Source organism: Tenacibaculum sp. SM2510 (assembly GCF_057002845.1).
Genome location: NZ_CP192703.1, coordinates 461372 through 519042 on the forward strand (window position 1 = coordinate 461372; position 57671 = coordinate 519042).

45 protein-coding genes (2 of these 45 running past the window's edge) are annotated in these 57671 nt (G+C 30.7%); 24 read left to right on the top strand and 21 right to left on the bottom strand.

Annotated elements, in window-relative coordinates:
• Nucleotides 1-1816, bottom strand: the 5' portion of a protein-coding gene (gene lon, locus ACQ629_RS02025) for an endopeptidase La (RefSeq protein WP_483706292.1). 659 nt of this gene lie to the left of the window's left edge; 1816 of the gene's 2475 nt are visible here — the first part of the coding sequence; its start codon is at nt 1814-1816; its stop codon lies beyond the left edge, outside the window.
• 203 nt (nt 1817-2019) lie between these two features.
• Between lon and ACQ629_RS02030 the strand changes: the two genes are divergently transcribed.
• The 3 genes from ACQ629_RS02030 to ACQ629_RS02040 all read left to right on the top strand — a co-directional run bounded on the left by ACQ629_RS02030 (nt 2020) and on the right by ACQ629_RS02040 (nt 3852).
• On the top strand, nt 2020-2697 hold the full coding sequence (locus tag ACQ629_RS02030; protein WP_483706293.1) for a tetratricopeptide repeat protein: 678 nt from the start codon (nt 2020-2022) through the stop codon (nt 2695-2697).
• On the top strand, nt 2697-3227 hold the full coding sequence (locus ACQ629_RS02035) for a YfiT family bacillithiol transferase (RefSeq protein ID WP_483706294.1): 531 nt from the start codon (nt 2697-2699) through the stop codon (nt 3225-3227). Before ACQ629_RS02030 ends, ACQ629_RS02035 begins: the two co-directional genes overlap by 1 nt.
• Nucleotides 3228-3300: 73 nt before the next feature.
• Nucleotides 3301-3852 (top strand): HNH endonuclease, encoded by a 552-nt coding sequence (locus tag ACQ629_RS02040; protein WP_483706295.1) that lies wholly within the window; start codon nt 3301-3303, stop codon nt 3850-3852.
• 270 nt (nt 3853-4122) lie between these two features.
• Here ACQ629_RS02040 and ACQ629_RS02045 read toward each other — a convergent pair whose 3' ends face one another.
• From ACQ629_RS02045 to pheT, 3 genes are all read right to left on the bottom strand, one after another.
• Complete coding sequence (locus ACQ629_RS02045) at nt 4123-4737, bottom strand: LysE family translocator (RefSeq protein ID WP_483706296.1); 615 nt, start codon at nt 4735-4737, stop codon at nt 4123-4125.
• 50 nt (nt 4738-4787) lie between these two features.
• Complete coding sequence (locus tag ACQ629_RS02050; protein ID WP_483706297.1) at nt 4788-5837, bottom strand: quinone-dependent dihydroorotate dehydrogenase; 1050 nt, start codon at nt 5835-5837, stop codon at nt 4788-4790.
• A gap of 120 nt (nt 5838-5957) precedes the next feature.
• Nucleotides 5958-8384, bottom strand: a complete 2427-nt coding sequence (gene pheT, locus ACQ629_RS02055; RefSeq protein ID WP_483706298.1) for a phenylalanine--tRNA ligase subunit beta — start codon at nt 8382-8384, stop codon at nt 5958-5960.
• Nucleotides 8385-8547: 163 nt separating this feature from the next.
• On the opposite strand from pheT, the gene ACQ629_RS02060 reads away from it, so the two are divergent.
• Together ACQ629_RS02060 and ACQ629_RS02065 are read left to right on the top strand one after the other, a co-directional pair.
• Entirely contained in the window at nt 8548-11121 is a 2574-nt protein-coding gene (locus ACQ629_RS02060; RefSeq protein ID WP_483706299.1) for an endonuclease, read from the top strand.
• Between the two features lie 173 nt (nt 11122-11294).
• Nucleotides 11295-14150 (top strand): endonuclease, encoded by a 2856-nt coding sequence (locus ACQ629_RS02065; protein WP_483706300.1) that lies wholly within the window; start codon nt 11295-11297, stop codon nt 14148-14150.
• A gap of 71 nt (nt 14151-14221) precedes the next feature.
• Here the strand turns inward: ACQ629_RS02065 and ACQ629_RS02070 are convergent, their stop codons facing one another.
• The gene (locus tag ACQ629_RS02070) at nt 14222-14515 is read right to left on the bottom strand and encodes a hypothetical protein (protein ID WP_483706301.1); all 294 of its coding nucleotides are present in this window, start codon (nt 14513-14515) and stop codon (nt 14222-14224) included.
• A gap of 103 nt (nt 14516-14618) precedes the next feature.
• On the opposite strand from ACQ629_RS02070, the gene ACQ629_RS02075 reads away from it, so the two are divergent.
• Genes ACQ629_RS02075 through ACQ629_RS02085 form a run of 3 tightly spaced genes read left to right on the top strand, consistent with a single transcriptional unit; the run spans nt 14619 to nt 17241 of the window.
• Entirely contained in the window at nt 14619-15248 is a 630-nt protein-coding gene (locus ACQ629_RS02075; RefSeq protein WP_483706302.1) for an NUDIX hydrolase, read from the top strand.
• Nucleotides 15249-15300: 52 nt separating this feature from the next.
• A complete protein-coding gene (locus ACQ629_RS02080) occupies nt 15301-16131 on the top strand; it encodes a lysophospholipid acyltransferase family protein (protein ID WP_483706303.1) in 831 nt (276 codons plus the stop codon).
• Between the two features lie 18 nt (nt 16132-16149).
• On the top strand, nt 16150-17241 hold the full coding sequence (locus ACQ629_RS02085; RefSeq protein WP_483706304.1) for a M42 family metallopeptidase: 1092 nt from the start codon (nt 16150-16152) through the stop codon (nt 17239-17241).
• A 155-nt stretch (nt 17242-17396) separates the two neighbouring features.
• Here the strand turns inward: ACQ629_RS02085 and ACQ629_RS02090 are convergent, their stop codons facing one another.
• The 3 genes from ACQ629_RS02090 to ACQ629_RS02100 form a co-directional block, all read right to left on the bottom strand.
• A complete protein-coding gene (locus tag ACQ629_RS02090; protein ID WP_483706305.1) occupies nt 17397-19916 on the bottom strand; it encodes a PIG-L family deacetylase in 2520 nt (839 codons plus the stop codon).
• Between the two features lie 85 nt (nt 19917-20001).
• A complete protein-coding gene (locus ACQ629_RS02095) occupies nt 20002-20784 on the bottom strand; it encodes an energy transducer TonB (RefSeq protein WP_483706306.1) in 783 nt (260 codons plus the stop codon).
• A gap of 141 nt (nt 20785-20925) precedes the next feature.
• Nucleotides 20926-22353 (bottom strand): ATP-dependent DNA helicase, encoded by a 1428-nt coding sequence (locus ACQ629_RS02100; RefSeq protein ID WP_483706307.1) that lies wholly within the window; start codon nt 22351-22353, stop codon nt 20926-20928.
• A 101-nt stretch (nt 22354-22454) separates the two neighbouring features.
• Here ACQ629_RS02100 and ACQ629_RS02105 point away from each other — a divergent pair, with 101 nt between their 5' ends.
• The 3 genes from ACQ629_RS02105 to ACQ629_RS02115 are packed head-to-tail and all read left to right on the top strand — an operon-like array spanning nt 22455 to nt 24548.
• Complete coding sequence (locus ACQ629_RS02105) at nt 22455-23189, top strand: hypothetical protein (RefSeq protein WP_483706308.1); 735 nt, start codon at nt 22455-22457, stop codon at nt 23187-23189.
• A complete protein-coding gene (locus ACQ629_RS02110) occupies nt 23164-23994 on the top strand; it encodes a DUF3822 family protein (protein ID WP_483706309.1) in 831 nt (276 codons plus the stop codon). The genes ACQ629_RS02105 and ACQ629_RS02110 overlap by 26 nt, the downstream gene beginning before the upstream one ends.
• Nucleotides 23994-24548 (top strand): RsmD family RNA methyltransferase, encoded by a 555-nt coding sequence (locus ACQ629_RS02115; RefSeq protein WP_483706310.1) that lies wholly within the window; start codon nt 23994-23996, stop codon nt 24546-24548. The genes ACQ629_RS02110 and ACQ629_RS02115 overlap by 1 nt, the downstream gene beginning before the upstream one ends.
• 60 nt (nt 24549-24608) lie before the next feature.
• Here the strand turns inward: ACQ629_RS02115 and ACQ629_RS02120 are convergent, their stop codons facing one another.
• Nucleotides 24609-26228, bottom strand: a complete 1620-nt coding sequence (locus ACQ629_RS02120; protein WP_483706311.1) for an ABC-F family ATP-binding cassette domain-containing protein — start codon at nt 26226-26228, stop codon at nt 24609-24611.
• A 180-nt stretch (nt 26229-26408) separates the two neighbouring features.
• On the opposite strand from ACQ629_RS02120, the gene ACQ629_RS02125 reads away from it, so the two are divergent.
• Nucleotides 26409-27764 (top strand): hypothetical protein, encoded by a 1356-nt coding sequence (locus tag ACQ629_RS02125; RefSeq protein ID WP_483706312.1) that lies wholly within the window; start codon nt 26409-26411, stop codon nt 27762-27764.
• Between the two features lie 172 nt (nt 27765-27936).
• Entirely contained in the window at nt 27937-29790 is a 1854-nt protein-coding gene (locus ACQ629_RS02130) for a DEAD/DEAH box helicase (protein WP_483706313.1), read from the top strand.
• Nucleotides 29791-29863: 73 nt separating this feature from the next.
• Here the strand turns inward: ACQ629_RS02130 and ACQ629_RS02135 are convergent, their stop codons facing one another.
• From ACQ629_RS02135 to ACQ629_RS02165, 7 genes are all read right to left on the bottom strand, one after another.
• Nucleotides 29864-30700 (bottom strand): prohibitin family protein, encoded by an 837-nt coding sequence (locus ACQ629_RS02135; RefSeq protein ID WP_483706314.1) that lies wholly within the window; start codon nt 30698-30700, stop codon nt 29864-29866.
• 111 nt (nt 30701-30811) lie between these two features.
• Complete coding sequence (locus ACQ629_RS02140; protein ID WP_483706315.1) at nt 30812-32008, bottom strand: efflux RND transporter periplasmic adaptor subunit; 1197 nt, start codon at nt 32006-32008, stop codon at nt 30812-30814.
• 37 nt (nt 32009-32045) lie between these two features.
• Nucleotides 32046-36359 carry a CusA/CzcA family heavy metal efflux RND transporter gene (locus ACQ629_RS02145; protein WP_483706316.1) on the bottom strand — a complete coding sequence of 1438 codons (4314 nt, stop codon included), beginning with the start codon at nt 36357-36359 and terminating at the stop codon, nt 32046-32048.
• Nucleotides 36360-36507: 148 nt separating this feature from the next.
• Nucleotides 36508-36852: a hypothetical protein gene (locus tag ACQ629_RS02150; protein ID WP_483706317.1), complete on the bottom strand. Its 345-nt coding sequence runs from the start codon at nt 36850-36852 to the stop codon at nt 36508-36510.
• A gap of 49 nt (nt 36853-36901) precedes the next feature.
• Nucleotides 36902-37288 (bottom strand): acyl-CoA thioesterase, encoded by a 387-nt coding sequence (locus ACQ629_RS02155; RefSeq protein WP_483706318.1) that lies wholly within the window; start codon nt 37286-37288, stop codon nt 36902-36904.
• A 3-nt stretch (nt 37289-37291) separates the two neighbouring features.
• Nucleotides 37292-37474: a CPXCG motif-containing cysteine-rich protein gene (locus ACQ629_RS02160; RefSeq protein ID WP_483706319.1), complete on the bottom strand. Its 183-nt coding sequence runs from the start codon at nt 37472-37474 to the stop codon at nt 37292-37294.
• Nucleotides 37475-37603: 129 nt separating this feature from the next.
• Nucleotides 37604-39622 (bottom strand): VWA domain-containing protein, encoded by a 2019-nt coding sequence (locus tag ACQ629_RS02165; protein WP_483706320.1) that lies wholly within the window; start codon nt 39620-39622, stop codon nt 37604-37606.
• A 132-nt stretch (nt 39623-39754) separates the two neighbouring features.
• Between ACQ629_RS02165 and ACQ629_RS02170 the strand changes: the two genes are divergently transcribed.
• Nucleotides 39755-40093: a hypothetical protein gene (locus tag ACQ629_RS02170; protein WP_483706321.1), complete on the top strand. Its 339-nt coding sequence runs from the start codon at nt 39755-39757 to the stop codon at nt 40091-40093.
• Here ACQ629_RS02170 and ACQ629_RS02175 read toward each other — a convergent pair.
• On the bottom strand, nt 40083-40481 hold the full coding sequence (locus ACQ629_RS02175) for a group III truncated hemoglobin (RefSeq protein WP_483706322.1): 399 nt from the start codon (nt 40479-40481) through the stop codon (nt 40083-40085). The genes ACQ629_RS02170 and ACQ629_RS02175 overlap by 11 nt on opposite strands.
• Before the next feature lie 68 nt (nt 40482-40549).
• Between ACQ629_RS02175 and ACQ629_RS02180 the strand changes: the two genes are divergently transcribed.
• From ACQ629_RS02180 to ACQ629_RS02205, 6 genes are all read left to right on the top strand, one after another.
• Nucleotides 40550-41146 carry a Crp/Fnr family transcriptional regulator gene (locus ACQ629_RS02180; RefSeq protein ID WP_483706323.1) on the top strand — a complete coding sequence of 199 codons (597 nt, stop codon included), beginning with the start codon at nt 40550-40552 and terminating at the stop codon, nt 41144-41146.
• A gap of 72 nt (nt 41147-41218) precedes the next feature.
• On the top strand, nt 41219-42562 hold the full coding sequence (gene purB, locus ACQ629_RS02185) for an adenylosuccinate lyase (protein WP_483706324.1): 1344 nt from the start codon (nt 41219-41221) through the stop codon (nt 42560-42562).
• Nucleotides 42562-42978, top strand: coding sequence for a hypothetical protein (locus tag ACQ629_RS02190; RefSeq protein ID WP_483706325.1), 417 nt, complete (start codon nt 42562-42564; stop codon nt 42976-42978). Before purB ends, ACQ629_RS02190 begins: the two co-directional genes overlap by 1 nt.
• Nucleotides 42979-43761 (top strand): TerC family protein, encoded by a 783-nt coding sequence (locus ACQ629_RS02195; RefSeq protein WP_483706326.1) that lies wholly within the window; start codon nt 42979-42981, stop codon nt 43759-43761.
• Between the two features lie 79 nt (nt 43762-43840).
• The gene (locus tag ACQ629_RS02200; RefSeq protein ID WP_483706327.1) at nt 43841-44161 is read left to right on the top strand and encodes a hypothetical protein; all 321 of its coding nucleotides are present in this window, start codon (nt 43841-43843) and stop codon (nt 44159-44161) included.
• 56 nt (nt 44162-44217) lie between these two features.
• Complete coding sequence (locus ACQ629_RS02205) at nt 44218-46479, top strand: TonB-dependent receptor (RefSeq protein WP_483706328.1); 2262 nt, start codon at nt 44218-44220, stop codon at nt 46477-46479.
• A gap of 82 nt (nt 46480-46561) precedes the next feature.
• Here the strand turns inward: ACQ629_RS02205 and msrA are convergent, their stop codons facing one another.
• Nucleotides 46562-47197, bottom strand: coding sequence for a peptide-methionine (S)-S-oxide reductase MsrA (msrA, locus tag ACQ629_RS02210; protein ID WP_483706329.1), 636 nt, complete (start codon nt 47195-47197; stop codon nt 46562-46564).
• A gap of 141 nt (nt 47198-47338) precedes the next feature.
• Between msrA and dnaX the strand changes: the two genes are divergently transcribed.
• On the top strand, nt 47339-49036 hold the full coding sequence (dnaX, locus tag ACQ629_RS02215; protein ID WP_483706330.1) for a DNA polymerase III subunit gamma/tau: 1698 nt from the start codon (nt 47339-47341) through the stop codon (nt 49034-49036).
• Here dnaX and ACQ629_RS02220 read toward each other — a convergent pair.
• Nucleotides 49025-50848 carry a cation:proton antiporter gene (locus ACQ629_RS02220; RefSeq protein ID WP_483706331.1) on the bottom strand — a complete coding sequence of 608 codons (1824 nt, stop codon included), beginning with the start codon at nt 50846-50848 and terminating at the stop codon, nt 49025-49027. The two genes, dnaX and ACQ629_RS02220, sit on opposite strands and share 12 nt — an antisense overlap.
• A gap of 82 nt (nt 50849-50930) precedes the next feature.
• Between ACQ629_RS02220 and ACQ629_RS02225 the strand changes: the two genes are divergently transcribed.
• On the top strand, nt 50931-51758 hold the full coding sequence (locus ACQ629_RS02225; RefSeq protein ID WP_483706332.1) for a universal stress protein: 828 nt from the start codon (nt 50931-50933) through the stop codon (nt 51756-51758).
• Nucleotides 51759-51766: 8 nt separating this feature from the next.
• The gene (locus ACQ629_RS02230) at nt 51767-53986 is read left to right on the top strand and encodes a SulP family inorganic anion transporter (protein WP_483706333.1); all 2220 of its coding nucleotides are present in this window, start codon (nt 51767-51769) and stop codon (nt 53984-53986) included.
• An 88-nt stretch (nt 53987-54074) separates the two neighbouring features.
• Here ACQ629_RS02230 and pbpC read toward each other — a convergent pair whose 3' ends face one another.
• On the bottom strand, nt 54075-56339 hold the full coding sequence (gene pbpC, locus ACQ629_RS02235) for a penicillin-binding protein 1C (protein ID WP_483706334.1): 2265 nt from the start codon (nt 56337-56339) through the stop codon (nt 54075-54077).
• 169 nt (nt 56340-56508) lie between these two features.
• Here pbpC and ACQ629_RS02240 point away from each other — a divergent pair, with 169 nt between their 5' ends.
• A complete protein-coding gene (locus ACQ629_RS02240; RefSeq protein ID WP_483706335.1) occupies nt 56509-57456 on the top strand; it encodes a tRNA dihydrouridine synthase in 948 nt (315 codons plus the stop codon).
• Nucleotides 57457-57533: 77 nt separating this feature from the next.
• Here the strand turns inward: ACQ629_RS02240 and ACQ629_RS02245 are convergent, their stop codons facing one another.
• On the bottom strand, nt 57534-57671 hold the 3' end of the coding sequence (locus tag ACQ629_RS02245) for a short-chain dehydrogenase (protein ID WP_483706336.1). 1173 nt of this gene lie beyond the right edge of the window; the window shows 138 of its 1311 coding nt (coding positions 1174-1311); its start codon lies beyond the right edge, outside the window — the gene reads right to left on this strand; its stop codon occupies nt 57534-57536.

A 57671-nucleotide genomic window follows, 5' to 3' on the forward strand; every position in this document is an offset into this window, starting at 1 on the left:
CCTCTTCCATCGCTATTGATTTCGCTGCAAAACGAACTATTTTTGCCACTTGCTTTTCTAAACCACGTACGCCTGATTCACGGGTATAACCAGCAACTATTTTTTCTAGTTGTTTTTTACCTACAGTTAAATGCTCTGGTGTTAAACCATGCTCTTTTAACTGTTTTGGAAGTAAATATTTTTTAGCTATTTCAATTTTTTCTTCAATCGTATAACCTGTAACATTAATAATCTCCATACGATCACGTAATGCCCAAGGAATTTGACCTAAGTTATTAGCCGTAGCAATAAATAACACTTTAGAAAGGTCGTATCCAACTTCTAAATAATTATCATAAAACTCAGTATTTTGTTCTGGGTCTAATACTTCTAACATTGCAGAAGAAGGATCTCCTTGATTACTTTGACTTAATTTATCAATTTCATCTAAAACAAATACAGGGTTTGAAGTTCCAGATTTTTTAATATTCTGAATTAAACGTCCTGGCATTGCTCCTATATATGTTTTACGGTGTCCGCGAATTTCAGCTTCATCACGTAAACCACCTAATGACATGCGTACATATTTACGGCCTAATGCTTCCGCAACCGATTTACCTAACGATGTTTTACCAACACCGGGAGGACCGTATAAACAAAGAATTGGAGACTTCATGTCTCCTCGTAATTTTAAAACAGCTAAATGTTCGATAATACGTTCTTTCACTTTTTCTAATCCGAAGTGATCTCTATCTAATATTTTCTGAGCACGTTTTAAGTCAAACTTATCTTTAGAATATTCATTCCAAGGCAATTCTAACATTAATTCTAAATAGTTACGTTGCACACCGTATTCTGCCATTTGAGGGTTCATTCGCTTTAAACGATTCAACTCCTTTTCAAATGTTTCCGCAACCTCTTTGCTCCATTTTTTTGTTTTAGATTTCATTCTCATTTCATCTAATTCTTGATCATGAGAAACACCACCTAATTCATCTTGAATGGTTTTTAATTGCTGATGTAAATAATATTCTCGCTGTTGCTGATCTAAATCTGAACGTGTTTTAGACTGAATATCATTACGTAATTGTAATTTTTGAAGTTCTTTATCTAAGTTTTTCAACGTTAATAAAGCACGCTCTTTTAAGTTATCTTTTTCAAGTAATACTTGTTTCTTAGCAACACTTAAATCCATGTTAGATGAAATAAAATTCACCAAAAACGAGTTTGACTTTATGTTTTTAATCGCAAAAGAAGCTTCAGAAGGTAACATTGGGTTTTCTTTAATAACCTCTAATGCCAATTCTTTTATAGACTCTATAATTGCTTCAAATTCTTTTTCGTCATCAACCTCTTTATCATCTATCGCTTCATGAACCTTTGCTTTTAAGTAAGGTTCTTCTTGCGTAATTTCATCAATTTTAAAACGTTTTTTTCCTTGGATGATAACCGTTGTGTTACCATCAGGCATTTTAAGAACACGTAATATTTGTGCTACAACTCCTGTTTTATGAATATCATTTAACCCCGGATCTTCTACATCTCCATCTTTCTGAGCAACTACTCCAATTACTTTATCACCTTTGTTTGCATCTTTTATTAACTGAATAGATTTATCTCTACCAGCAGTAATAGGAATTACAACTCCAGGAAATAACACTGTGTTTCTTAGCGGTAAAATTGGTAATTCTTCAGGTACTTTTTCTTTATTTATTATTTCTTCGTCTTCAGGAGTTAATAATGGAATCAATTCTGAATCCTCATTAAAGGCATCCTGTAGCGACAAATTGTCTAAATGTATTATTTTTGATTTACTCATGTCTTGTATATATGTCATAGTGACATTTTTATTATTATCAATAACAATAAAAAAACCACCTTTTAGCTTTTAACTATTTAATAAACAGCTATCTATAAATATTTAAGCTCATTTATTTCACTATATAAGTCAATTGTTATGCCAAGTAAAACTTATATTGCTTGTAACTAATTGCAATCTCAGTCGTCCTATTATTATATTTTACAAAAACTACCAAGAAAATGAAAACTAAACTACTATTTATCGCTTTTATTTTACTTATAACAAGCTGTACATCGAATAAAAATTCAACTAATTTTATAAAAAATGCTACAGGGCGTTATTTTTTTAATGCTGATGAAATTATAGAAGTTAATTTTAAGGAAGGAGAATTACTTTTAACGTGGCGTAATCAAAAAATAGTTCCTTTGAAAATTAATGATAGTACTTTTTATGCTAGAGAATTAAATGAAAAATTAATTTTTAATACAACTAAAAACAAAATAGAGTTAGCAAAAAAACGAGAACATAATGATAAGGTATACGTGTTTAATAAGTTAAATGAAGGTGAAAAAACTCCTAAAGAATATTTTGCGGAAGGAAATTTTAAAGCTGCATTAATTGGTTATAAAAAAATTAAAGAAACAGACAGTTTGAATCCGATAATAAGAGAAAATACTTTTAATAATTTAGGATATAGCTATTTAAGAGAAGATAAATACGAGCAAGCAATTGAAATTTTTAAAATCAACATCGCTTTATATCCTAACAGTTCTAATACTTATGATAGTACTGGTGACGGATATTTAAAAAAATCAGATACTATTAAAGCGATTGAATTTTATAAAAAAGCGTTGGATATAAACCCTGAAAATAGCAATGCAAAAAGGGCGTATAAAAAACTTACAAAAAATAAATAATGGAACATTTAAAGTATCCTATCGGAAAACCTGATATTCCTACCGTAATTTCTTCAGAAAAAATTAATGAATGGATTATTGTTTTAGAAGAGTTTCCTGCTAAACTAGAGCTTCTTGTTAAGAATTTATCCGAAGAACAATTAAACACTTTATATAGAGATGGTGGTTGGTCTGTTAGGCAAGTTATTCATCATTGTGCAGACAGTCATCATAATTCATATACACGTTTTAAATGGGCATTAACAGAGGAAGAACCTGTTATTAAAGCGTATTATGAAGCACGTTGGGCTGAATTATTTGATTCTAAAGCTGCACCTATTCAGCTGTCTTTAAATTCATTAAAAGCTTTACATGCTAAATGGGTGTATTTTTTAAAAGATTTAACGAATGATGCTTTAAATAAGTGTTTCATTCATCCTGATGGAAATGAAAAAGTTAGTTTAAAAGAAAATATAGGTATTTATGCCTGGCACTGTAACCATCATTATGAACATATAAATCAGTTATTAATTATAAAAAAGTGGTTGTAAAACAAATTATGTACTTTTACACAAAATAATAAAGTGCTATTTATTATTTAAGTTCAGATAAAATATTGAAAATATGATACGAAGCTACAGAAATGAAAAGTGGAAAGAAATAGTATTTGACAATAAAATCTCTGAAAAAGAAAAATTTAAAATATCTAATTACGGTAGAATTATAAACTGTAAAAAAGAACAAGAGTTCTTAGTAAACGAATATTTTATAAACGGTTACCAAAACTTACCTTTAAAACAACGAGTAAACGGAAAAAATACCAGTAGGTATGTTCATAAACTTGTCGCTGAAAGTTTTTTAGCTCGTAAAGAGGATGAATTGTATGTGATTCATTTAAATTATGATAAAAAAGACAATAGGGTTGAAAACCTTAAATGGGCTACAAAAAGAGAAAAAGAAGTACACCAATATACCAACCCAGAATATGTAAATAAAGTTCATAAACCCAGAACTGCAAAACTTACAGAAACGAAGGTTAAGTTGCTTAAACGTAAATTAAACGACCCAAATAGAAGGACTCGTTTAAAAATGATTGCAAAACAATTTGGTGTTTCTGAAATGCAATTGCATAGAATAAAAACGGGTGAAAACTGGGGATATGTTACTGAAGATTGATTATTATAAGGATATCATTCTGAAATGAATTAAGAATTACATGCTAATATTAAATTAAGACTCAAAACGATCACTCATTATTTATAATTCATGCTGGTTTATGATAAGATTTTGTCAATTCGAGTGAGTTTTACGATTGAAATGAGTAAAATTTGTATCGAGAATTAAAATTTTAGGTTCTAAACTAGTTCTCGATACTATTTTTTATCAAAAACCACTCGAACTGATATTGTAAAAGTATTTTTAAACTCAAAATATACAACAGGTTATCTATACTAAAATTAAGATAGCAATAGCTATAAAAACGACAATTTGCGCCCATTTTAGGAACACTCCTATTTGGGCGTTCTTTTTTATTGAAGCTGATATTGTTCCTGCCAAAATAGCAATTGTAGAAAATATTACAAAAGAAGTAAGTATAAACAATCCGCCTAAAACATAAAACTGAATTACCGTAGAAATTATTTCTGAAAACAAAAATTGAGGGAAAAATGCCAAAAAGAAAATAGTAACTTTCGGATTTAAAACATTCATCCAAAAACCCTTTTTAAACAATTCGAAAGTAGATTTCTTAACTACATTATCTGTTGAAAATGCAATTTTAGCATCACTTTTATAAACTTGATATGCAATATACAGCAAATACAAGGCTCCGAATAATTTGATTATAAAAAATAAATTTGGATTTTGCTTTATAACTTCCGAAACACCAAAAGCAACCAAAGTTGTGTGAATAATACACCCCGTCATTAAACCAATAACCGTTGCTAAACCATATTTTTTGCCGTGCACAATACTTTGTGTTAAGACAAAAATATTATCTGGCCCTGGTGAAAAAGCTAAAGTTGCGGTAGCTAAAACAAACGAAATAAGAGTTTCAATCATTAATTAAATAATTATAAAAACTACTGAAATTAGTTCAGTAAGAAGTTAATTTAAGATTGATCTAAAATAGCTTTATTGATTCGTTTTACCAAACTCGGTCCTTCATAGATAAACCCTGTATAAATTTGTACTAAATCGGCACCAGCATTTATTTTTTCTAAAGCATCTTTTTCTGAATGGATACCTCCTACTCCGATTATAGGAAATGCTTTATTAGATTTATCGGCTAGATATCTAATTACTTTTGTGCTTCTCTCTTTAACCGGTTGTCCGCTAACACCTCCATTCCCAATTTCTGATAATCGTTCTTTAGAAACCTTTAAATTATCTCTATTTACCGATGTGTTTGATGCAATAACTCCATCTATTTTAGTTTTAGCTACCAACTCAATTATTTCATCTAATTGTTGGTTATTTAAATCTGGAGCTATTTTTAAAAGAATAGGTCTCGACTTCGCTCGACCTGAAATTGAAAGTTCTTCATTTAATTTCTGAACCTCTGTAATTAACTCTTTTAAATACCCAACATCATCTAGTTTTGCATGACTACCAACATTAGGACAACTTACATTCAACACAAAATAATCTACATACGGATACAATCCTTTAAAGCACTCTAAGTAATCTGTTGTATAATTTTCTGGAGCAGTATCGGTGTTTTTACCAATATTACCTCCAATGATAATTTTACCTTTATTCTTTTTTAATTGTTCAATCGCAATGGTTAATCCTTCATTATTAAACCCCATTCTGTTAATGATTCCTTGATCATCTTTTAAACGAAATAATCTTTTCTTCGGATTTCCAGCTTGCCCTTTTGGTGTTACGGTTCCTATTTCTACAAAACCAAATCCGAAGTTTGCCAATTCATTATATAAAACTGCATTTTTATCAAATCCGGCAGCCAAACCAACAGGATTCTTAAATGTTAATCCGAATAAATTACGTTCTAATCTTTTATTATTTACCTGATATAAACCTCTGAATATTGAAGCTATAAAAGGAATTTTAGACATAAACTTTACCAATGAAAATGTAAAATAGTGAATCTTTTCTGGATCAAAAAGAAAGAAAATCGGACGGATAATTAATTTGTACATACTTCTTGTCAGGTCGAGCGCAGTCGAGACCTTAATTATAGTTTAAAAAACAACCTCTCGACTGCGCTCGAGGAGACATTAAAATTAAAAAAAGCCCCAATAAAAATTGGAGCTTTTGAATTATCTTAAAACAGCTTCTAAATTCTTTTCGAATGTTAGCTGTAACTTTTGCATTATTTTATCAATCTGTTTATCTGCCAATGTTTTATTTTCATCTTGTAAAACAAAACTAACAGCATATGATTTTTTACCTTCAGGTAATTTATCACCTTCATAAACATCAAATAAATCTACTTCTTTTAATAATTTCTTTTCTGATTGAAAAGCAAGATTGTAAATTTCTTTAAACTCAATTTTATCATCTAATAACAACGCTAAATCACGCTTTACTGATGGAAACTTTGCTAAATCTGATACTTTAATTTTCTTATTACCTGCTAAGCTTAAAATGTTTTCCCAATTAAAATCCGCAAATAAAACTTCTTGTTTAATAGAAAATTCTTTTAAAACAGCTTTTTTTATAACTCCGAATTCAACTAGCTTAGTTTTTCCTAAACTTAATACTAAGCCTTCAGAAAACACATCTGTTTTAATAGGTGATGTTTTTAAATTATCAAGTCCTAATCTACTTAATAAGTTCGTTACAATTCCTTTTAAATAAAAGAAATCAGAAGCTCGAGTAGCCGTTTTCCAGCTATCTTTTGTTCTATTTCCTGTAACAAACAACGTTAAATGCTTGTCTTCTTGATAGCCGCTTTCGTATTTATGATATGTTTTACCAAATTCATAAAACTTTAACGCATTATTTTTTCTGTTGATATTATAAGAAACAGATTCCAAACCACTAAACAATAATGATTGTCGCATTACCTTTAAGTCGTTACTTAACGGGTTTAGCATTTCTACATTATGTTCCTCCTTTAAATTCTCAGACAACGCAATATAATCTGCTTTTGTTAAAGAGTTTGCCATCGTTTCGTTAAATCCTAATGAACTTAACTGATTTGCAACAATGTTTTCTACTTTTACTTCCTTATCATTATCAAATGAAATAGAAGTGTTTAATTTATGAGAAAACTCGATATTATTGTAACCGTAAACTCTTAAAATTTCTTCAATAATATCAGCTTCGCGCTGCACATCTACTCGGTAAGAAGGTATTGTTAACCCTAAACCTCCTTCAGTTACACTGTTTATTTTAATTTCTAAAGAAGCCAAAATATTTTTAATTGTTTCTTTAGGAATTTCTTGTCCTATTAATTTATACGTGTTTTCGAAAGATAAAAACACTTCAAAATCTTCTAATTTCTCTGGATAAAAATCTAAAACATCAGAGGACATTTTTCCACCTGCGTACTCTTCAATTAATAAAGCAGCACGCTTTAAAGCGTATTTTGTTGAATTGATATCAATTCCTCTTTCGAAACGGAAAGAAGCATCGGTATTTAATGCGTGACGTTTTGCTGTTTTACGAACAGAAACCGGATTAAAGTAAGCACTTTCTAAGAAAATTGCTGTAGTATGTTCTGTTACTCCAGATTTTAATCCGCCGAAAACTCCACCTAGGCATAATGGATTATCATCAGCATCACAAATCATAATATCATCAGCATCCAACGTTCTTTCTACTTCATCTAAAGTTTTAAACTTCGTTCCTGCCGCTAAAGTTTTTACAATAACTTTATTTCCTCTAATTTTATTAGCATCAAAAGCATGTAAAGGCTGCCCTAACTCATGTAAAACATAATTTGTAATATCTACAATATTGTTTTTAGGCACAATACCAATAGCTTTTAATCTATTCTGAATCCATTCTGGAGATTCTTTTACCTCAATATCTGTAATTGTAATTCCGCAATAACGAGGTACTAAATTTTTATCTTCAATTTCGATATCAATCTTATGTGTACGTTCATCTACACGAAAATCTGATACAGAAGGAGAAATTAGCTCTAAATTTGTTCCTTGATGCATTAAACCTGCACGTAAATCACGAGCAACACCAAAGTGGCTCATTGCATCTGCACGGTTTGGAGTTAAACCTATTTCAAAAACATAATCTGTTTCTATATTAAAAACTTCTGAACAAGGTGTTCCTGAAACTAAAGCTTCATCTAAAACCATAATACCTTCATGACTTTTACCTAAACCTAACTCATCTTCGGCACAAATCATTCCGTGGCTTTCTTCTCCCCTTATTTTACCTTTTTTAATTTTAAAACCTTCACCTTTTTCATCATACAAGGTTGTTCCTACAGTAGCAACAGGTACTTTTTGGCCTGCAGCTACATTTGGTGCGCCACATACTATTTGAACCGTATTACCATCACCTAAATCTACCGTAGTGATTTTTAGTTTATCAGCATTTGGGTGTTTAATACATGTTTTAACTTCACCAACTACAATACCTTTTAAGCTCCCTTTAATACTCTCTACCTTATCTATTCCTTCTACTTCTAGACCTAAATCTGTTAATAGCTCCCCTGTTTTTTCAGCTTCCCAGTCGGTTTGTAAAAATTGTCGTAACCAATTGTATGATATCTTCATAATCAATCTCTAATTTTAGCCTGCAAATTTACGGAAAATAAAGGAAAAATAACAGTGCTTTCTTACTGTATTTATAACGCTGATTGTTAACTATTTGGTAACATTTATCAATTAAAATAATTGTTTTTTTGCAAACACTTATAACTCAACTCAACTCAATTACATGAAAAATTTATTACCCTTATTATTACTGACGCTATCAATTTCAGCGTTTTCTCAAGTCCCCTCTTATTACAACGACGTTAATTTAAACCAAAGTGGTACTGCTTTAAAAGATGCTTTAGCATCAAAAATCATTAGTACGCATGCTGTTAACTTATCTTATTCACCTGGTGTTTGGGATGCCTTAAAACAATCTGATTTAGACCCTACAAACAACAGTAAAGTTGTGTTAATTTATGGCTATAATGATTCTGATGGAAATTATGTTACTGATAGAACTCGTAGTAAAGATGCTAACGGAGGTTCTGCTGGAACGCAATGGAATAGAGAACATGTATATCCTAAATCATTAGGTAACCCTAATTTAGGTACTTCAGGTCCTGGCGCTGATGTGCATCATTTAAGGCCTGCTGATATTTCTTTTAACTCACAAAGAAGTAGTAAGAAATTTGCAACAGGATCTGGTAATGCAGGTGATTCTGCAGGTGGATGGTATCCTGGTGATGAATGGAAAGGTGATGTTGCTCGTATGATGATGTATATGTACTTACGTTACGGTAACCAATGTTTACCTAGTAATGTTGCAATTGGCTCAGCGAGTGCTTCAGATAATAATATGATTCAGCTATTATTGCAATGGAACGTTGAAGATCCTGTATCTAGTTTTGAAACACAAAGAAATCCTATACTACAAGGAATACAAGGAAATAGAAATCCGTTTATCGATAACCCTGCTTTTGCAACACAAATTTGGGGAGGCCCACAGGCAGAAGATAAATTTGGAAACGGTGGAGGTTCTTCTGATACACAAGCTCCTACAACTCCTACTAACTTAACCGCTTCAAACATTACAGCAACAGCAGCGAACTTATCTTGGTCTGCTTCTTCGGATAATATTGCGGTTACAGGGTATGATATTTATAAAGGCGCTACTAAAATAGCTACAAGTACTACTAACTCATACAATGCAACTGGTTTAAACGCCTCTACAAACTACACTTTCTCTGTAAGAGCTAAAGATGCAGCGAGTAATGTTTCAGCATCAAGTTCTTCTGTAAATATAACAACTAGCGAAGGAAGTACTTCAGGTACCGCTTCTGACTTATTGATTTCAGAATATATTGAAGGTTCATCAAACAACAAAGCTTTAGAAATAGCTAATTTTACGGGTGCTACTATTAATTTATCTGGTTACTCATTAAAAAAAGCCTCTAACGGTGGTGGCTGGACAAATACAGTAAATTTAAGCGGACAATTACAAAACGGAAATGTATATGTAATTGCAAACAGTAGTGCTTCTACAACTATTAAAAACAAAGCACAATTAACTGAAACAAGTGTTAGTTCTTTTAACGGAAACGATGCTATTGGTTTATTTAAAGGGAGTGCTCTTATTGATTTAATAGGAAATCCTAATAGCTCATCTACATTTGCACAAGATAAAACGTTACAACGAAAATCTACAATCTCTTCTCCTAACACAAATTATACAACTTCTGAATGGACTGTTCTTGCGAAAGATACTTTTAATGGTTTAGGAAGTCACTCTATTGATGGAGGAACTACTACTCCACCTGCAGACACAACTGCTCCATCTGTGCCAAGTAACTTAACAGCTAACACAGTAACAGCAACTTCTGTAAACTTAAACTGGAACGCTTCTACAGATAACACTGCAGTAACAGCTTATGATGTTTATAAAGGTGCAACTAAATTAGCTACAGTAACATCAACAAATTATTCTGTTAATGGTTTAACAGCAGCTACAAACTATACTTTTTCTGTAAAAGCTAAAGATGCTGCTGGTAATATTTCAGCAGCAAGTAATACTGTAGGAATTACCACCAAGAGCATAACCGTTACTTATTGTTCTTCTAAAGGTAATAACGCAAGTTATGAATATATTGATAATGTAGCTATTGGAGGAATATCAAACGTTTCTTCTTCTAATAATGGTTATGGTGATTATACATCTTTAACAGGTAATTTATCTTACGGAAACAATACTATAATTTTTAGTGCTGGTTTTTCAGGTTCTTCTTACACTGAATTTTGGAAAGTATGGATTGATTTTAATAAAAACGGAGTATTTGAAACTAATGAAGAAGTGGTTAGTGGATCTTCATCTAGCTCTGCTAACTTATCAGCTAGTTTTACGGTTCCAACTTCTGCTTTAACAGGAAAAACAAGAATGCGTGTTGCCATGAAATGGGACGCTGCTCCTACTGCTTGTGAAACTTTTTCTTATGGTGAAGTTGAAGACTACTCTGTAAATATTGGTACTAGTGCAAAAGGAGTAAACAACAGTAATTCTGTTACTGGAACAAAGTTAGGTAATGAAACTGCAATTTTTAGTGCGACCATTTCTCCAAACCCTACTGCCAATTATATAAAAATTGAAATGGCTGACAATAGAGATGCTAATTTTAAGATTGTTAATATTATTGGTCAGAAAGTTTTAAACGGAAAAATAAATCATTCAACTATTAATGTTTCTAATTTAAAAAACGGAATCTACATTCTTGAAATTAATGACGGACAAAGAGCTTTTACTAAAAAGTTTATAAAAAAATAATTATCTAAAATTATTAAAAAGTAAAAGGGAAGCTAAATGCTTCCCTTTTTTATTGCAAGAATTCTACTGTTAAAAAGCTGTTAACAAATCACAGAGACTTAACAGTTAAGTAACCTAATAAGGTATTAAAACAATTTTATTTGCAGCGAATAAAAAACAATAAAATCGAACAAATGAAAAAACTACTACCTTACTTTTTACTGATACTATCCATATCAGTATTTTCTCAAGTACCATCTTATTATGATGATGTTAACCTTAACCAAACAGGTGCTGCATTAAAAAATGATTTAGCTACAAAAATTATAAGTAGCCATACAACTGTTTTAACATATACCCCTGATGTATGGAATGCTTTAAAACAAACAGACATTGCCCCTACTGATAACACTAAAGTTGTATTAATTTATGGATGGAATGATATAGATACTGATATTACAAACGATTATACTCGTGATAAAGATTTACACGGAAGTGGATCTGGTGTTTGGAATAGAGAACATGTTTATTCTAAGTCATTAGCAAATCCAAATTTAGGTACAACCGGTCCTGGAGCAGATGCTCACAATTTACGTCCTTGTGACGCACAAAGAAATTCATCACGCAGCAATCGAAAATTTGCTGCAGGCTCAGGAAATTCAGGAATAACAGCAGAAGGAAACTGGTACCCTGGAGATGAATGGAAAGGTGATGTTGCTCGTATGATGATGTATATGTATTTACGTTACGGAAACCAAACTTTACCTACTGATGTAGGTGTAGGGAATCCAGTAGCTACCGATCCAAATATGATTTCTTTATTTTTACAATGGAATGCTGAAGATCCAATATCTATTATAGAAAAACAACGCAATCCTGTACTAGAACTAATGCAAGGTAACCGTAATCCTTTTATAGACAACCCTGCTTTCGCTACTCAAATATGGGGTGGACCTCAAGCTGAAAATTTATTTGGTACAGGTGGAGGATATCTAGATACAGAAGCCCCTACAATCCCAACTAATTTAGTTGCTTCTAACATCACTGCTAATACAGTAGATTTAGCTTGGACTGCGGCTACAGATAATATTGCGGTATCCAATTATACTATTTTTAATGGTACTACTCAAGTAGCAAACACAACAGCAACCAACTTCACCTTAACTAACTTAACATCAGAAACATCTTATAACTTTAATGTTAAAGCACAGGATTTAGTTGGTAATATATCTACAAAAAGTAATTCTGTAGCGGTTACAACAGGTGCTAGTCCAATAAGTGGAGGAAACGGAACTATTACTGAGTTACTAATTTCGGAATATGTGGAAGGATCTTCATATAATAAAGCTATTGAGATAGCTAATTTTACAGGAGCCCCTATTGATTTAACAGCATATTCAATAAAAAAAGCTACGAATGGCGGAGGAACATGGACTAGTACTTTACCCTTAACTGGTTCATTAACTAACGGAGGCGTCTATGTAATTGCTCACGGAAGTGCTGCTCAAGAAATTTTAAACATCGCCGATATTACCAATAACGGTGTGATGTCTTTTAATGGAAACGATGCCATAGCATTATTTAAGAATGATGTCTTAATCGATTTAATTGGAGACATGAATAGTAGCGTTACCTTCGCACAGGATAAAACAATACAACGTAAAATATCTATTAATGCGCCTAACATAACTTATAGTACTTCTGAATGGGAAGTATTAGCCAATAATACGTTTACAGGTTTAGGGAATCATATTATCGATAGTGGATCGAATATTGATACCATTGCTCCAACTGCTCCAGCTAACTTATTAATATCTAACTTAACACAAACTAGCGTTAACTTAATATGGACAGCCTCTACTGATAATGTTGGTGTTATTGGGTACGATGTATTTCAAAACGATATAAAAATAGCAACAACCCCAACAACAGATTACCGTGTTTCTAATTTAAGTACAGATACTGCTTTTAACTATTCAATTAAAGCCATAGATCTTGTTGGGAATATTTCTAATTTAAGTAATAAAGTATTTATTACTACTTTACCAGTACCAGACACAACGACCCCTTCTGTGCCAAGTAACTTAACAGCTAACACAGTAACAGAAACTTCTGTAAACTTAAATTGGAATGCTTCTACAGATAATACTGCTGTTACAGGTTATGATGTTTATAAAGGTTCTACTAAAATAGCTACAGTAACAACTACAAATTATACTGTTAATAGCTTAACAGCTGCTACAAACTATACTTTTTTTATAAAAGCTAAAGATGCTGCAAATAATATTTCTGCAGCAAGTAATACTGTTGGAATAACCACTAAGAGCATAACCGTTAATTATTGTTCTTCTAAAGGTAATAACGCAAGTTATGAATATATTGATAATGTTGCTATTGGAGGAATGTCAAACGTTTCTTCTTCTAATAATGGTTATGGTGATTATACATCTTTAACAGGAAATTTACCTTACGGAAGCAATACTATAATTATTAGTGCTGGTTTTTCAGGTTCTTCTTATACTGAATTTTGGAAAGTATGGATTGATTTTAATAAAAACGGCGTATTTGAAACTAATGAAGAAGTGGTTAGTGGATCTTCATCTAGCTCTGCTAACTTATCAGCTAGTTTTACGGTTCCAACTTCTGCTTTAACAGGAAAAACAAGAATGCGTGTTGCCATGAAATGGGACGCTGCTCCTACTGCTTGTGAAACTTTTTCTTATGGTGAAGTTGAAGACTACTCTGTAAATATTGGTACTAGTGCAAAAGGAGTAAACAACAGTAATTCTGTTACTGGAACAAAATTAGGTAATGAAACTGCAATTTTTAGTGCGACCATTTCTCCAAACCCTACTGCTAATTATATAAAAATTGAAATGGCTGACAATAGAGATGCTAATTTTAAGATTGTTAATATTATTGGTCAGAAAGTTTTAAACGGAAAAATAAATCATTCAACTATTAATGTTTCTAATTTAAAAAACGGAATCTACATTCTTGAAATTAATGACGGACAGAGAGCTTTTACTAAAAAGTTTATAAAAAAATAATTATCTAAAATTATTAAAAAGTAAAAGGGAAGCTAAATGCTTCCCTTTTTTATGCTTAAAAAATCCAGATTCTAAATTTCGATTATATTTTTAGATTTATCAGAAGTAAACACGTAAGTATACAACCACATAAGTGTAAAAGTTGGTATCACATCTAAACCAGGCATTGCTTCTTCTACAAGAGTAATACCAGCTGCAATTTTACCTTTACCTCCTTTATACATTTTGGTCATTAAATACGCTGCTACCGGCGCCCATACTATATCTAATAATTCACCCACACCAGGTATAATATACGATACAAGTCCTATTGCATCAAACAATAAGCTAAGTGCTAAGTTTTTATATTTATTTTTTTTATCCATTTATTAAAAATTAATTCTGTTTGTAACAAATCAAAATTCAAGCCAAAATATTTGATTTTTAACTTTGTAAATTAATATGTTTGCTCTAAAATACTAAAAACGAATGATTTTCTCTGATTTTATAAATCAATTAGAAGAATTTAAGAGCAAACCTTTAGGAGGCTTGGCTTCTCAACTTAAACTTGCTCCACAGTTAAGAATACAATTTACTCAAGAATTAATAGATAGTAAAAAGCCAAAAAGAGCTGCTGTTTTGGCATTGTTTTATCCTGATAAAAATGATGAAACTCGGTTTTTATTAACGCAAAGAGCAAATTACAAAGGAAAACATTCAGCTCAAGTAAGTTTTCCTGGCGGTAAAACAAATAAAGAAGATATCAATTTTAAAGAAACTGCTTTAAGAGAAACGTTTGAGGAAGTAGGCGTTATTTCTGAAGATATAAAAATTATAAAGCAACTATCTGATTCTTACATTCCTCCTAGTAATTTTTTAGTTGCTCCGTTTATAGGCATTACTAAAAAACAACCTTTGTTTAAACCTAATTATGAGGTTGCAAGCATTATAGAAGTTTTAATGAGCGACTTATTAGATGAAAATAATTTAAGCGCTATTGAAATGGAAACTTCATATATGAAAAACATAACTGTACCTTGCTTTAAACTAAATGGTTATATCGTTTGGGGAGCTACCGCGATGATGCTTTCAGAAATTAAAGATTTATTTAAGCAGTAATATTTTCTATTTCTTTTGTAATTTAGCCCTTACACTAAAAATATAATTACAAATGCCTTTATTTAAAAGGAATCCATTCGGACATATTTTATTCATTAAACGCTTTCTTATTCAAGTTTTAGGCGTTATATCTCACGGACGCTACCGAAAATTTAATAATTTACAAATTGAGGGTATGGATATTCTTCGGAATCTTCCTGATAAAAATGTATTATTCATTTCTAATCATCAAACTTATTTTGCAGATGTAGCTTCTATGTTTCATGTATTTAATGCAGCCTTAAAAGGCCGTGATGATAATATTAGAAACGTAGGTTATTTATGGAACCCTAAGTTAAACTTATATTATGTTGCTGCAGGTGAAACAATGAGATCTGGTATCCTGCCTAAAATATTTGCATATGTAGGTTCTGTTTCAGTTGAAAGAACCTGGAGAAGCGAAGGAAAAGATGTTAAAAGACAGGTAAAAATGTCTGATATTTCTAACATTCGTAAAGCGTTAGATGATGGTTGGGTTATTACTTTTCCGCAAGGAACTACTACACCGTTTAAACCTATTCGTCGCGGTACAGCTCATATTATAAAAACGTACAATCCTATTGTTGTTCCTATTGTTATTGATGGTTTTAGACGTTCTTTTGATAAAAAAGGATTATTGATAAAAAAACGAAATGTTTTACAATCAATGGTTATTAAAGAACCTTTAGAAATTGATTACAAAAATGAAGATGTAGCTAGTATTGTTGAAAAAATAGAATATGCTATAGAACAGCATCCATCATTTTTAAAAGTGTTAACTCCCGAACAAATTAAACAAGAGCAAGAATACCGTGAAAAACGACGTTTTTGGGGAGCTGATTCTAACAAAGAAGAAGAGGAATAATAATAACATTACAATAATATGGCTAAAAATAAATCAATCTTAAACGAGAAGTCAATCGATTTCTTAGCAAAATATTTAAATAACGCTGCTCCTACCGGATATGAATGGGAAGGACAGAAAATCTGGATGGATTACCTAAAACCTTATGTTGATGAGTTTATTACAGATACTTATGGCTCAGCTGTTGGTGTAATTAATCCAGATGCTAAATATAAAGTAGTTATTGAAGGGCATGCGGATGAAATTTCGTGGTATGTAAACTATATTTCTGATGACGGATTAATTTATGTAATTCGTAACGGAGGTTCAGATCATCAGATTGCACCAAGTAAAATTGTAAATATTCATACTAAAAACGGCATCGTAAAAGGTGTTTTTGGATGGCCAGCAATTCATACCCGTAATAAAGCAAATGAAGAAGCACCAAAACCAGATAATATTTTTATAGATACTGGTTGTGCTACTAAAGAAGAAGTTGAAAAATTAGGAGTGCATGTTGGTTGTGTAATTACGTACCCAGATGAATTTCATATTTTAAACGGAGATAAGTTTGTATGTCGTGCTTTAGATAACAGAATGGGCGGATTTATGATTGCCGAAGTTGCTCGTTTATTAAAGGAAAACAAAAAAGAATTACCTTTCGGATTATACATTACAAACTCTGTACAAGAAGAAATAGGTTTACGTGGTGCTGAAATGATTGCTCAAACAATCAAGCCAAATGTAGCAATCGTTACTGATGTTACACACGACACCACTACTCCAATGATCGAGGAAAAGAAAGCGGGACTTTTAGAGATAGGAAAAGGACCGGTAATTGCTTATGCTCCTGCTGTGCAACAAAAGTTACGTGATTTGATTATTGATGCTGCTGAAGCTAACAATATTCCTTTTCAACGTTCTGCTTTATCAAGAGCTACCGGTACAGATACCGATGCGTTTGCATATAGTAACGGTGGTGTTGCGTCTGCGTTAATTTCTTTACCATTGCGTTATATGCACACAACGGTTGAAATGGTTCACAGAGATGATGTTGAAAATGTAATTAAAATGATTTACGAAAGTTTATTAAAAATTGAAGACGGAGAAGATTTTTCGTATTTTAAATAAACTATAAGTGTCATTGTGAACGTAGTGAAGTAATATTTACTTCAAAAAAGAAATTCCCTCTTCATACTTCATCGGAATGACGTTTTTATTTAAATAAAAAAGCCTCGAAAACATATGTTTTCGAGGCTTTTTTTAATTTTGTGTAATTACAACTGTTAGAGCTTAATTTCTTTTTGTTTTACGTCATTCTCTTTGCCTACAGACAACATATTCGCAAATAATTTATAAGCACCCGAAACACCTACAGGTAATTCTCTAAAGAAACTTAAACCTGTATATATATAATTTCCTTTTCCGTATTTAGCGATTAACAAACTACCTTCTTTAACAGATTCTCCTTTATCATTCATTGATAAGATTGGCGTATACTCTTTACTCCATTGATTCGGGAAATACAATCCACGTTCTTGAACCCAACCTTTAAAATCAGCTTCAGTAACTTTGTTAGGGTAATTTAAAATTGAATGCTCTTTGGCTAGTAAAGTAACTTTTGCATCCTCATCTGTTACCCTATCTCTAGATAATTTTAACTCAAACGGTGCTTTTACGTCTACCCTTCTATTCGTGTTATACTGTACAATCATATTTCCTCCGTTCTTTACAAATTCTAGCAAATACTTTTGCTTAAACTGTAATTCAGGCAAGGTATTATATGCACGAATTCCTATAACAACTGCGTCAAAACCTTTTAAATTCTTATCATTTATGTCTTTAGGATTTATTTCAATAACTGTATACCCTATTTGACGTAAACTTTCTGGAATTGCATCTCCTGACCCTTGAATATAGCCTATTTTATCTCCTCTTTTTTTAATATTTAAACGAACAAGCTTTGCTTGTGATGGTAATAAAATAGATTGTTTAGGAATGTGATTGTAATTAATTTCGATTAACTCTTTACTATATGTTTCGTTACCAATTGTTGCTATTGCCTTTAAAACTCCTTCTGATTGATTTTTTGGTGGTATAACTTTAAAATCTACTATTTGTTTATCTCCTTTTTGCTCGATATTAAAATCAGCCATTTTAGGAGAAACCTGCCATCCGTTAGGAACCTGTAAAGAAACAGTTCCTATTACATTTTTATCTCCAGAACGAACCTCTAAAGACACTTTTTGAGAAACATCATCAGAAAAAATAATAACCTTACTTTTTAATTTAGTGGTTACTTTTGGCAATACTTCAAAAGGTTCATAAATTTCTCCTTTATCACTTTTAGAATATCTGTAAACAACCGGAATTTTAAATGATATCGGTTGATTTTCTATAATCAAATTATAAACGATGTTAATAGGTCGTTCGCTTTCCGGATTTCCTATTAGTTTTTTGTTTTCAACAGTATACATTCCTAAATCCCATGGTTTTGTTAACCAATAAGGAGATGAATAACCAATGTTTTTAATAGTAATACTTTCTTTAAAGTTTTGCTTTAAATTAGGTGTTAATGCTAAATTTTTAGTAATTATTTTTTCGCTCGGTAATGTTTTAATTGATACTAACTCTATTGAATTAGTACTTCTATTTAAGGCTTCAAAATTAACTTCAAAATTACTATTTGATGTGGTGCTAGATTTGTTTGCAGAAGCTTCTAAATACAAACCTGCGCAAGCTTTAATTATTTGTTGTAATTCTGTTGTCTTTATATTTTTCCAATGTGCATCTTTTAAGTTTTGAACCAATTTATATGCTTCCATTAATTGCGGCAAATGCTTTGATGGATTTACAAAATTGAAATTCTTTTCAATTTTGTATAAAATTTCACCAATTTCGCCACCACCTTCTACTCTATTCCACGTGGTATTTATACCTGAAAAAATATCTTTTTTATCCTTCGGAAAATCACCTTTTAAAAATTCAACATATTCTGTTTGACTTCCACGAGTTGTTAAACGACCAAAACCTTGACATAAATGTTGACTACTAGCCATAGATGCCAATTCGTTGTTTGATAAGCCTTTTAACGGATAATAAGCACCAATATCAAAACTTAACATCTTACTTTTATCTGCTTTATCGAACTTTTCTTGACTACCATAAAACCACCAAGAAGTGTTAAAAAACAAGCGTTGTGGTTGCCAAATACTCGTGTTTTTAAGCTGACTAGCATATTTTGTTTTATCGTTTGCTAAATCAAAAGCTTCCATACTTAACATTGCCGATGAAGTATGGTGACCGTGTGTTGTACCTGGAGTTCTGTGATTAAACCGATTTATAATTACATCTGGCTTAAAAGTTCGGATAGCCCAAACTACATCTGCTAAAACCTCCTCTTTATTCCAAATTTTTAAAGTTTCATCTGGGTGTTTAGAGTACCCAAAATCGTTGGCTCTAGTAAAACGCTGCTCTCCTCCATCTACTCTTCTGGCAGCCAATAATTCTTGTGTCCGAATTACCCCTAATAATTCTCTCATTTCTGAGCCAATTAAATTCTGGCCTCCATCTCCACGAGTTAATGACAAATAACCTGTTCTTGCTTTTTCATGGTTTGATAAATAAGCGATTAAACGGGTGTTTTCATCATCAGGATGCGCTGCAATGTATAATGCAGAACCTAAAAAGTTTAATTTTTGAATTTTCTCAAAAATCTGATTAGAATTTAATTTTTGAGGTTTTTGAGCATTTATTGTTGTTGAAATACAAAAAATACCAATTATAGAAAGTGCTCTTTTAAACATTATAAAGATTTAATTGAACAACAAATGTACTTTTTTTAGTACTAAAAAAATTTATAATATGTTAATTGTATGCAAAAATTATAATTTAATAGTCCATTGAAAAATGTAAAGGAAACTCGTAAGACACATTCACTTTTTTACCATTATGCTCACCTGGTATAAATATTGGAAGTGTTCTTATAATCCTGATAGCTTCTTTTTCTAAAATATTATTATTTATGTCATTACTTGAAGCTTTAATGTTTATTACTTCTCCATTAGTATTAATTATAAAACTAACTAAAACAGAACCTTCAACGTTATTTACTAATGCTTGTTGTGGGTATTTTAATTGAACTTTAATATGTTCAGCCATTCTTTGATTAAAAGAAATATTATTATTTGGCATTGGAAATGAAGGTACATTTGATACTTCCGCAAAAGAAACTGTTCTTTTAAAATTTGTTAAGTTAATACCTTCTTTAACTTTCAATTCTGCTTGAGTTAACTCGTTATTAACTTTATTTGAAACCAAACTTATACTTTTTGCACTGTTTCTAATTAACTTTTCTTTGTTAGAAATAACTTTAGGTTCATTAATTGACATTGCAAGATTTTCTATTTCGCTTTTAGCTACCTTAAGTATTGTTTTATTTAATGGTTTTTTTACTCTATCACTAAACCTTTTTTTCTTTAAATACCTTTTACTAAATACTTTTGATGTTGTTTCTGAGTTTTGAATAGCAGCTCTAGATGATTTGTTTTCGCATTTTTTTACAGAAATACTATTTATATCTATGTAATTCGACTCAACTTCGTCTTCACAAACTTGCTGAGCAACTATCACTTGAGTAAAAAAAACTAATAATGCTAATACTATATTTTTCATGTTAAAAAATTACATTAATATATTATAAATGTATCAATAACATAAGCATCTTCAGTTCGTTTTTCGATGAACGACCTTATATGTATAGATGAAAACCTTTCTAAATGAATTGAAACGTTTTTTTATTAAAACAACAACTATTTACTCTAAAAAACACTCATCTTTAAAACCTATTAAATATAATTTATCTTGAGCACGAGTAACTGCGGTATATAGCCAACGTAAATACTCAACACTTGGTCCGTCAGGTAAATAAGGTTGTTCTATAAAAACGGTATTCCATTGTCCACCTTGAGATTTGTGACAAGTCATAGCATAAGAAAACTTTACTTGAAGAGCGTTAAAGTATTTATTATTTTTCACACCCATAAACTGTTTGTACTTCGATTTTTCATCAGCAAAATCTTCTTTTACAGCTTGATACAATTTGTTTGACTCTTCGTAACTTAAAGACGGACTTTCGCTAGAAAGTGTATCTAATAACAAAACAGTTTCAAAAGAGCTCATATCAGGATAATCTATCATACGAACTTCTACTTCAGCAAATTTAAATCCGTATAATTCTTTTATATCGCTAATTCGCATTACTTCGCAAATATCTCCGTTAGCTATAAAACCTGCTGAAGAAGAATCTTTTAACCAAAAATAATTATTCTTAACAATCATTACATAATCGCCGGTAGAAATTTCATTTTCTTGTCCACGTATTTTAGTTCTAATTTGATCGTTATATTGATTAGCTCTTTTATTTGAGCGCACAATAAAAGCGGTATCTTCTACTCCGATATCACCATCGTACGCCTGTGTAATGGCATCTTGTATATCGTAACTATCTTCTAGCCTGATGATATCCGGATAATTTATATCAAACTTAAAGTCGGTAACATTATTTTGTATTAATAAGCGCAAATCGGTTGCATTAGCTAAAATCCCTGAATTTTGTTGCTGACGGACTACTTCATCTAACTCAATTTCGATAACATCTTTATTAAAATCAAAAGAAAGTTTATCTGCCTCTAAAGCAGGACTCATTGTTAATTTAACCGGTGGTAACTGTGCTGTATCACCTATAAACACAATTTTACAGTTTTTACCTGAGTATACAAAAGATATTAAATCATCTAATAAAGAGCCATTTTCAAACAGTTTTGAATTTTGACGAGCGTCTGATATCATTGAAGCCTCATCAACTATAAAAACCGTGTTAATATGCTTATTAGGTTGCATCACAAAGCTAACACCACCATTACCCTCTTTTTTAGGAAAGTAAATTTTTTTATGTATGGTAAATGCTTGCTTTTTAGAATAACCAGAAATTACTTTTGCTGCCCTACCTGTAGGCGCTAAAAGAACGGCCCTTTTACCGGCTTTCCATAAATTATTAACTACCGTACTAATTATGGTTGTTTTACCAGTACCCGCATATCCTTTTAATAAAAATAAAGCATTACTATTACTGTCAAACAAAAAATCGGTTAACTTATCTAATAACTCATTTTGTTTTTGAGTAGGTTGGTACGGAAATTTTTCGAGAATTTCTTTATAAAACTTAGGTGCTGATTCTATCATATTTTAAATAATAGCCAAAGATAAATGTATTTATAGATAAAAATTTTCATGATTGAAAAAAAATTGTAGATTTGCGTATATCATATATTAAAACAAAAAAAATGAATTTATTATTAATGATTTTAGCAGCTGTTGTAGTTGCAATTCTTTTAGCTGTAATTATAGTTAAGTTCGTGCCATTGAAAATGAGATGGTTAATCTCTATTTTATTATTAGCAGCCACTGCTTTTTTAACATATCTTATATACGGAGGTATCATGGAACCTATTCATTTTGCTAAAGAAAAAGAAGTACGATTTACTAAGGTTATTAAGAATTTAAAATTAATTCGTGATGCTGAAGTTAAATATAAAGATGTTTATAGAACTTATACAAACAGTAAAGACTCTTTAATCAACTTTATTGAAAATGGTCAATTAGCTTTAGTTGAAACTAAAAATATTGAAGAGAAAGTAGATAGAGGTGGTGGTATTTTCATTACTGTTTCTAAAAAACAAATTGACACCATAGGTTACGAGCCAGTTGCAAAGTATTTTGAAGGTGAGGATTATAAAGGTATGTTTAATGTTCCTGGAACAGATAAGCAATTTGAAATAGCGACAAGCGAAGTTGAAAAAGTTGCTGGCTTGTTAGTTCCTGTTTTTGAAGTTAAAGCTGATAAAACATCTATTTTAAAAGGAATGAGTTCTTCTTTAGTAAAACAAGAATTAGAAGCTTTAGAAACTGACCAAATTAAAGGAGCGTATGTTTCTGTTGGTTCTTTAATCGAAGTAACTACAGGTGGTAATTGGCCTCCTTCTTACGATAAAGGTGCAGCAGTTGTTAAAGAAGACTAAAAAAACTAGCGTAATAACGCAAAATAAAAATCTATCCATCCAATTTAGTTTGGATGGATTTTCTTTTTGTATTTCTAATTCAGATACAAAAGAAACAATTTTATTTACCGAGTATACATTTGAGATTTCATTAACTTCTCCTGAATATTTATTAGATAAAGTTATTAGTATTTTTGCTACTGATAAAGATTTACAGCAAGACTTTAAAAGTGTATTTGCTATTCATCAAAACAATTTAGCAACGCTTGTGCCCAACGAATATTTTGATAGAAGTAGCTTAGATTCTTTTTTAAAATACACCGTTAAAACCTTATCAACAGATTTTATTACGTATGATGCTTTAGAAACCATAGAAGCTAATACTGTATACATACCTTATGTAAATATTAATAATTATTTATTTCAAAATTTCGGAGAATTCGAATACAAGCATCATGCTACTATTTTAATAGATAAGTTATTAAATTACTCTAAAGAAGATTCTGAAAAACAGTTTTTTGTTCACGTATCTACAAACCAATTAGATATTGTTGTTTGCCAACAAAACAATTTAATTTTATACAATTCTTTTTCTTTTACTACAAAAGAAGATTTTCTTTATTATATTTTATTTGTAGCAGAACAACTACAAATGGATCCTAATAAATTTCAATTAACTTTTGTAGGAAATATTGAAAAAGAATCTGATCTTTATACCATTACCTATAATTACGTGCGTAATATTCATTTTTTTAAACCTATCTTAAACTTTTTTACAGATAGCGAAGAATTTTCGAATCATTCTAATTTCATCTTAGTATCCTAATGAGAATTATATCAGGAAAATATAAAAGCAGACGACTTTCTGCTCCGAAAAAGTTACCTGTTCGTCCTACGACCGACATGGCAAAAGAATCGTTATTTAATATTTTAAACAACGATTATTATTTTGATAGTATTGCTGTATTAGACCTTTTTGCTGGTACAGGAAACATCAGTTATGAATTTGCATCTCGCGGAACCTTAACAATACATGCTGTTGATGCACATTTTGGATGTATTAAATACATTAATGAAACTGCTAAAGAGCTTGATTTAGATATTAATACCTACAAAAGCGATGTTTATAAATTTTTAGAGAAAACAACCATAAAAGCGGATGTTATTTTTGCGGATCCTCCGTATGATTTTGAAGAAGAGCAGTTTTTAAAAATTGCTGACCTTGTTTTTGAACGTCAGCTTTTAAATGAAGAAGGTACTTTAATTATAGAACATTCTAAACATACCGATTTAACAAAACACCCAAACCATAGTTACGATAAACGCTATGGAGGTAATGTTTTTAGTTTTTTTGAAATAGAAACAACTACAGAAGAGTAAACATAAAAAAAAGGAAGCTAATTAATTAGCTTCCTTTTTTTTTATGCAATAATATATCTATTAAGAATACATTTTCTTTCTTAATTCCTTAACCTTAGGATCAGATAAATAATCATCAAAAGTTGAATACTTATCGATAACTCCTTTTGGCGTTATTTCAATAACTCGGTTTGCTACTGTTTGTGCAAACTCATGATCATGAGTAGAAAACAATACTGTTCCTTTAAAGTTAATTAAAGAATTGTTTAAGGACTGAATAGATTCTAAATCTAAGTGATTCGTTGGCTCATCTAATAAAACAATATTAGCTCTTGTCATCATCATACGAGATAACATACAACGAACTTTTTCTCCTCCAGAGAGCACATTACTTTTCTTTAAGGCTTCTTCACCAGAGAAAATCATTTTACCTAAGAAACCTCTTAAAAAAACTTCTTCTCTTTCTTCTTCTGTTTGGGCATACTGACGTAACCAATCTACTAAATCTAATTCTCCGTCTTGAAAAAATGATGAATTATCTGAAGGTAAATAAGACTGCGTAGTTGTTACACCCCAGTTATATTCTCCTGAATCTGCTACTTCATTTCCTGAAATAATTTCATAAAAAGTAGATACAGCTTTAGAATTCTTTGAAATAATAGCAACTTTATCCCCTTTATTTAAATTAATATCAACGTTGGCAAATAACGGGCTCCCTTCAAAGTTTTTAGTTAATCCTTCTATATTTAAAATTTGATCTCCTGCTTCTCTATCTCTATCAAAAATAATAGCTGGGTAGCGACGACTAGAAGGTCTTATCTCATCAACATTTAACTTATCTATCATCTTCTTACGAGAAGTAGCTTGTTTAGATTTTGCCATGTTTGCAGAGAAACGACGAATAAATTCTTCTAATTCCTTCTTCTTATCTTCTGCCTTTTTATTTTGTTGTGCTCTTTGCTTTGCTGCTAACTGACTAGATTCATACCAGAAAGTATAGTTTCCTGAAAAGTGATTTATTTTTGCGAAATCAATATCAGAAATATGTGTACAAACAGCATCTAAAAAGTGACGGTCATGCGATACAACGATTACAGTATTATCAAAATTAGCTAAAAAATTTTCTAGCCAAGCAATAGTTTCAAAATCTAAATCGTTGGTAGGTTCATCCATTATAAGCACATCCGGGTTACCAAATAAAGCTTGTGCTAATAAGATACGTACTTTCTTTTTAGATTCTAAATCGGCTAATAATGTATAGTGATCTTCTTCTTTAATACCTAAATTCGATAATAAAGTTGCAGCAGCAGCATCGGCATTCCAACCATCCATCTCTTCAAAACGAACTTGCAACTCCCCTATTTTCTCAGCATTATCATCTGTATAATCAGCATATAAAGCATCTATTTCCGATTTAATTTTATGCAACTCTTTATTACCCATTAAAACAGTTTCTAGAGTAGTGTACTCATCAAAAGCATAGTGATCTTGAGTTAAAACAGACATTCTTTTTCCAGATTCTAAATGAACCTGACCAGATGTAGGGTCTTGTTTACCAGAGATAATCTTTAAAAAAGTAGATTTTCCTGCTCCGTTTGCTCCGATAATACCGTAGCAATTTCCTTGAGTAAACTTAGTGTTTACTTCATCAAATAAAATACGCTTACCAAACTGAACTGATAAATTAGATACTGATAACATTTATAACTTTTTAAATTGGCTGCAAAAGTATAAAATATACTGACTTAAAAAGAATTTGCAAGGATAAATTTAACACCATACATTTGGCGCTTTTAATTCTTTTAACAGCTAATTAACAACTACATTATGTAGAGATGTTTATTTTTGACCATTATTTCTTTATAAAGAGAAAAATAAGATATGATTAAATATTTAGTCCCTTTTATATTAATTTTATTCATTAGTTGTAATGAATCTGAAGCCCCTAAAAATACTTATTTTGGAGGTAAGATTATAAATCCAAAATCTAGCTATGTTACTTTATCAGATAATTATGGTTTTAATGATACCATATATTTAAAAAAAGATAATAGCTTTTTAGGTGCTTTTAAAAAATTTAAAAACGGCTTATACATTTTTGGTCACGGTCCAGAACATCAATACGTTTATTTAGAAGCTAAAGACAGTTTACTTTTTAGGTTAAATACTTGGAATTTTGATGAGTCACTTGTTTTTAGTGGTAAAAATGCTGAAAGAAATAACATCTTAATTGAATCTTTTTTACAAACAGAGGTAGATGAAAAAAAATTTTCAAAATTTCAAAACCTTTCATCACAATACTTTTTACAAAAAGCTGATTCTATAAAAAGAATAAAGCAAAAAATTATTAATTCCTACAAGAATAATTCAGGTGATATTTCTAATGAGTTTTTAGAAATTCTAAACATCTCTATGCTATACCCCATTTACACAAATTTAGAGCAATATGCTATTCGTAATTTTAACAAGAAAGAACCTAGTATATTACATGAGTCATATTTTGATTATCGTAATAATGTTAACTCAAAAAAAGATTCTTTAATTTTCTACGGCCCGTATTACAGGTTCATGATTGATAAGTTTTACAATGATGTATATCTTAAAAAAGATAAATCAGACAATTTTACTGTAGCTTTATTGCACAGTATAGATGCTAATATTTCTTCAGAAGAAATAAAAAACAAATTATTATACAATACGGTTATACGCCGATTTTTTAAAGAGCCAAATCAAAAAAACAACAAGCAAATCTTTTTTACTTTTTTTAAGCTAAATACTAACATAGAGCAGAAAAAAAATATTCAAAGATTAATTAACGACCTTAAAGTATTAAATACAGGAGACAAACTACCATCATTTAATTTAGTAAATGCAAGAGGTGAAGAAAAAAATATTTCAAAAATAGTAAATAAAAAAAATACTGTAATTTTATTTAAAGATTATAAGCATGCTTCAGATGAGTGGATTGCTTCACGTACTAATTACTTAATAAGAAATAATCCTGAGGTTAATTTTGTAGTTGTTAATTTATGTACATCTTCTAAAAGATATACTAAAAATATAGATATTAAGCATCAATATACATTGCCTAAAAAAAGTATGCTTTGTGAGTTTTCCACTAGTAAGTTTCCACGTGTTGTTTTAATTGATAATAAAGGCGTTATTACAAACGGGTATACTAGTTTATCTTCAAAAAAAATAAATGTAGAAGTAAGTAATTTACAGAAAAACAAATAATTTTATGTAATCTGTTTTATTTATCATACCTTTGCGCGATTTTATTTTCGAAATAAAATGAAATTTAGATTATTAACTACCAGATTATTAGCCATATAATCTATTGTCCAAATTAAGAATCAGGTTTACAGATACTGGCGTCTGTGAATCTAAAAAGAACACAGACGTATATATGTCAACATTTTTAGATTTAGGTTTAAAAGAGCCTATCAACAAAGCATTAACAGATTTAGGTTACGAAAAGCCTACTGTAATTCAAGAAAAAGCAATTCCACAAATTATTTCATCTACGGCCGATTTAAAAGCTTTCGCCCAAACTGGTACTGGAAAAACTGCTGCTTTTAGTTTACCAATTATCGAGCAAATTGACTACTCAGATAAAAACACACAAGCTATTATCTTATCTCCTACTCGTGAACTAGCAGTTCAGATAGGAAACAACATTAAAGAATTCGCTAAATACATACCAGACTTAAAAGTGGTAACTGTATATGGTGGTTCTAATATCGAAGAGCAAATTAGAGGTTTAAAAAGAGGTGCACAAATAGTTGTGGGAACTCCTGGAAGAACTGTCGATTTAATAAATCGTAGAGCTTTAAGATTAGGAAACGTAAGATGGTTAGTTTTAGATGAGGCTGATGAAATGCTTAACATGGGGTTCAAAGACGAACTTGATAAAGTATTAGATGCAACTCCTGAAACGAAACAAACTTTATTGTTTTCAGCAACTTTTCCTAGAGAAGTAGAAGCTATTGCTAGAAACTATATGGATAATCCTGTTGAAATTACATCAGGAGAAAAAAATCAAGGTTCAGATAACGTTACTCACGAATACTATGTAGTAAACGAAAGAACACGTTACCAGGCATTAAAAAGAATTGCTGATGTAAATACTGATATTTACGCAATTATTTTCTGTAGAACAAGAAGAGAAACACAAGAAGTAGCCAATAACTTAATAAAAGATGGTTATAGCGCTGATGCTTTACATGGAGACTTATCTCAACAACAAAGAGATAGTGTTATGGGTAAATTCCGTAAAAAAACCATTCAAATCTTAGTAGCTACTGATGTTGCTGCACGTGGATTAGATGTAACGGAATTAACGCATGTAATTAACCATAAATTACCAGACCAGATAGAAAACTACAATCACCGTAGTGGTAGAACTGGTAGAGCAGGTAACAAAGGTATCTCTATAGTATTAGTAAACAATAAAGAGAAAGGTAGATTACGTTCTATTGAGCGTATCATCAAAAAGAAATTTGAAGCTAAAAAAGTACCTACTGGTAAAGAAATTTGCCAAAATCAATTAATGCATTTAATTGAAAAGGTAAAAGCTACTGAAGTTAATACTGAACAAATTGAAGAATTCTTACCTGGTATCTATGAAAAATTAGAAGATTTATCTAGAGAAGAGTTAGTTCAGAAATTCGTTTCATTAGAATTCAACAAGTTTTTATCTTACTACAACAAATCTGATGATTTAAACGACGTATCTAATAAAGATAGTACTTCAAGAGGTAGATCTAATGACGAAAACATGACTCGTTTCTTCATTAACCTAGGAAGAAAAGATGAATTAAATCCAGCAACATTAATTGGTTTAATAAACGATCAAAAAATTGCTGATAAAGTTGAAATTGGAGCAATCGATATTTTAGACACTTTTTCTTTCTTTGAAATTGATAAAAACTTTGAACAAGAAACATTAGACGCTTTTAGTGCTAATAATGCTGACTTTAACGGGCGTTCTGTAAATATTGAAATTACTAAATCTAATCGCGGTGGCGGTGGAGGCGGAAGAAAACCTCGCGGTGGCGGTGGTGGATTCAGCGGAAAAAGAAGAAGTGGTGGAAACGACAGAGGACCAAGAAGCTCAAGTTCTAGTAGAGGAGATTCTTCTAACAGAAGCGACTCTAGAAGACGTAGTAGCGATAGCGGATCTTCATCTTCTTCTAGAAGAAGTAGTGGTGGCGATGGTAATGCTTCTGCTGGTTTTGGTAGAAAACGTAGAAGAGACTAAGCAAAGAATCTTATATACTAAAAAAGCAACTCATAATGAGTTGCTTTTTTTTTGCTTAATTTTTTAATGAAATTTATTGATTTCCTAAAATAATTGGCATTCCACTTTTACCTGCTCCAATCAATACAATTTTACTGTTTGGTGATTCAGATAACTTTAAAGTAGCCTCAATACCTTTATCTTGTAAGATTTTATCAGTTAAAGAAGCACTTAAAATTTTATTAGCATCAGCCTTACCCTTTGCCTCTATAATTTGCTTTTCAGCTTCTTTTTGTGCGGTAACTAATCTAAATTCATATTCTAAAGACTCTTGCTCTTGTTTTAATTTACGCTCAATTGCTTCTTTAATAGTTGATGGTAATGTTACGTCTCTTACCAAGACTTCATTTAACTGAATATGTTGTTTTTCCAATATTTTTCTTGTTTCTTCAAAAATTTCTGTTTGAATTACATCTCTTTTACTAGAATATAACTGTTCTGGTGTATAACGACCTACAACACTACGTGCAGCAGAACGAATAGCTGGCTGAATAACTCTTGATATATAGTTTTCTCCTTTCTCTTGATGTAATAAACCTATCTTATCAGATTGTGGCTGAAACCAAGCAGAAGCTTCTAATTGAATTTCTAATCCGTTTGATGATAAGACTTGCATTTTTTCAAAAATTTCTTGTTGACGTACTTCGTATACAAAAACTTTGTTCCAAGGTGCTACAACCTGAAATCCCTCGCCCATTGCTGGTTCGTCTGTTACTACACCACCACCAAAGGTTTTATATAAAACACCTGCTTGACCAGATTTAATCGTTACAGTTGATTTTGTAAAAGCTATAATTGCAATTACTACTAAAATTCCTATTAAAATTCCTCCTTTTGGTAATTGTAAATCTAATTGTTTATTGTTACTCATTTCTATGATTAAAATTTATAATTATTATATTCAAATGTACAATTTTAATATTGCTCAAATCTTAATAAACACAAAGGTTTAAAAGATTAACAGCGTAATCACAAAATAAAATTAATGTGCATGCCCTTCCATTCCTCCTGCTTGCTGTAATAACTGTCCTTTTAAAAAGTGTGCTCCTTTTGTGATAAATTTGCTATCGAAATTATTATTTTCAATCGTTTTCAATTCTGTAAAGCCTGAATCTGAATTCCCTAAAGTTACTTTTACAGGAATAAATTCAACAGCACTTTTGGCTATAAATATAAAATTTTCCCCTTCAATTTCAATGATTGCTTCTTCTGATATTGCAAATACTTTTTTACCTTCTAATAAAATTTCTGCATTGATAAACATTCCAGATTTTAGTAAATTTTCTTTATCTTCAAAATGACCATGAACATCAACAGTTTTTGTTTTAGCATTTACTTTTTGACTAATTAACTTGATATATCCTTCATATTGAGAATCAACTCCTGAAGGCTTGAAAATAAATTCAGCACCTTTTTTAATTTTAGTAATATCGGTTCCAAAAACATTTAATTCGGCATGCATATGATCAGTATCTATAATTTCCATCATTTCTGAATTTGCAGATAAAAACATTCCTTTATTCAAATTATTTTCAACCACATAACCGGAAATTGGTGTTTTTATATATACATATTGTTGAATCCCATTCGCAATAATGGTATTTGGCGATAAACCTGCCATTTTTAATTGCGCTGCGTAACTCCTTACCAAACTTTTTGCGGATTTATAGATACCCTTTGTAATTTGAAATGATTTTTCAGAAGCTATATCATTCTCTAATAACATTTTTTTTCGTTTATAATCTGATGTTGATACATTCAAGTTATTTACAGCTTCTAAATATGAATACTGTAATTTAATAAAGTTAGCATGCTGTAAAACTGCTAGTGTTTGTCCTTTTTTTACTTTATCTCCTGGTAACAAATCTGTTTTATATACAAAAGCTTCTAAAGGTGCATAAATTGTAGCTTTGCTTTGTGGTGGTACCTCAATAGTACCTGTTACAGCGATCTTATTTCGTATTAACTTCTCTGTTATTTTTGTTACTTTTATATTTGCAGACGCTACCTGCTCTTTTGTTAAATGCAATTCATTTTCTGAATGTTCCTCCTCTTTTTCATCTGGATTACTTAGGTTTACTTTTTTTTCAGGAGTATTGTTATGATCTGAATATACTTTTTCTTTAGCATTACAGCTCGTAATAATGATGATTAATAATAATGTGATTATTTTTTTCATATTCTTATGTTTTGAAGTCAGTTGAATCTCTGACTCTTTATAATTTTTTAATATAGAACTCGTAAGTGATTATGGTTTGATTATAATTATTAACTAGCGCTAAATAATTTTGCATTACTTGAAAATAGGTATTAAAACTTTGATTATACTGATAAGCATCTATTTCACCAGCTGTATAGGCTAATCTTAATTTTTTAATAAACCTAGCTGCTTTTATCACCACACTACCAAGACTTGTTAATTCGCCTTTTAAATAGTTTACTTGTTTTTGTAAACTCTTAAAATTATTTTCAATTGTAATTTTTTTTGATTCATTTTCAAAGGCTATTTCTTCAGTTATCATTTTTTTCTCTTTAATTTTAGCTTTATTAGACCAAAATGATATTGGAATGTTTAAGCCAATATTAAAGCCCGTATAATCCGTTGCAACTCCTGTTTTTCTGTTGATAATTCCAGCTGTTATCTCAGGAAAATAAATTGATTTAGCAACTAAAACATTCTTTTCTGCAACCTTCGCTCGTTTTACTAAAACTGCTAAGAATGCTGTTGAAAGACTATCTCTATTAAATGAAATTTCCTTTTTTATAAGGAATTTTGTTTCAGGAACAATAGCTGTTTTTATTTGCAATAATTCTTTTAACTTATTTTCTACCCGCCTAAAATCTTTATATATAGTACTTTTTTCAGCTTGAGTACCTAAAGATTGTATGATTGTTAAGTCATTTTCTAACCCACCAATTTCTCCTGCATTATACAGCTTCTTAGAAATGCTTTTTATTTGAGCGCTATTTTGTGCTTGCTCTTCAAGCAATGAAATAAGCCCATATAAATAGTGCCATTGCTGATATAAACTTCTAACGGTTCTAATAGTTTCTTTTTTAGAAATATCATTCTCTGAAATTGCTAATTCATGTTTTGCAATTGCTAGTTTTCTTTTTTGAAGATGCGTTAAAACAGCACCGAAATTTTGATTTGCAGACCACTCCTTCTCTGACAAACCAGCACTAACACCCACATCTTGATATTTAATAGCAATAGGATCTAAAACAATTGCCCCAGCAATACCCGCCTTCTTTTTAGCTATATTCAAGGTCGATTTATAGCTTGCTACTGATTTTTTTAAAGCGATCGCAATTACGTCTTGTTCACTTAATTTCTGAGGTATTTCTTGTGCCTGAATATATAAACTTCCTCCGAATATAAATAGCACTGTTACTATTTTTGAATTGAGTTTAATTGAATTTTTACTTTCAGAAAAGAAATATAAAACAGGTAAAATTAATAAGGTTAATAAGGTTGCAGATACTAATCCACCAATAACTACGGTTGCCAATGGTTTTTGAACCTCTGCCCCTGCTGATGCAGAAAGAGCCATCGGTAAAAACCCTAAAGAAGCAACAGCCGCTGTCATAATTACGGGGCGCAATCGAACAGCAGTTCCTTTTCTTATAATTTCTTTAATATTTGTCATTCCAGCTTCTTTTAAACGGTTAAACTCAGCTATTAAGACTATTCCGTTTAAAACAGCCACACCAAACAAGGCTATAAAACCTATTCCTGCAGAAATTGAAAAAGGCATATCTCTAAACCATAGAGCGAAAATTCCACCAATAGCAGACATTGGAATTGCCGTATAAATTAAAATACTTTGTTTAATTGATTTAAACGTAAAGTATAACAATAAGAAAATTAATAATAAAGCAATAGGAACTGCAATTCCTAACCTTGCACGTGCTTCTTCTAAATTTTTAAAAGTTCCACCGTAGGTGATATAATACCCTGGATCGAATTGTATTTTTTTGCTAACTTTAACTTGTAGTTCAGCAACAATACTTGCAACATCACGTCCTCTAACATTAAAACCAACCGTAATTCTTCGTTTAGCATCATCTCTTTGTATTTGGTTTGGCCCTGTTTTAAAGCTCACATCAGCAACTTTTTCTAACGGAATTTGTGTTCCATTTGATGTGGTGACATGCAGTTTACGAATATCTTCAATACTTGATCGATTTTCTTTTACCATTCGTACTACCAAATCATAACGTTGCTCACCTTTATATATCGAACCTACGCTTTGACCCCCAAATGCAGTATTTACAGCTGTATTTACATCAGAAATATTTAAACCATATAATGCTAATTGATCTCGCTTATAATCGATTACGATTTGCTTTAAACCTGTCATTTTTTCAACATACAAATCTTCAGCTCCAGCTACATTAGGAATAATTTTCCCTAATTCATTTCCGTATTTCACTAATTTATCTAAATCTTCTCCATAAATTTTCAACACTACATCTTGTCGTGCTCCCGTCATCAATTCATTAAAACGCATTTGTATCGGCTGCTGAAATCCGTAATTAACACCTAACATATTTTCATCTAATAAGTGATTCATTTTTTCCGTCAACTCGTTTTTAGTACGTGCTTTGGTCCAATCACTTTTATCTTTTAAGATGATAATAATATCGGCTACTTCAACAGGCATCGGATCTGTAGGTATTTCCGAAGAACCAATTCTACTTACAATTTGTTCAATTTCATCTGGAAATTCTGCTAATAATAATTTTGAAGATTTATTGGTTACATCAATCGTATAAGACAATGAACTTCCTGTAGAAACCGTTGCTTGAACCGCTAAATCTCCTTCATCTAAAGATGGAATAAATTCTGACCCCATATTTTTAAAAGTAAAAAGACTCAATAAGAAAATAAGTACAGCACCAATAAGTACTGATTTTTTATAATTTAAAACAAATTCTAATACAGATGCATAAACACTTTGTAAGGCGCCTATTATTTTATCAGAAATATTCTTTTTTCCTGTAATTGTTTTCTTTAAAAACAAAGCACTAATCATCGGAACGTAAGTTAACGACAAAATAAATGCACCTAAAATGGCAAAACTTACGGTTATCGCCATTGGTTTAAACATTTTTCCTTCAATACCTACTAAAGCCAAAATAGGAAGGTATACGATTAAAATAATAATTTCGCCAAAGGCTGCACTCGTTCTAATTTTAGAAGCTGATTGATATACTTCTTCATCCATTTCAGCTTGCGATAATTTTTTTCCTGATTTTCTCACTACTAAATAATGCAATGTTGCTTCAACAATAATCACCGATCCATCCACTATAATTCCGAAATCAATGGCTCCTAAACTCATCAAATTTCCTGAAACCCCAAAGAGATTCATCAATATAATAGCAAATAACATTGCCAACGGAATTACCGATGCAACAATTAAACCCGCGCGTAAGTTCCCTAATAATAACACCAAAATAAGAATCACGATTAAAGCTCCTTCAATTAAATTGGTAGCTACCGTACTAATTGCTTTATCAACTAATTTTGTTCTGTCTAAAAAAGGTTGGATTACAACACCTTCTGGTAAACTTTTTTGTATTTGTGCAACTCTGTTTTTTACACGCTTTATTACTTTTGATGCGTTTGCATCTTTTAACATCATTACAATTCCACCAACAACTTCTCCCTCTCCGTTTCTGGTCATTGCACCATATCTGATGGCGCTTCCTAATTGTACTTTTCCGATATCCTTAATTAAAATAGGCGTACCATTTTCGGTGTTTTTAATAACAATATTTTGAATATCTTCAGGTGTTCGAATCAATCCTTGGCTTCGAATAAAATATGCTTTCGGATTTTTATCAATATAAGCACCTCCTGTATTTTGATTGTTTTTAGCCAAAGCTTCTAGAACTTCGTTTACACTAACACTTAATGCTTGCAATCTTTCTGGCTGTAAAGCAACTTCGTATTGCTTTAAAAAGCCGCCAAAACTACTTACATCTGCAATTCCTTCAATTCCTAATAGTTGACGGCGAACAATCCAATCTTGAAGCGAGCGTAATTCCATCGCTGAAAATGCTGCTTCATAACCTTCTTCTGCAAATAACGTATATTGATATATTTCACCTAAACCAGTTGTTAGAGGCCCCATTTCTGGTGAACCAACGCCAGCTGGAATATTACTTTTAGCTTCAGTTAATCGTTCATTAATTTGTTGCCTTGCCCAATAAATATCTACATCGTCTTTAAAAACAATGGTTACTACACTAAGCCCAAAACGAGAAAAAGAACGCACTTCTTCAATCTTCGGAATACTAGCCATGGTCATTTCTATAGGAAATGTTACTAAGCGCTCTATATCTTGTGCAGATTGTGAAGGTGCAGAAGTAATTATTTGCACCTGGTTATTGGTAATATCTGGCACTGCATCTATTGGTAATTGTTTTAGCGAGTACACTCCCCAACCAATTAACACCAATACAAAAGCACCAATAATCAATTTGTTTTTAATTGAAAACTTGATAATGTTGTCTAACATTTTTTATGTATTTAATTCTATTTAAACTGTAATTTTTTCTATGTAACATTATCTCCCTAAAGGATTTATATCACATAGATAGACAACAAAATAGCTTTCTGTTTTGCTACAGAAAATTAAGTGAAGTGTCTAAAAATTTAAAATTGAATTAAACGCGAGGAGGCTGAAAAAGTTCGTCTAAAAAACTAGCTGTATTTAGAACTTTATGAAAATGTATTTTCTTTTTTACTTGAAAATATTTAATAAACTGAAATTTAAATTCCGTAGTGATTATTGCATTCGATATACCTAAAGAAATACAGTGATGATGGTGTTCTGTATTTTTTTCTTCATCTGTATCGTTTTGATGATGCGTATTAGAATGTGCTTCATCCATTGTGTCAACGTGAAATTCTATTACGTTACCATCATCAAAAATCATAGCATCAGCATGCGCTTGCACCGGTGGTACAAACAGCAATAATGTTAATATAACAATGCTAATATTTTTCAAATTATGGATTTAAAGAATTACAAAAGTATAAAAAAAATAGACAGGTTTGTTATTTCAACCTGTCTTTAGCATACTCTACTTTTGTTTTACCATGCGCAAAAGGGTTTCCTGCATCATCTAAGCTGACCATTATAATTTTGTCAATTGCTATAATTGTTTTGTGAGTAATTTTATTTCGTACTTCACAATTTAAGGTAATAGAAGAGTTACCAAATTTTACAACTTCAATACCAATTTCAATAATATCTCCTTGTTTAGCTGAGCTTACAAAATCTATTTCTGACATAAATTTTGTTACTGTTTTAGGTATTTCTAATTGAATTATAGCATATAAGGCTACTTCTTCATCAATCCATTGTAATAAACGACCTCCGAATAAGGTTCCGTTAGGATTTAAATCTTCTGGTTTTATCCACTTTCTTGTATGAAATTTCATATTCTATTGTTCTATATTAATCGCTTCGAAAGCGGTAAGGTTATTGTTTTCAAAATGAACTGTTAACTGTATTGGATTACAACAATTTTCGCAATCTTCTATATAGGTTTGAGAAGCACTTGCATCTAAAATCATAGAAATTGTTTCCCAGCAATATGGACATTGAAAAAAATGTTCTAAAGTCATTTAAAGTTCGTTTTTTATATTGTTTTTATACATTATCTAAAAACTATTTTTTTATTTAAATCGTTATAGTTAACTTTTTACAAAGTTCAGAAACTATTACTCTTTAAACGAATAAAACCTATTTGTTTTTTAAATTTTACCATAATATTTTCTGATAAACCATTCTAAGGAAAATAAGAGAATTGTTAAAAACAACACCCATTTCCAATCTATTAAATTTTGCTTTTTAGTACTAGATTTCTGAACAGTATAGTAGGAAGCATCTGTAGTTAATTCTTTTAATAACTCTTCTAACTTATCAGCATAAAATAATTTTGCTTTAGTCTTTATAGCTAATGACTTTAATTTTTTATGATTTGCGTTTGTAAACTGCTCTTCTATTTGATAATCAGTTATTTTAAAATTTCCGAAGTTATTTATTTTTTGATTTTCTACCGAAACTTTATATGAATATTCGCCTGCTAAAAGACCTTCTACCGATACCTGATAAGAATTATTGATTAACGAAAACGGAATTACCTTCTTACTCTTTGTTTTATTATTTGTTAGCGTGAACTCCAGCGTAGCTCTATTATCAAATTGGTAATTTTTATCAACATAAAAAGCCGAAATAGTTATTGGAGTATTCTCGGTGTATATACTCTCGCTTTTAACATCCAGTCTTTTTCTCTTTTTATTAGAAGCCAAATACTGTACTAAATTCCCTAAAAAAGCATCAAACGTTTCAAAATTTTGCTCTTTTAAAAAACTAGCTGCTCTCCATTTCCAAATTCCTTCACCAAATAAAACAGCATGCTTTTTATCATTTTTTTCAATCGTTGTTAATAATGGTTGTTTGGTTGCTACTCCTGCAAATTTTTGATACAACAAGGTTTGAGCATCATTTGTTAACTGCACTGTTCCGAATTTATCTCGCAAAGGCGGAAATTCGTTAAAACCAATATCTTTTTGTAAAAACGTTAAAAAATCAACATTGTAAATTGCTAAATAATCTTCTGTTTGATTGATTGCTTCTTTTGTAACTCCTAATTGCTGCGTATTTAAAAACCTCCAATCAGTTTTTGTTCCTGAAATTACCAAATGATTAGAAGATATTTTCTCAAATACTTTTTTAAAATAGTTATTAGGTTGATAGAAAACAAAAAACTGATAATCAGCATAATTAATATTTTTATCATTAACCAAAGCAATCGTTACGTTTCGTTGTTTGTTGCTTTCTATAGCTTTTTTTATAGCGCCTAAATCAGGGTGCAAAAACGAGCTTAAAACCAATACTTTCGTTTGTTCATCAATAACTTCTACCGAAAAATTTTGGTAATTATTCTTGGTGTTTTTTTCGTTTTCAATTTTACTGATAGCACTGCTATAATATTGAATTCCTTTTTTTTTCGAAGTTAAATTGGTTGAAACCGTTTGCACTGGGTTTGAAGGAGAAAATTGAAGTCTTTTTGAAAACACTTTTTTTCCGCCATTCGAAATAGAAAAAGTTGCACTTACTTTCTCCTTTCCTTCATAATAAAGCATGGCTTCTACAGGAAATTTATTTTTTATATAACTATATTTATTAACGTTTAACTGTGATATTTGTAAATCTTGATACAAGGTCGTGTCACCAACTACGATTGGGAATATTTTACTTTTAGCATTTATATATTCATAATCATTACCTGTAGTTTGATTTCCGTCACTAATTAAAATACTTGCATTTAAAGTATTTTTATTTAATTCGTTAACTGATTTTATTGCTTGCGAAATATCTGTTTGAGTTTCTGAAAAAGATAAACTATCTAAAACAGCAATTTTAGCTCCAAAAGAAAAAAGCTGAACATTAAATTTATCTTGTATTTCTTTATGTTCTTGTACTTCTTTTAAAATAGTTGTTACTTTTTTATCCTCTTTAAAATATTTTATAGAAAGTGAATTATCTACCAAAACAGATAAAACAGGCTTGCTATTTACTTTTTCTATCGTTTCTATTTGGGGGTTAATAAATAATAAAATCAATAAAAACAAACTCGTTGCTTTTAAAGCAAACAGTAAGATGCTTATTTTAGAATTATTTTTTTCTTTGTAGAAATATTGAAAAAAAGCAATAACGATGCTTAACAAAATTGCTATAATAATATAAATAAGGGTTCTAGTTTCCAACAAAAGTATTTTAGATTGTGAAGATAAAAAAAGCTATCAAATAAAATGAATCAAACTTCTTTTTACTTTATGATTTAGGTCATAAAACAAATAACTAGTTGGCTTGTAACTTTGTAATAAAATAAATTAGGCATGGTAACAACACAACAATTATTCGTAAATAACACAACTTTTAAGTTTTCTAAACTTAATTTTATAAGTAATATAAATAATAAAATAGCACAAGAAGAAAGTAACTCTTTTGCTATTTCAATAATTTTATTAATGGCAAGTAGTATGATTGCTTCTTTTTCTGCAGCATTGGCTGTTCATGGAGAAGTAAATTTATTTGCTTTAGTAGTTACCTGTATCTCTGCTATGGGCGCCAATGCAGTTGCAATAAGTCAGCGTTCATTAAAAACAGTAGTTTGGACATTTTTTATTGCTGTTCTAGCAAATATAGCGCTGATAATTTATCAACTTATTTTTTAGGTTTCGCGTCAAACATTCTAAAAAAGAGCATCGATGCAATATTCCTTGCTCTTTCTTTTGCTTCGTTTGCTTTAGTTCCTACAAAAAGAGCATCTAAGGTTTCAAACCATAATTGCAACCACCTACCAAAATGCTCTTGAGAAATAGTATGATTAAAATTGCTATCTAAATCCTTATGTGCTTTCATCGGATTTCCTTTAAATTTTCTAACAAAAAAAAGATTTGTTTCCCAAAAATCAGTTAACTTTTGCAAGTGAGGCTCCCATTTTTCTAGGGGAATTGCTTTTAGAAAAATAGGTCCTATAAAATCATCTTTTTTAATTTTATTATAAAAAGTTGAGACCAATAAATACACATCTTCTCTATTTTCTATTTCTTTTTTATCCATCTAAAAAACATATTAATTCACGGCAAAACTATATCTTTATACGATTGCAATTTATGACTTAAATCATAATGATACCAGAAGAACTTTTACGCAACTTTAACGCACATTATAAAGACTATAAAAAAGGAGATGTTATTTTTACTGAAAATAACACTGCTTATAATTATTATCAAATTAGTAGTGGTATTGTAAAAATGAACAATTATAATAATGCAGGAAAAGAATTTATTCAAGGCATTTTTTATAAAAATCAGAGTTTTGGTGAGCCACCTTTATTTATTGATGTAAAATACCCTGCTAGTGCTGAAGCTCTTTCTGAAAGTAAAATATTAGTCATTTCTAAAGAACAATTATTTAAATTACTGCAAGAAAATCCTTTAATTCACTTAAAAATAACGCAAAGTTTAGCTAAAAGATTGCACTACAAAGCAATTATAGCATCAGAGATTTCTAGCCAAGAACCTGCACACAGAGTGCTTCGTTTTATAGATTATTTAAAAAATGATGTTTATAAAATAACAGGTGATTTCACTTTTAAGGTTGATTATACACGCCAGCAAATAGCCGATATTTTAGGCTTACGAGTAGAAACCGTAATTCGAGTAATAAAATCTTTAGAGAAGGATAAAAAACTCAAAATTTTAAATCGAAAAGTTTATCGTTAAAATTCCTATTACAATACTCATAATTAAAGTAAGTATTTTCTATTTTTGCAAGATACAACACAACAACATAACATGAACTTAACACAATTAAATGCCATCTCTCCTATTGATGGTAGATACCGTAATAAAGTTGCCAATTTAGCCAACTATTTTTCAGAAGAAGCTTTAATAAAATATCGCGTAAAAGTAGAAATAGAGTATTTTATTGCTTTATGCGAAATTCCTTTACCACAATTAGCTGAATTCAATAATGAATTATACCCTGATTTACGTAAGATATATGACGATTTTTCGACAGAAGATGCTCAGAAAATAAAAGATATTGAAGCCGTTACAAATCATGATGTAAAAGCGGTTGAATATTTTATAAAAGAAAAATTTGATGCTTTAAACTTAGAGCAGTACAAAGAGTTCATTCACTTCGGATTAACTTCTCAAGATATAAACAACACTGCAATTCCGTTATCTATTAAAGATGCAATGGAAGAAGTATATTATCCTGCTTTAGATGGTTTAGTATCTAAATTAGCAGATTTAGCTGAAGAATGGGATCATATACCAATGTTAGCACGTACACATGGGCAACCTGCTTCGCCTACGCGTTTAGGAAAAGAATTTTTTGTTTTTGTAGAACGTATTAACAATCAAGCAATACACATACAACACACACCTCACGCTGCTAAATTTGGTGGAGCAACAGGTAATTTTAACGCACATAAAGTTGCGTATAAAGATATTGACTGGAAAAACTTCGGAACTCATTTTGTAGAAGACATTTTAGGATTACATCACTCTTTCCCAACCACTCAAATAGAGCATTATGATCATATGGCTGCTTTATATGACGGTTTAAAACGTGTAAATAATATTTTAATTGATTTAGATCGTGATGTTTGGACATACGTTTCTAACGATTATTTCAAGCAAAAAATTAAAGAAGGTGAAGTTGGTTCATCAGCAATGCCACACAAAGTAAATCCGATTGATTTTGAAAATTCTGAAGGAAATTTAGGAATTGCAAATGCTATTTTTGAGCATTTATCTGCAAAATTACCAATATCAAGATTACAACGTGATTTAACAGATAGTACTGTTTTACGTAATGTAGGTGTTCCTTTTGGTCATACATTAATTGCTTTTTCATCTACTTTAAAAGGGTTAAATAAGTTATTATTAAACGAAGCTAAATTTGCTGAAGACTTAGAAAATAATTGGGCGGTAGTAGCTGAAGCTATTCAAACAATATTACGTCGTGAAGCATATACAAATCCTTATGAAGCTTTAAAAGGATTAACACGTACCAACGAAAAGATAAACAAACAATCAATTGCTAATTTTATTGATACTTTAGAAGTTTCTGTTGAGATTAAAGAAGAATTAAAAGCAATTACACCTGCTAATTATACCGGAATTTAATGAAGTATTTACTTAGTTTTTTAGTCGTTTTTTTAGTATTTTCTTGTACTCCAAAAAAAGATGGAGATCCTAAACGTTTTAAATACGGAACTTTCGAGATTCCGGCTGGTAACGGTTATGGTAAAACTACAATTGTGCGAAAAGACAGTTTACAAATAGAAGAATATTCTAAAATAATAAGTATTTCTTCGGATAGCTTAGTAACGGAAAAAGAAGTTAAACATATTGATACGCTGTTTATCAAATGGAAAAACAACTTTGCCTATTCATTACGAATGAAGCGTCCGAAAACTGAATTAGATAAAGACCCTATATTTGTTCAAATTACAAAAGTAACGGATAGTTCTTTTAATTTTACTGCTAAAATTGGCTACTCTAATTTTAAACAAAAAGGAACCGTATATAAAGTAAATTAAATGATAGAAATTTTCTTACAAGCAGACACATGGGGTGCGTTAGTAACCTTAACTTTTTTAGAAATTGTTTTAGGTATTGATAATATCATATTTATATCAATCGCAGCAAACAAACTTCCTGAAAAACTTCAAAAAAAAGCAACGAACATTGGTTTAGTACTAGCAATGTTTTTACGTATTGCCTTACTTTTTGGTATTTCGTTATTAATTGCGATGAATGCGCCTTTTTTTTATGTTGATTTTTCTTGGTTTAAAGCAGGTTTTACTGGGCAAGCACTAATTTTATTTGCTGGTGGTCTTTTCTTACTTTATAAAAGTACTAAAGAAATACACCATAAAGTAGAAGGTTTATCGGAAAATGAAACAGATGGTAAACCTCAAAAAGGCTATACTTTAAGTCAGGCTATTATTCAAATAACATTAATAAATATTGTTTTTTCATTCGATTCTATTTTAACCGCTGTAGGTATGACTAACGGTGTTGAAGGTGCTATGATAATTATGATTACTTCTATAATTTTATCAATGGTAATTATGATGTTATTTGCAAACCCGGTTGGTAAATTTGTAAACAAGCATCCAACCATACAAATGTTAGGTTTATCTTTTTTAATATTAATTGGCTTTATGCTAATCGCTGAAGGTGCACATTTATCACATGCCACTCTTTTTGGAGAAGAAGTTGGTACAGTTCCTAAAGGATATTTATACTTTGCCATTACTTTTTCTTTAGTAGTAGAAATGCTAAATATGAAAATGAGAGGCAGTAAAAAGAAGGATTAACAATTATTTAAGATTTTAAAATAAATAGCCACTAGTATAAATACTAGTGGCTATTTATTTTTTTATACATTTGTAGCGAATGTATAAATTTAGAAACTACATATCTGCAATTTTCTTGTTTGCTTTGTTATTACCAACAGCAATACAAGTAGTTCATGCTTTTGAAAAGCATGAACATACTGTTTGTACTTCAATAAATGATGATCATTTTCATGAAAAAGAGTTAGAGTGTTCTTTATTACATTATCAACTTCAAGTTTTTTCATATACTACAGCTTCAAATTATGCTGTAATTCCACAACATTTTTATAAAACAACATACAATCAACAACCACAAGTAATTTCGGTAATATATGTTGATAAAAAACTCACCAGAGGCCCACCTTATTTCACTGTTTAATCAATCTGTCTTTTAAGTAAAAACAGCACTTAGTATTTCACAGTAAATTATAATCAATGAGAAAAATAATATTCTTCCTATTATCTATAGGAACATTAAGCATATACGCGCAAAATAATTTAACAGGTAAAATTGTTGACAAAAACAATACTCCTTTATTGGGGGTTGAAATTTATTCAGAACAGCTTCACAAAGGAACTATTTCAGATACTAAAGGAAACTATAATTTACAAAATATTCCAAACGGAAAAGTAGTTATTAACTTCACATATTTAGGATTTGGTAGTGTTACGAAAGAATTTGTTTTCAAGAATCAAAGCTTAACCTTTAATACGTCATTAGAAGAATCTATTTTTAAGATTGATGAAATAATTATTTCAACTCCTTTTAATAAATTACAATCAGAAAATGTAATGAAAGTCGAAAGATTATCTGCAAGAGCGTTACATAAAACAGGTGCTACTACCCTATCTGAAGGAATTACTAGTATTGCAGGGGTTTCGCAAATATCAACAGGAGCATCTATAGGTAAACCAGTTATTAGGGGTTTAAGTGGTAATAGAGTTTTAGTATATACGCAAGGTATTCGCTTAGAAAATCAACAATTTGGTGGTGAGCACGGTTTAGGTATAAACGATGCTGGTATTGAAGGAATAGAAGTTATTAAAGGCCCTGCTTCATTACTATACGGATCAGATGCTTTAGGGGGTGTTTTATATATTCAACCAGAAAAATTCGCTTCTGAAAACAATACTGAACTAAATATTAATCAACGTTATTTTAGCAATACAATAGGTAGTAATGCCACTATCGGACTTAAATCTTCTCTTGAAAACTGGCAATTTCTAGCGAGAGGAACTTATGCTATGCATTCTGATTACAAAACACCTTTGTATCGCGTTACCAATACTCGATTTAAAGAAAAAGATTTAAAATTAGGTGTTGGTTTTCATGAAAAAAACTTCTCATCAGAAGTTCGTTATAATTTTAACAACTCTAAACTAGGTTTAACAGAAGGTATCGGAGAGCAAACCAGAGAAACTCATTTAGAAGTTCCTTTTCAAGATATAGACAATCATATTATCAGTTTACATAACCATATCTTTTTTAATGCATCTAAATTAGATATCGATTTAGGGTATACAATTAATAGCCGAACAGAATTTGAAGATCATGAAGAGCACGAAGATGTCGAACCTGAAGATGAACATGACGAACATACTGAAGGTGAAGCAGCTTTAAATATGAAATTAAAAACATTAAGTTATAATGTAAAGTACCATTTTCCAGAAATGGGAAAATTTGAACTTCTTTTAGGTACGCAAGGACTACAACAAACAAACACAAATTTTGGTGAAGAATTGCTAATTCCAAATGCAATAGTTAATGATTTTGGGGTTTTTACAACAGCTAATTTAGAGTTAAATGATAATACTAGATTGCAAGGTGGAATTCGTTTTGATAATCGCGCCATAAAAACAGAAAGGCATGAAATTCAACATGAAGATGAAGTTCATATTTTCAATGCTATAGATATATCATACAATAGTTTTACTAGCTCTTTAGGACTTAAAACAACGTTGCTTAAAACCATAAACACTCGTATTAATGTTGCTAGTGGCTTTAGAGCTCCGAATTTAGCTGAATTAACATCTAATGGTGTACATCATGGAACTAATAGGTTTGAAGAAGGTAATAATAACCTAGTTAATGAGAAAAACTTACAATTTGATCTTTCTTTAGATTATAAAGCAGAACATTTTGAAGTATTTGCAAACGGGTTTTATAATAACTTATCTAACTATATATATTTATCACCTACAGGTGAAATTGAAGATGAAGCACCAGTTTACACGTATTTACAAGAAAATGCTAAATTATACGGAGGTGAGTTTGGTTTTCATTTACACCCACACCCTTTAGATTGGTTGCATTTAGAAAGTAGTTTCGAAACTGTTATTGGAAAACAAGCTAATGGAAATTACTTACCTTTAATTCCTGCAAATATTTTAAAAAATACTTTTAGAGTTGAGTTTTTAAACAATAAATGGCTTGAAAAGGGATATACTTCTTTAAGTATCCATTCATATTTTAAACAAGAAAATATTAGTTCTTTTGAAACAAAAACACCTGGTTATAGTTTAATTAATTTAAATATTGGTGGCGATTTTAAAATCAACAATTATAAATTTACAACCTCAGTTGTTGTAAATAACTTATTTAACAAAGAGTATATTAATCATTTATCAAGATTAAAAAATGATGGAATTTTAAACGCTGGTAGAAATATTGTTTTAGGTATTCAATTTAGTATTTAAACAAATCAAATCTCCCCAATATAAATATTGGGGAGATTTTTATATAAACAAACTTTAACTTAACAATTTATTTTTTTTAATTCTATTTTTTAAGAAGTTCGGGAAACTTCTTTTTAAATCTGTTTAATCTTGGTATAGATACATTTCGTACATAAGGATGTTGAGGATGTAATTTTTCGAAATTTTGGTGATAAGCTTCTGCAACATAAAACTTATTTATTTTTTTAACCTCTGTTGCTATTTTTCCATTATAAACTTCGCGATTTAGTTTATCAATCTTTTTGTTGATAATTTCCTTTTCGTAAGCATCAGCATAAAAAGCTATTGATCTATATTGAGAACCATAATCTGGATATTGCCCATTTTTTGTAGTCGGATTATGTGAACCAAAATAAACATCAACCAACGTTTTAAAACTTATTTTCTTAGGATTGTAATATACCGCAACGGCTTCTGCATGACCTGTTCTACCTGTATTACTACTTTCATAAGTTGGGTTTTTGGTAAAACCTCCTGCATAACCAGAAACAACATCCTCTACTCCTATTATGCTTTCAAAAATAGCTTCTACACACCAAAAACATCCACTTGCAAAATAAGCCACTTTAGTCGTATTTAAAGTTTTCGTTTTTAAATCAAACTTATTGGTAGAGAAATTAGTAAAAATAAATAATGATAAAAGCGCAATAACTAAAGCTGTACGATTTGTAAATTTCATAGTTTTCATATCTTATATACAGTTGGTCGGATAAAAAAACAACTTTTTACAATTGTTTACAACTTTAGGTTTTCCTTAAGAAAATAGTTTGTGAATTGTAAGCTGTTTTTCTATTTTTGTTAGCATAAAAAGTAAAGATTAATGGAGCATTTTATAGTATCGGCACGTAAATATCGTCCTCAAGTTTTTGAAGATGTAGTTGGGCAACAAGCCATAACAAATACGTTAGAAAACGCTATAAAAAACGACCATTTAGCCCAAGCTTTACTTTTTACAGGTCCGCGTGGAGTTGGTAAAACATCGTGCGCACGTATATTAGCAAAACGCATTAACCAAGAAGATGCAACTACAGATGATGAAGATTTTGCTTTTAATATTTTCGAATTAGATGCTGCATCAAATAATTCGGTAGATGACATTCGTAGTTTAACCGATCAGGTTCGTATTCCGCCACAAACAGGAAAGTATAAAGTATATATTATTGATGAAGTTCATATGCTTTCTCAAGCAGCCTTTAATGCTTTTTTAAAGACTTTAGAGGAACCGCCTGCACATGCTATTTTTATTTTAGCAACTACCGAGAAACATAAAATTATACCAACGATATTATCTCGTTGTCAGATTTTCGATTTTAAGCGTATTGGTGTTTTAGATGCAAAAGAGTATTTAAAAACAATTTGTGTAAAAGAAAATATTACTGCAGATGATGATGCTTTGCATGTAATTGCTCAAAAAGCAGATGGAGCAATGCGTGATGCTTTATCTATTTTCGATAGAGTTGTTAGTTTCTCTGGAAGTAATTTAACTCGCGAAGCCGTTACACAAAACTTAAATGTGTTAGATTATGATGTGTATTTTAACATTACTGATTTATTATTAGAAAATAAAATTCCGCAAGTCTTAATGGCTTTTAACGAAGTTTTAGGAAAAGGTTTTGAAGGACATCATTTTATAAATGGATTAGCATCTCACTTTAGAGATTTACTAGTAGCCAAAGATGTTGCTACCATACCTCTATTAGAAGTTGGTGACACTACCAAAAAGAAATATTTAGAGCAGGCTAAAAAAGCGAATATGCAGTTCTTAATGCCTGCAATTGATAAAGCTAACGATTGTGATTTAAAATATAGAGCAAGCAAAAACCAACGACTGCTGGTAGAATTAACTTTAATGCAAATAGCCTCTATCAATTTTGATGGAGCAAAAAAAAAATCTAACAACTACATAATTCCGGCTACATTTTTTACTTCTTTATCACCATCTGTAAAGAAAACAAAAGTAGCGCCAATAGCAAAAGTTCTTAATAAGGTTGAAGTAGAAAAGGTGGTAGTTAAAGCAACAGCTCCACTTCCAACAAAACCTATTTTAAAAAATATAAAGCGTCGTACTTCAGCTTTATCTTTAAAAAGTATTCATCAGAAAAAAGAGATTAAAGCTATTTCAGATGATGATGAAAGCTATGAAAATCATCCAAGAACACCTTTTACTCATGAAGAGTTAAAAGATGCTTGGAAAAAATATTATTTCAAACTACAAGAACTTGGTGAACGCAGTATTGCTGCTATATTAGCTTCTGGAGAGCCGCAATTAGGAAAACCTTTTAGCATTATATTCTCTTTACCGAACGACTTAATGAAAACGCAATTAGAACGTGGTAAATCTAAGTTAACCCGATTTTTACGTGAAAAACTAAATAATTACGGTATTCAAATAGAAGTTATCGTTAATGAAACTGTTGAGAAAAAATTCGCTTATACTCCTCAAGAAAAATATGAGAAGTTAAAAGGGAAAAACCCGCTTATAGAAAAACTAAAGACCACCTTTGGGTTAGATCTTTAAGTCTTTACCAATATAAACTAGTTTCCAATCTTCTATTACCGTTACATTTTTTTCAAATTCGGCAACTAATAAAATTTCATTACTTGCATTTTTAACAAAAACCGGAATTGATTTTAATTCTGAGTAAATTTTAGTAATCTTCTCTTTATATTCGTCAATAGAGTTTACTTGTGTTTCATGAATTTCAGGAAACTCTCTTAAAGCTTCCATTAAGCTTAAATAATCATCTTTAACGGTAAATAACTGATCTTTATCTTCATACTCTTTTGTAAGAACTTCTTGTGAGCTTACCAAACGATACGCACCTTGTTCACCAAAAACAGGAGAGAAATTAGATATCGCATATTTATTTATCGAATCACTTCCCGTTAAAGCCAACAAATATCCAACATCGTTCAACTCTATATTATTTGCTAATTCATCGTCATAAACATTAACTTCAAAAGACTCTAAACCTTGTTTTTTAGCTATTTCTATATTATCTTTATTAGAATCTATTAGAATAACCCTCCTATCATTATTCTTTAAATATACGGCAATAAGGCGCGCTAAGTCTGATGCTCCAATAATTATAATTGCATTAGATCGCTTTAAGAATACACCGATAACTTTAGCAAACAACCTTGCCGTAGTTGCGTTTAACAACACAGTTCCTAAAACAACCATAAAAACAAGTGGCGTTATGTATTCTGCACCTTCAACGCCTAATTTAATCAACTTACTTCCAAATAAGGATGCGATTCCCGCTGCTACAATCCCCCTCGGCCCAACCCAACTTATAAAAAGTTTTTCGTTAACTTTTAAATTCGATTTATAGGTACTTATAAAAACGGCTAATGGTCTTATAACAAATACTATTAATGCAAAAAGAAGTGCGGTTTCCCATCTATATAGCAACATTAATTGGTTAATGTCCATATTCGCTGCTAAAAGAATAAATAACATTGAAATTAACAACACACTTAAAGATTCTTTAAAATAAAGCATTTCCTTTAAGTTTTTTAATTTACTATTCCCTAAAACCATCCCCATCACTACAACAGCTAAAAGACCTGATTCATGAGCAAATAATTCAGATAACACAAACACTAAAAGAACTGTTGATAAAGAAACTACATTTAATAAATAATGTGGCACCCATTTTTTATTGATGATAAATATTAAAGCGTGTGCAAAAGTGAATCCGAAGGTAGAACCAAATAAAATAATCTTTAAGAACTCTAATAAAGCTGTTTGCGTAAAACCTGCTCCACCACCAACACTTATAAATTCAAAAACCAATACAGCCACTAAAGCACCAATAGGATCTATTAAAATCCCTTCCCATTTTAAAACAGCTGATACATCTTTTTTAAGTGGTATATTTCTTAAAATAGGTGTAATAACTGTAGGCCCTGTTACTATTATTAATCCTGAAAACAGAAAAGATAACTCCCAACTCAAATTAAAAAGGTAATGCGCTATAATACCTGCTCCGAAAAAAGTTATACTAGATCCTATCGTTATTAGTTTGGTTATTACTGGCCCAATATTTTTAATTTCATCTCTACGAAGCGTTAAACCACCTTCAAAAAGAATAATACTTATCGCTAAAGAAACAAAATAGTACAATCCTTCGCCTGGAAAAAGTCCTTTTGTACCGTTCCAAATAGGTTCAATCCACTTACTTCCATCTTCATTAAAAAATTTGGCAGCAATTGGCCCTACAAATAGTCCAATTAAAATTAAAGGTAATATTGCCGGAATTTTAAATTTCCAAGCAACCCATTGCGCTAAAATCCCTAGTATTACAATTCCTGCTAATTCAATCATCTAATATTCTGTTTTGTGTAAAAGTAATTTTTTTTTAAACAACAAGAAAATTATATCTTCGAGCGTTTTAAATTATTATACTTTGACAAAAAATATACTTATTGGTATTGCTTTCTCTCCTAACCTAAAAGCAAACATATTTGAAACAATCCGTTTATCAAATATGTTTGGAGCTCAGTTAATTGGAGTTCATGTTGGACAAAAAACTGATGAAAAAGAAAAACAATTGCATGAATTATTGAAAGAGGCTCCTGAATTAAAGTTTCCATTAAAAGTAATTTGGCAAGAAGGTAAACCTGTTGATGTAATTTTAAAAACAACAAAACAAGAAAATGTTGATTTATTAATACTAGGTGCACTTCAAAAAGAAAAATTATACAAGTATTATGTAGGTTCTATTGCTAGAGAATTAACTCGTAAAGCTCCTTGCTCTGTATTTCTACTTATAAAACCATCAACAGAAAGAATTCCTTGTAAACACATTGTTGTTAGCGGTTTACAAGACCATAAAACAGAAGAAACAATTAAAGCTGCTTTTAATTTATCTAAAAATTTAGGCTGTAAAAGAGTTACTATTGTTGAAGAAATTAGTCAGGCGGAATTAAATGTAAAAGTGAATGACGATATTTCCTTACGTAAATCAACAGATTTAAAAGAACAAATGCAAAAACGCGAAGATGAACGTGTTAATAAAATGCTTCAATGTATTGACACCAGCGATATTTCTGTAAAAACGCAAAGTATTTTTGGTCGTAGAGGATATTCTATTGGTCATTATGCAAAAGTAAAAAGAGCCGATATATTGGTTATGAGTGCTCCTAAAAAAACAGGAATCATGGATAGAATATTTCCACATGATTTAGAATATATTTTAGCAGAATTACCAACTGATGTTTTAATTGTTAAGTAAAAAAGTAAATGGGAAAAGGTTTTAAAACATTTTTAAGTGAAATACCACAAAATATATTTGCTGGTTTTGTCGTATCATTAATTGCCTTACCGTTAGGTTTTGGTTTAGCACTAGCTTCTGGTGCACCACCAATTTCTGGTGCTATTGCTGCAATTGTAGGTGGAGTTGTTGTTGCGCTTTTAGGTGGCGCGAATGTAACTATTACAGGACCTGGTAACGGCTTAGTAGTTGTAGTATTAGCCGCTATAACAACATTAGGTGCTGGTGATATGCAACAAGGTTATTTATATACCTTGGCTGCTATTGTTATTTCGGGGGCTATTATGGTAATTCTCGGTTTTCTTAGAATGGGGTCATTAGGTGATTTCTTTCCTTCGTCGGCAATTCAAGGAATGTTAGCTGCTATTGGTATTGGTATTTTTGCCAAGCAAATACATGTAATGCTGGGTAATTTAGATGCCAAAGGAAGTATCATCGACTTATTAATACAAATGCCTAAAGGAATCATAAATTTGATTCAAACTGATAGCTTAAGTGTTTTTTATGCCGGTTCGGTAGGTGTTATTAGTTTACTAATAATGATTTTTTATAGTAAAATACGTAATAAATATTTTCAGTTAATTCCTGCGCCAATGTGGATTGTTGTTTTAAGTGTTGGTATGTATTATTATTACGATTTGTTATCATCATCTGCCTACCCTATAGATAAAAGTCTCTTAATTAATTTGCCTGATGATGTTTTATCTAATTTTGCTTTTCCAGATTTTGGCAAAACCTATAGTTTTGAGTTTATAAACGCAGTAATTGCAATTACTTTAATAGCAAGTATAGAAAGTTTACTAAGTATTAAAGCTGTTGATAAACTAGACACTTTAAAACGACGTTCTAACGTAAATAAAGACATTCGTGCCTTAGGATTGGCAACGGTTATTAGTGGTTTTTTAGGAGGGTTAAATGTTGTTACAGTAATTGCTCGTAGCTCGGTAAATGTAAATAATAAAGGAAGTAATCGATCTGCTAACTTTTTTCATGCAGTTTTTCTTGTTATTTTTATTTTACTTTTTGCAACAGAATTACGTAAAATCCCTTTATCTGCATTGGCTGCAATTTTAGTTTATACTGGCTATAAGTTAGCATCACCAGAAAACATTAAAAAAGTATTTAAAATAGGTAAAGAGCAACTAATTATATTTTTAGTTACATTATTAACTACTATAGCTACTAGTTTAATTACGGGTATTTTAGCAGGGATTTTCATTACATTTGTTATTCATGTTATCATCAATAAAAACTTAATGTTTTTCATTAAAAACGTATTAAAACCTAACGTTTTAATGTTTAAGGAAGATGACAAATATTATGTTTCTGTCGAGAATTTTTCTAGTTTTTTAAATTTCACAAAACTAAAAGCGAAACTAGATCAAATACCAGAAAATGAAGATGCTATTATCGATTTTTCTTTGTGTGATTTTATAGATCATTCAGTAATGGAAAATCTTAATAATTATGCCGAAGGTTTTAATAGAAAAGGTGGGCATTTTGAAGTAATTGGTTTAGATGGATATAAAACTAATAGTGAACATCCGTTTGCTTTACGTAAAAATAATCCTGTTCAAATTGAAGAAAACACCAATTCTAACACCTTAACAAAAAGACAAAAATCATTACAAAGTATCTGTACAGAGTTAGGCTGGAAATACGAAGCTATTCCTGAAGAAGAAGTTAGTGAAATTCCCCATTTTGGCTACTTTAAAACTCGAAAAATAAGTAAAGTATCAAATATATTATCAAACGAAAACTGTTCTCTATTTGATGTTGAATTTTCTGAAGGGGAACTAATAGCAAAGCAGGTTATTAAGGTAACTATGATGTATATTGATATTGAAAAACACACACCTGAATTTACATTGGACAAAGAAGGTATTTTCGAATATATATATCATTTTGCAGGTTTTAAAGATATTAATATAGCTAATCACCCTGATTTCTCTAAACGATTTTATCTCTCGGGAAAAAACGCTTCTGAAATAAAAAAATTCTTTACCGATGAACTTGTGTTGTTTTTTGAAAGCAATACATATTACCACATTGAAGGAAATAAAAAAGGCTTATTGATTATTGGTAGAGAACGATTAGCGGGAATTAAAGAAATTAAAACATTGGCTGATTTTGGAGTTCGATTGAAAAAAACGGTTTGCAATAAAGCAATAGAACTGTCTAAAAATTAATAAAATTCTTAGCCCCGATTGCAGCAATTGTTTGAGCTCCTCGCAGAGAGCGAGTGCGAAAAGCGGGAAATAGCTTCTAATAATTAATTTATAATATTTCTAATAATCGTGTTTTCTCATTTCCTAAATTATCAATTACTATAATTTTGTGATTTCCTGTTTTAGGTGTAATTGCTTGTTCGTGATATTGAGAAGTTTTACCTATAAAAACATCGTTTAAATACCAATATAAAAGAGCATCTGCATTGGCATGTGTAACTTTTAATATTACAGGATTTACTTTATTATCTACTCCTTTTGTTAACGATATTTTAGATCGGTATTTTGTTGGAAACACAAAATCCATCGTATTATTTTGCTCCTTATTACAATCATTTCGGAAGTTTGGCAATACACTATAACTTGCGTTTTTTTGTTGGTAATAATGCGCCATTAAAGGAGGTAAAACAAACCATGTTTTTGTTTTCATATTAATAACCGATTCACAATTAGAATTCACCTGAAAATTCTCTGAAATGTCAACAGTAATCTGTTGGTGATACGGACAAGGTTTTGCTCTCACTCCGTTTTTGGGTATTCTTTTTATAACCGATTTACAAATAGGCAATGCCAAATAGCCACTTTTCTCACAAATACTTTCCTCAACCAAATCTTCATATGGCTCTAAAAACCAATCTGATTTAGGCAACACATCAAAAACGTTAAATAGTAACGGTGCCGCACTACCAACACCTGTTAAATCGGGTCTTCCTTCACCGTCTGAATTACCAATCCAAACTCCAACTACGTATTTCGGAGTAACACCAATTGCCCAGGCATCTTTATTACCAAAACTAGTACCTGTTTTCCACCCTATTTTTTGAGAAGAATCAAAATATTTCCAAGCCTGATCGGTAAATGGTCTGTTAACTTCAGTTAGCGTATTTAAAGTTGTAAAAGCTACTCCGGTATCTATATGAGTTTCGTTTTCTTGAATGGTACCAAAAGTTATTTTATCTGATTTTATATAGCTAGGTTCTGTAAATTCATTCGAATAGTAATTATGTTTTGTTTCTTCATAATGATTTATAACTCCGGCATAACTAGCAAAAGTTTTACATAAATCCCACAAGCTCGCTTCTGCCCCACCTAAAATTAATGACAATCCGTAATAATCGGCCGATTTATTAATATCCTGAATCGAATATTCTTTTAAATCTGCTCTAAATTTTTCTAATCCGTATGATTGTAACATCCGAACCGCAGGAATATTTAACGATCGGGTTAAAGCCTGGTTAGCTGGCACAGCTCCATCAAAAGTTAAATCGAAATTTTTAGGTGTGTATCCCGCTATTTCAGTAGGCACATCTGCCACTAATTGGGTTGGTAAAATTGCACCCGATTGTAACATTTGTGCGTATAAAAATGGCTTTAAAGTACTCCCTGTACTTCTTGCAGAAATTACGTTATTTACATCTTTTTGATGTGCTTTATCTGTTGGTGAGTTCCCTACATAACTTAATACTTTTCTTGTTTTAACATCTAAAACTAACACCGCCATATTAAAAACTTCGTTTTGTTTTTGACGCAAGTAGTGTTGTTTTACTAAGTTGTTTACTTGTGTTTGTAAATGAATATCAATAGAACTTTGTAGGTGTTTTCCTTGGTGTTTTTTTGCTACTTCTTGTACAAAATGTGTTGCAATAGTTGGTAAAGCATATGGTTTTTGTGGGAGTTCTTCTAATAATGATAATTGATAAGTAACGGTATCAATAATGGTTTCTTTATATAATTTTTTAAGTAACCGGTTTCGTTTTTCTTTTAGTTTTTGTTGGTTTTTACCCGGATAAATTAACGAAGGTGCGTTTGGCAAAACTGCTAAAGTAGCTGTTTCTGCCCATGATAATTGATGTGGTTGTAAGCCGAAGTAACGCCAAGAAGCCATTTCTAAACCTACTACATTACCTCCAAAAGGAGCGTGAGAAGCATATAAGTTTAAAATTGATTTTTTTGATAACCGAAATTCTAATCGCGTTGCCAAAACCAACTCTATTATTTTTTCTTGATAAGATCTGCCTTTATTTTTGCGTGATAATCTAATTACTTGTTGCGTAAGTGTACTTCCGCCACGAATTACTTTTTTAGCTTTTATGTTTTCTACAAATGCTTTTCCTATTGATATTGGATTAAATCCGAAGTGTTTATAAAAATGTGCATCTTCGAATTGTAAAATACATTGTTCAAATTTTGTTGGAACCGAATCTAATTCAGGAAAACGCCATTGACCATCCCTAGCAATTATAGCACCTAACAATTCGTTATTTTTTGCAGTAACAACCGTGGATGTTGGCGTTGTAAATAGTTTTTCAGGCAAACAATAATAGTAAGCTAGCATCAAAAAAAACACGATAAAAGCTTTTAATTTATGCAGCTTTAAGAAGTTAAAAATTATTTTCATTTACAATTTATCTATTTCAAAAGTATAAAGTTTAACTTTAAAATATGAACGATAAGTGAGTTATATTTGCAACTTATTACATACTATGAGTTTTACTTTACTTTCATCACCTTTACAAGGCTTTACCGATTTTCGTTTTAGAAATGCACAGCATAAATACTTTGGTGGTATTGATACTTATTACGCGCCATATATTCGTTTAAACGGAAAAATGAAGATTAAATCGAGTTATGAGCGTGATTTATTACCCGAAAACAACGATACTTTAACGGTAATTCCACAAGTAATTACAAACGATCCTGATGAGTTTTTGTTTGTCGCAAAGTACGTGCAAAGTTTAGGTTATAAAGAGTTGAATTGGAACTTAGGTTGCCCTTATCCAATGGTTACAAAATCGGGAATGGGATCTGGATTAATTTGTAATCCTGCTAGAATTGACGAAGTTTTACATAAAGCGCATAACGAAACGGATATTTTAGTTTCTATGAAAATGCGAATGGGCTATGAAAACAGCGAAGAAATATTACACTCCTTCCCTATTTTAGAGAAATATCCGCTTAAAAATGTTGCTATTCATGCTCGAATAGGAAAACAATTATACAAAGGTGGCGTTGATTTGGATGCTTTTCAGAAATGTATTGACGTATCTAAACATCAATTATACTATAACGGAGATATTACTTCTGTGTCTGGTTTTAAAGCTATGCAAGAACGTTTTCCGAGTATTACGCACTTTATGATTGGTCGTGGTTTAATTGCTGATCCTTTTTTACCACAAATGATTAAAGATAACACAACCGAATATCCGAAAGATAGATGGCAACGTTTTGGCGAGTTTCATAATGAAATATATCATCAATATGATGCTGCTTTATCTGGACCAACGCCTATAAAAATGAAGATGTTAGGATTTTGGGAATATTTTTCTAAGTCATTTACGAATCCGCAGAAAACTTATAAAAAGATTAAAAAAGCGGGGAATCCTAAGAAATACCAAGCTGCTGTTAAAGAAATTTTGAACGGTGAAAAATAATGACCTAAAAAATAAGCTAACTATAATTTTATATATAGTTAGCTTATTATAATTTAAATATTATTTTTATAATATGGTTATTCAACCAATTGTTTTGCTTTATCAAAAAGACTTATTCCTTTATCTTTAATACCCTCTCCTACTTCCTTTAATCTTTCAGTGGTTGTATATTTATTTAGATTGGTTGTCATTTCTGTAAACTTATCAACAACAGC

Coding starts and splice junctions, on each gene's coding strand:
- ACQ629_RS02065 (WP_483706300.1), top strand. CDS start 11,295: ATGAAAAAACTACTACCTTACTTTTTACTGATACTATCCATATCAGTA.
- ACQ629_RS02040 (WP_483706295.1), top strand. CDS start 3,301: ATGATACGAAGCTACAGAAATGAAAAGTGGAAAGAAATAGTATTTGAC.
- ACQ629_RS02155 (WP_483706318.1), bottom strand. CDS start 37,288: ATGAAATTTCATACAAGAAAGTGGATAAAACCAGAAGATTTAAATCCT.
- ACQ629_RS02135 (WP_483706314.1), bottom strand. CDS start 30,700: ATGAGTAACAATAAACAATTAGATTTACAATTACCAAAAGGAGGAATT.
- ACQ629_RS02035 (WP_483706294.1), top strand. CDS start 2,697: ATGGAACATTTAAAGTATCCTATCGGAAAACCTGATATTCCTACCGTA.
- ACQ629_RS02105 (WP_483706308.1), top strand. CDS start 22,455: ATGAATTTATTATTAATGATTTTAGCAGCTGTTGTAGTTGCAATTCTT.
- ACQ629_RS02160 (WP_483706319.1), bottom strand. CDS start 37,474: ATGACTTTAGAACATTTTTTTCAATGTCCATATTGCTGGGAAACAATT.
- ACQ629_RS02100 (WP_483706307.1), bottom strand. CDS start 22,353: ATGATAGAATCAGCACCTAAGTTTTATAAAGAAATTCTCGAAAAATTT.
- ACQ629_RS02140 (WP_483706315.1), bottom strand. CDS start 32,008: ATGAAAAAAATAATCACATTATTATTAATCATCATTATTACGAGCTGT.
- ACQ629_RS02180 (WP_483706323.1), top strand. CDS start 40,550: ATGATACCAGAAGAACTTTTACGCAACTTTAACGCACATTATAAAGAC.
- ACQ629_RS02090 (WP_483706305.1), bottom strand. CDS start 19,916: ATGTTTAAAAGAGCACTTTCTATAATTGGTATTTTTTGTATTTCAACA.
- ACQ629_RS02205 (WP_483706328.1), top strand. CDS start 44,218: ATGAGAAAAATAATATTCTTCCTATTATCTATAGGAACATTAAGCATA.
- pheT (WP_483706298.1), bottom strand. CDS start 8,384: ATGAAGATATCATACAATTGGTTACGACAATTTTTACAAACCGACTGG.
- ACQ629_RS02240 (WP_483706335.1), top strand. CDS start 56,509: ATGAGTTTTACTTTACTTTCATCACCTTTACAAGGCTTTACCGATTTT.
- ACQ629_RS02195 (WP_483706326.1), top strand. CDS start 42,979: ATGATAGAAATTTTCTTACAAGCAGACACATGGGGTGCGTTAGTAACC.
- ACQ629_RS02060 (WP_483706299.1), top strand. CDS start 8,548: ATGAAAAATTTATTACCCTTATTATTACTGACGCTATCAATTTCAGCG.
- ACQ629_RS02200 (WP_483706327.1), top strand. CDS start 43,841: ATGTATAAATTTAGAAACTACATATCTGCAATTTTCTTGTTTGCTTTG.
- purB (WP_483706324.1), top strand. CDS start 41,219: ATGAACTTAACACAATTAAATGCCATCTCTCCTATTGATGGTAGATAC.
- ACQ629_RS02230 (WP_483706333.1), top strand. CDS start 51,767: ATGGGAAAAGGTTTTAAAACATTTTTAAGTGAAATACCACAAAATATA.
- ACQ629_RS02220 (WP_483706331.1), bottom strand. CDS start 50,848: ATGATTGAATTAGCAGGAATTGTAATACTAGGGATTTTAGCGCAATGG.
- ACQ629_RS02030 (WP_483706293.1), top strand. CDS start 2,020: ATGAAAACTAAACTACTATTTATCGCTTTTATTTTACTTATAACAAGC.
- ACQ629_RS02170 (WP_483706321.1), top strand. CDS start 39,755: ATGGTAACAACACAACAATTATTCGTAAATAACACAACTTTTAAGTTT.
- ACQ629_RS02190 (WP_483706325.1), top strand. CDS start 42,562: ATGAAGTATTTACTTAGTTTTTTAGTCGTTTTTTTAGTATTTTCTTGT.
- ACQ629_RS02045 (WP_483706296.1), bottom strand. CDS start 4,737: ATGATTGAAACTCTTATTTCGTTTGTTTTAGCTACCGCAACTTTAGCT.
- ACQ629_RS02085 (WP_483706304.1), top strand. CDS start 16,150: ATGGCTAAAAATAAATCAATCTTAAACGAGAAGTCAATCGATTTCTTA.
- ACQ629_RS02075 (WP_483706302.1), top strand. CDS start 14,619: ATGATTTTCTCTGATTTTATAAATCAATTAGAAGAATTTAAGAGCAAA.
- ACQ629_RS02070 (WP_483706301.1), bottom strand. CDS start 14,515: ATGGATAAAAAAAATAAATATAAAAACTTAGCACTTAGCTTATTGTTT.
- msrA (WP_483706329.1), bottom strand. CDS start 47,197: ATGAAATTTACAAATCGTACAGCTTTAGTTATTGCGCTTTTATCATTA.
- ACQ629_RS02120 (WP_483706311.1), bottom strand. CDS start 26,228: ATGTTATCAGTATCTAATTTATCAGTTCAGTTTGGTAAGCGTATTTTA.
- ACQ629_RS02145 (WP_483706316.1), bottom strand. CDS start 36,359: ATGTTAGACAACATTATCAAGTTTTCAATTAAAAACAAATTGATTATT.
- ACQ629_RS02115 (WP_483706310.1), top strand. CDS start 23,994: ATGAGAATTATATCAGGAAAATATAAAAGCAGACGACTTTCTGCTCCG.
- ACQ629_RS02125 (WP_483706312.1), top strand. CDS start 26,409: ATGATTAAATATTTAGTCCCTTTTATATTAATTTTATTCATTAGTTGT.
- ACQ629_RS02175 (WP_483706322.1), bottom strand. CDS start 40,481: ATGGATAAAAAAGAAATAGAAAATAGAGAAGATGTGTATTTATTGGTC.
- dnaX (WP_483706330.1), top strand. CDS start 47,339: ATGGAGCATTTTATAGTATCGGCACGTAAATATCGTCCTCAAGTTTTT.
- ACQ629_RS02080 (WP_483706303.1), top strand. CDS start 15,301: ATGCCTTTATTTAAAAGGAATCCATTCGGACATATTTTATTCATTAAA.
- ACQ629_RS02050 (WP_483706297.1), bottom strand. CDS start 5,837: ATGTACAAATTAATTATCCGTCCGATTTTCTTTCTTTTTGATCCAGAA.
- ACQ629_RS02130 (WP_483706313.1), top strand. CDS start 27,937: ATGTCAACATTTTTAGATTTAGGTTTAAAAGAGCCTATCAACAAAGCA.
- ACQ629_RS02095 (WP_483706306.1), bottom strand. CDS start 20,784: ATGAAAAATATAGTATTAGCATTATTAGTTTTTTTTACTCAAGTGATA.